Origin of the sequence: Pseudophaeobacter sp. A-200-2, from assembly GCF_041008815.1 — a bacterium.
GTDB lineage: Bacteria > Pseudomonadota > Alphaproteobacteria > Rhodobacterales > Rhodobacteraceae > Phycobacter > Phycobacter gallaeciensis_A.
In genome coordinates this window covers 393,007-449,195 of record NZ_JAXGFU010000002.1, presented here as the reverse complement: position 1 = coordinate 449,195, position 56,189 = coordinate 393,007, and the positions used below count along the sequence as shown (strand labels likewise).

Below are 56,189 nucleotides of genomic sequence, written 5' to 3'. Positions count from 1 at the left end.
GCCGTCTCTCAAGGGAAGAAACACGGGCTGAACCGATCCAAGCTGACCTATTGTGAACTGGGCTGCGGTCAGGGGGTTTCGGCAAATCTGCTGGCAGCGGCCAACCCGCATATCGAATTCCACGCGATGGATTTCAACCCGGCTCATATGGTTGGCGCCCGGGCACTGGCCGAAGAAGCAAAGCTGGACAACATGCATTTCCACGAACAGTCGTTCGAATACTTCGCCAATGCGCCGGGCCTGCCCGAAACCTTTGACGTGATCGCGCTGCACGGGGTCTATAGCTGGGTCTCCAAAGAAAACCAGCAGCATATCCTCGACTTCCTATCGAAGCGGCTGAAATCCGGCGGCATGGTCTACATCAGCTACAACACGCAACCCGGTTGGGCGGCGGCCGTGCCCCTGCGCCGCATCCTGGTGGACCGCACGGCGCAAGGCAATGGTCCCCTAGCCGAGCGGATCAGCGATGCGATCCAGCACCTGGAACAACTGGATCAGGCCGGAGCGGGGTATATTTCCTCGAATCCGTCGCTGTCCGCATGGATTGAAAAGATCAAGAACATGTCGCCCAACTATCTTGCGCATGAGTATCTCAACAGGGACTGGACCCCGTTCCATTTCGCCGATGTGGCCAGCGACATGTCCCAGGCCAAACTGTCCTTCATGGCCTCGACCGATCCGATGGATCATCTGGACGAAGTGTCATTTTCCGCCGAGCAGCTGGCCCTTCTGAACGCGGAAACCGATCCGGTGCGCCGTCAGGGCCTGCGGGATCTTTTGCTGAACGAGCAATTCCGCACCGACCTGTTTATCCGGGGGGAACTGCCCCACACGGCACGCGGCGCCATCGGCGCCTGGTTTGAAACCACGCTGGCGCTGTCGCGCCGCTATGGCGGTGGGCGACTGACCTTCAAGGGGCGTCAGGGAGACCTGGCGCTGCAACCAGAGCAATACGCGCCGGTGCTGACGGCGCTGCAGGACGGCCCGCTAACGGTCCGCGATCTGCTGGATCAGGGCGCCTTCGGGCAAAACACATGGGAGGCCATCACCCGTATCCTGACCGTTCTGATCGGCGCAGGCCACATCACCCCCTGCTTGCCGCAGGAGGGTCTGGAAGAACGCGCCGCACATTGCCGCGCCTTCAATATCGCTGTGTGCAAACGCGCTGAAGACAGCGAAACCCTGCGTTTTCTGGCTTCACCCGTGACTGGCGGCGGCATCGAAATGGACAGGTTTGAACAGCTGTTCCTGCTGGCCCGCAGCGAAGGGCTGCAAACACCGAATGAGTGGGCCGAGCTTGCCTGGCAGATCCTCGCGCCGCAGGGCTATCGCCTGCACGCCGATGGTCGCATTCTGGAAACACCTGAGGAAAACCTTGCGGTTCTGCGGGTACGGGCCAACACGTTTGCAGCCCAGCGCCTGCCGCTCTGCGAAAGCCTCGGCCTCACGCTTGAGCCACCAATGCCGAACCCAGAGGCCCAGCCCCAGTCGCAGGCTGTCGCCTGACGGGGCCAACGGCTCCTACATATCCGACCTCCGGTAGCTGCCGGGGGTCGTACCCGTCCAGCGTTTGAAAGCGCGGTGGAAATTCGCGGCAGAGGCAAAGCCCACGTCCTGCGACACCGCCTCGATGCTCTTTGCCCCAAGTGACAGATCGCGGATGGCAATATCGCGCCGCAAACCGTCCTTGATCTCCTGAAACGAAGTGTTTTCGGCATCAAGACGCCGGATCAGCGTGCGGGGCGTCAGGTTCAGCGCACGCGCCGCATCTTCCAGATTGCAACTCAGCCGCTCTGATTGCAGCAGCAGCTCACGCACGCGCAACATCACCGCATGCTCCCGGAAGCTGGTAAAGATCCAGTCCCTCGGCGCCCGGATCAGAAACTCCTGCATCTCGGCCTCGCTGCGCGACACTGGCAGCCGGTCCAGCGTTCCGTCGAAGGTCAGCGAGGAACTCACCTCACCAAACCTGACCGGCGCGGGAAACAGGATCGGGTAATCCTCCGCAAACTCAGGCTTTTGGAAGGCAAAGCTGACCTCCCGCAGCGGCAATTCTCGCCCCGCCACCCATGAGGCAATCCCATGGGCAAGCTTTAGCAATAGCATATGGCCGAACCTGTTCTGGCCGCCATCACCCTGCGGCTCCAGAACAATCTGCAGCCTGTCCTCCCCGGTCTCAAGCCGCACGCGGCAATCATCCAGGACCAGATTCCAGAACGAGCTAAAGCGAAACAAGGCCGCCGAAAGCGACGACGCCCCGAGTACCGAGGTGCAGAGCAGTTTCAGCGCCCCGGACCGGACCGGGCGGCTCCACAACCCCATCATTTCATCGCCGGTTTCACTGGCCACCAACTGGTAAAGCCGCACGATCTGGTCATGGGTGACACGCCCCAACGGCTGCGCCGCATCATCCAATCCGATCTGATCAAGGAATCCTGCAAGCTGGCCCGGCGCGCAATGCACCCGCAAGGTCGACAGCCAATCTTCGAGAAAGGCCCGCGATACCGTCGGCAGGATCAGTGCGCCCTGCGCATGTTCCGGGGGGAGCGGCGACATGGTATTTGTCACTTTTAGCAAGTTTCGCGTCCGCAGAGGATATAGACCACACTCAGACCAATGTCTATCTGGCGGGAATGGCAACCGCTAAAGAAAGGCCGCCCCATGACATTTGATGCCCCGGTCAAAGACATGATTTTCAATATCCAGCATCTTGCGGGATGGTCAGAGGTGACCAGCCTGCCTGCCTATGACGGGCTGGAACTCGAGGATGCGGCGGCTGCCCTCACCGAACTTGCGCGGTTCACGGCCGAAGAGATTGCCCCGCTCAACGCACCCGGCGACCAGTCCGGCGCACGTCTTGAAAATGGCCGGGTGATCCTGCCCGATGGCTTTACCGAGGCCTATGGCAAGTTCGTCGAAATGGGCTGGCAAAGCCTGCCCCACCCGGAGGATTTCGGCGGTCAGGGCCTGCCCCGCGCCGTCGGCGCCGCCGCTACGGAAATGCTGAACGCCGCCAACATGAGCTTTGCCCTTTGCCCCCTGCTGACCGATGGCGCGGTCGAGGCGCTGCTGACAGCCGGGTCAGAGGAAACCAAGGCGATCTATCTTGAAAATCTGGTGTCCGGCAAATGGACCGGCACCATGAACCTGACCGAACCGCAGGCCGGCAGCGATCTGGCCCTGTTGCGCAGCCGCGCCGAACGGCGGGACGACGGCACCTATGCGATCACCGGCACCAAGATCTTCATCACCTATGGTGAGCATGACATGGCCGAAAACACCATTCATCTGGTGCTGGCCCGCACGCCGGATGCCCCCGCAGGCGTCAAAGGCATCAGCCTGTTTCTGGTGCCGAAATATATGGTCAATTCCGACGGCACCCCGGGCACGCGCAACGCCGTGAACTGCGCCAGCATCGAACACAAGCTGGGCATCACGGCCAGCCCGACCGCAGTCCTGAACTTCGAAGGCGCCACCGGCTTTTTGATCGGCGAAGAAAACTCCGGGCTGCGCTACATGTTCGAGATGATGAACTCCGCCCGCTATGCCGTTGGTCTGCAAGGGGTTGCCATTGCCGAACGCGCCTATCAGCAGGCTGTCAGCTTCGCCCGAGAACGCATTCAATCAAGCCCGGTCGATGGCTCCAGCCGCGAGGCGGTGGCAATCATCAACCACCCCGACGTCCGCCGGATGCTGATGCGCATGCGCGCAGTGACCGAAGGCGGCCGAGCGATGGCGGCCTTCACCGCCCGCTGGCAGGATCTGGCGAAACATTCCGCCAGCGGCGAAGAGCGCGCTGCAGCCACCGCAATCTCGGAGTTCCTGACACCGCTGGTCAAAGGTTTCTGCACCGAGATGGGCGTCGAGGTCGCCTCGACCGGGGTGCAGGTGCACGGCGGCATGGGCTTTATCGAGGAAACCGGCGCGGCCCAGCACTACCGCGACGCGCGCATCCTGCCGATCTATGAAGGCACCACCGCGATCCAGGCCAATGATCTGGTGGGCCGCAAGACACTGCGCGATGGCGGCGAAACCGCGCTGCGGCTGGCCGGGATGATTGCGCAGACCGAGACGGATCTGGCGCAAGGCTCTGCCGAGGCGAAATCGGTCGGCGCGCGGCTGTCCGATGCGCGGCAAGCCTTTGAGGCTGTGGTTCACCACATGGCCGCAACCGGCAAGGAAGATCCCAAGGCGGCCTTTGGCGCCGGGGTCCCCTATCTGATGCTGGCGGGCAACCTGGTGGCAGGCTGGCAGCTGGCGCGCTCCCTGATGGCTGCCGAAACCGCATTGCAGGCAGGCGAGGACCCGGCCTTCATGCAGGCCAAGATCGCCACGGCACGCTTTTACGCTGATCACATCCTGAACGATGCCGGGACGCAAGCTGACCGGATCCTCAATGGCTCGGACAGCCTGCTGGCTGCGGTGCTCTGACCTCCCCCAATCCCTGGCAGGTGGCCCTAGGGGCCGCCGCCCTTTTCCCACATTTTCCGAAAGGACATCCCCATGACCGTCGAAATCGACATCTCCCGTTTCACCAACCTGGCCATTAACGCGCAGGAGGATGGCGTCTGGGTGGTGACACTCAACCGGCCGACCAAACGCAACGCGCTGGATATCGACACCATCGAAGAACTGGTTGAGTTCTTCTCACTGGCGCCGCGCGCTGGGGTCAAGGCAGTGGTGCTGGCCGGGGCTGGCGATCACTTCTGCGCGGGTCTCGACCTCATTGAACACCACGACGAAGACCGCAGCCCGGCCGATTTCATGCACGTCTGCCTGCGCTGGCACGAAGCCTTCAACAAGATGGAGTACGGCGGCGTTCCGATCATCGCAGCCCTGCAGGGCGCGGTTGTTGGCGGCGGGCTGGAGCTGGCCAGCTCGGCCCATATCCGGGTGATGGACCAGACCACCTATTTCGCCCTACCCGAAGGTCAGCGCGGCCTGTTCACCGGCGGCGGCGCCACCATCCGAGTCACCGATCTGGTCGGCAAATCCCGCATGATCGACATGATGCTGACCGGCCGGGTCTACAAAGGCCAGGAAGCCAGCGATCTGGGCCTTGCGCAATATATCGTCGAAGGCTCCAGTCTGGACAAGGCGATGGAACTGGCCCGCCGCGCTGCCGAAAACCTGCCCCTGTCGAACTTTGCCATCTGTTCGGCCGTCAGCCACATGCAGAACATGTCGGCGCTGGATGCAGCCTATGCCGAAGCCGTGGTGGCCGGCGTGGTGAACACCCAACCAGACGCGCGCGCGCGTCTGGCGGCCTTTGCCGACAAAAGCGCCGCCCGCGTGCGCCCCGACAGCTGATCTCAGCCGTCCTTTGGAACTATTGGTCCGGGCGGCTCCGCCCGGACCGCATGCCTCCCGGCCGACGCGTGCCGACGAGCGACGAATGCGCGCAGCTCGACAGAGAGCACATCGCAGCAGCTGGTGTCTCACAAGTTGAAATCCCCCCGCTACGACAGACCAACTGTCTGTTCCGACGTTAAAATTCGGTACCACTTGCCCCAATCCGTCCACGGAACCCCCGGTTTCTGTAGGACATCCGGGACTATTTGCTCTAAATTGATCATCATAAATGCCTTGAACTTCACCTCGCCACCGGGTCCAAAGCCGTTGCTCGTTGGGAGAAGACAAGATGACCGCGATCGAAGGGTTTTACAGGGCCGAATTCATGACACCAGAGCACCACGGGTTCGGTGTTCTGGCCATCGCGGGTGGAACCGCCCGCGGGGGCGACTCGATCATGTCCTACGTTGGCAGTTGCGACTGCTCCGGCGGTGATGTGACCCTTGACCTGGAGGTCTGCCGCCATTCGCATCTGGGACAAATGCAGCCGATTTTCAAAACGGACTGCTGCACCCTGTGCATCACGGGCAAGCAGATCGAAGGCGGCCGGATCGCTGGCACCGGACACAGCCCCGAAGCCCCTGACATTCCGTTCAAGCTGATCCTGACCAAGCTGCGCGATTGACAAGGCGACGCAGCGCGCGTTGCGCCAGCGCCGTAATGCAGTGACCCGCGAACGCCGGATCGCAAATAGGTGTCTTGCCTCCCCCGCGACGCGTTGATAGGCAGCGCCACGAAATCCGGTCGCAGCCTACCCGGATACCAAAACAAGGGCCCAACATGAAAACACTTGTCATCTGCTCAGGCGGACTCGATTCCGTGTCGCTTGCGCATATCGTCGCCGCGGAGCGTCAGCTCACCCGGCTTGTTTCCTTTGACTATGGCCAGCGCCACCGCAAGGAACTGGACTTTGCCGCCGCTGCCGCGCAGCGCCTTAATGTCCCCCACCACCTGATCGACATGCGCCCCATCGGCGCCGCGCTGACCGGATCGGCGCTCACCGACGACATCGACGTCCCCGACGGTCATTATGCCGAAGAAACGATGCGCATCACCGTCGTGCCAAACCGCAACGCCATCATGCTCGCCATCGGGTTCGGCGTTGCCGCCGCCAACGGGGATGAGGCCGTCGCCACCGCCGTACATGGCGGCGATCACTTCATCTATCCCGATTGCCGCCCCGGGTTCACCCGCGCGTTCGAAACCATGCAGAAAGCCGCGCTAGACGGCTATGCCGACGTGGATCTCTACACGCCCTTTGTGGAACGCAGCAAAGCCGACATCGTCGCCGATGGCGCCCGCCACGGCACCCCCTTTGCCGAGACCTGGTCCTGTTACAAGGGCGGCGATCTGCACTGCGGGCGCTGCGGCACCTGCGTCGAGCGCCGCGAGGCCTTTCACCTCGCCGGGGTCGCGGATCCGACAGCCTATGCCGACCCGGACTACTGGCTTTCCGCCATTGCCGGAAAGGAGGGGCGCTGATGTTCCGCATCCGCAAGGAGTTTCATTTCTCCGCCTCGCATCAGCTTTCCCATCTGCCGGACGACCACCAATGCGCGCGCCTGCATGGGCACAATTACATCGTTGTGGTGGAACTGGCCGCCGAGGCACTGAACGATGACGGGTTCGTGCGCGATTACCACGACCTGAAACCGCTCAAGACCTACATCGACGAGACCTTCGATCACCGGCACCTGAACGACGTGCTGGATATGCCCTCGACGGCTGAAAACATGGCGCGCCATTTCCATGACTGGTGCGCGGCCCGCTGGCCTGAAACCAGCGCGGTTCTGGTCAGTGAGACGCCAAAAACCTGGGCTGAATACCGGCCATGACCCTGCGTATTGCCGAGATTTTCGGCCCCACGATCCAGGGCGAAGGCGCCCTGATCGGTGAGCCGACCGTATTCGTACGCGCAGGGGGCTGCGACTATCGCTGCAGCTGGTGCGACAGCCTGCACGCGGTGGACAGCGCCTATCGCCACACCTGGACACCGATGAGTGACGCGGAGATCTGGGACGAGGTTCTGCGCCTGTCAGGCGGGCAGGCCCTGACGGTCTCGCTCAGCGGCGGAAACCCCGCGATCCAGGACTTCGCCCCGCTCATCACGCGCGGCCGGGCGGCGGGCTACCGGTTCGCCTGCGAAACGCAAGGATCGGTGTCCCGCCCCTGGTTCGGCGCGCTTGATACGCTGGTGCTCTCCCCGAAACCGCCCTCAAGCGGTGAGAGCGTCGACTGGGCAGCCTTTGCCGCCTGCGTAAAGGCCGGGCAGAGCGCCCGGCAGGTGGTTATGAAGATCGTTATCTTTGACGAGGCTGATTATTCTTGGGCCAAAGAGGCCCATGCGCGCCACCCGGACCTGCCACTTTACCTGCAACCGGGCAATCCCGATGTGGATCCGGACTCCCCTGTGGATCCACAGGATCTTGCAGACCGGTTGGAGTGGCTGACCGAACGCGCCATGACAGATGGCTGGTTCACCCCCCGTATCCTGCCGCAACTGCATGTCCTGATCTGGGGCAACAAGCGCGGCGTCTGACCGATTGGAGTTTTCCATGACAAACGATATCTACAGCAATCTCAAACAGCTGGGCGGCGAAACCCGTATTCCCACCAGCCCCGAAGAGGCGGAACTGGAGCGGGTGCCCAACCCGCAGGCAGATGTGGACTACAACGTGCGTTTCACAGCGCCGGAATTCACTTCGCTCTGCCCGATGACCGGACAGCCGGATTTTGCCCATCTGGTGATCGACTATGTGCCCGGCGACTGGCTAGTGGAATCAAAATCGCTGAAGCTGTTTCTGACCTCCTTCCGCAATCATGGTGCCTTTCACGAGGACTGCACAATCTCCATCGCACGTCGGCTGGTGGATTTTCTTGATCCCAGATGGCTGCGCATCGGCGGCTACTGGTATCCGCGTGGCGGCATTCCGATTGATGTCTTCTGGCAAACCGGCCCACTGCCTGAGAGCGTGTGGATCCCGGACCAAGGCGTGCCGCCCTATCGCGGACGGGGTTGATCGCCTAGCGGCAAACAACACAACAATCCACCTAGGGGGCGTCAGGCCTGACGCCCCAGCCAATCGCGACGATTAGGGAAAAGACATCGCGCAAGGCCGCAATTGCGTCACCGGGTCGCTATGGCCAATGGTTGGCCAGCCGCCGGTGAGAATTCACCCGAACCAGATCTCCCCAGCAGATTTCCGAGATGGCGACGCTATGCGCAGACGCATCGCCATGCGAGAACTGGCCTGAAAACTTTTCTGCCGCGCAGAGATGATTTTGCCATACAAACGAAGGGGGAATGGTGGGTGATGAGAGACTCGAACTCCCGACATCTTCGGTGTAAACGAAGCGCTCTACCAACTGAGCTAATCACCCGATGAAGCGGGATTTAGAGAAATCCCCGTGGCAGCGCAAGAGCTTCCTCGCGTTTTTTGTCACAAAAATTCGCTCAGCGTAAAACCGTTTCACGGCCCTGCTCCAGAACATAGACGCAGCCCTGTCCATTCGACAATTTTGCCTGCTCCGATCTGTCCAATCCGCATATGATTCCGCGCATCACCTGCCCCAGAAGACCATGCGCCACCACGACCGAAGGCGCACTGAGCGTTTGCAGGAAATCCAGTGTCCGCGCGTGGAAGCGCTCGTACCCCTCACCGCCGGGCGCCGCGCAGAACATATCCAGCGGCGTGGTGTTCCGCGCAAAGATATCCGGGTAGTCCTGCTCCAGATCCACCAGCCGGTGGCCCTGAAAATCACCGGCGTGAACTTCGGCCAGACGGGCGTCCGTGGTAAATGCGCGACCTGCCAGAGCGATCTCTGCGGTCTGCTGCGCCCGGCCCAGAGGCGAGACATAGCACGGCGGGTTTTCCGCATGCAGAATCGGCTGCATCAATTCGGCCTGACGCTGCGCATGTTCCAACCCCAGCGGGCTGAGACGGGACTCCAACTGCCCCTGAACGCGGCGCTCGGCGTTCCATTCGGTCTGCCCGTGGCGCAATAGCCAGATTTTGGGATACTTGCTCATGTAATGCTGCCTCATTTTCTTACCGAGCGAGGCGCCCCGGCCTGCCCGCTGTTGGAGGCAAGATGGGGGAATTTCCGGGGTCTGTCCATCCCAACGCGCGCAACAGTCCCCCTGCACGCTACCTAAAGCTGAGCGAGGGCGCCGTCTTCCTTGACCGCCTGCATCGCCACATAGGTCGAAGTCGAGGCCACATGCGGCAGCGAGGAAATCTTCTCTCCCAGCACCGCGCGATAAGCCGACATCGAATGGGTGCGCACCTTCAAAAGGTAGTCGAAATGGGAGGCCATCAAATGCACCTGCTCAATCTCCGGGATCCGCGCTACGGCAGCGTTGAATTTCGCAAGCGCCGCCTCGCGGGTGTCTTCCAGCTTGACCTCGACAAAGGCGACGTGATCAAGCCCCAGTCGGATCGGATCCAGCAAGGCCCGATAACCGGTAATTATGCCTTCGGCCTCCAGCCGTTTCAGCCGGGTCTGGGTTGGCGATTTGGACAGGCCGATGCGGCGGGCCAGATCCGCAACCGAAATCCGGCCATCCTCGCCCAGCACATGCAGAATCGCGCGGTCATACCCATCAAGATCGCTATAGTTCAATTGCCCCTCCTAGAGCGCAAATTTGCGGCAATTGAACTGAGTATCCCCCACAATTAGGCGAATGTCCCGCAATATTTGCTGTATTCTGGGCATCAGACTTTTTGCGGAACATACTGGAGCCTTCTGCATGACACACGCCCCCGCCCCCCAGAGCCCCGACACACAGCAGGATCAACTGCGGTATCGCATTGATGCAGGCACCTACGTCGATCAGGACGCCATGCGCGACCAGCTGGTTGCCACCGCCGCCCTGCCCGCAGCCGAACGTGCGGCGATCTGCGCCAATGCAGCCGCCCTGGTGCGGGATATCCGTGGCCAATCGGCCCCGGGGCTGATGGAGGTGTTCCTGGCGGAGTACGGTCTGTCGACCGATGAAGGGATCGCCCTGATGTGTCTAGCGGAGGCGCTGCTGCGGGTGCCGGATGCCGATACCATCGATGCCCTGATCGAGGACAAGATCGCGCCGTCTGACTGGGGCAAACACCTCGGTCACTCCTCCTCCTCGCTGGTCAATGCCTCGACCTGGGCCCTGATGCTGACCGGCAAGGTTCTGGATGAGGCCAAGCCAAGCCCCGTGCGCGCATTGCGCGGCGCCGTCAAACGTCTGGGTGAGCCGGTGATCCGCACCGCCGTGGGCCGCGCGATGAAGGAAATGGGCCGCCAGTTCGTTCTGGGCGAAAGCATCGAAAGCGCGATGAAGCGCGCCGCTGGAATGGAGGCCAAGGGCTACACCTATTCTTACGACATGCTGGGCGAAGCCGCGCGTACCGAAGCGGACGCCTCCCGCTATCACCTGTCCTATTCCAAGGCGATTTCCGCCATTGCCGTGGCCTGCGGCAGCGATGACATCCGCAAGAACCCCGGCATTTCCGTGAAACTCTCGGCGCTGCACCCGCGTTATGAACTGGCGCAGGAAGCCCGGGTGATGCAGCAACTGGTGCCGCGGCTGAAGGCGCTGGCGCTGCTGGCCAAGGCCGCAGGTATGGGGCTGAACGTCGATGCGGAAGAGGCTGACCGCCTGTCGCTGTCGCTGGAGGTGATCGAAGCGGTGGTGTCGGATCCGGCGCTGGCAGGCTGGGACGGTTTTGGCGTCGTGGTGCAGGCCTATGGGCCGCGCACCGGGCTGGCGATTGATGCGCTTTACCAGATGGCCGAAAAATACGACCGCCGGTTTATGGTGCGGCTGGTCAAAGGCGCCTATTGGGACACCGAGATCAAGCGCGCCCAGGTCGAAGGCATCGACGGCTTCCCGGTCTACACCAACAAATCCCTGACCGATGTGTCCTATATCGCCAATGCCCGCAAACTGCTGGGCATGACGGACCGCATCTATCCGCAATTTGCCACCCACAACGCCCATACGGTCAGCGCCATCCTGCATATGGCCAGCGACAGTAGTGTCTACGAATTCCAGCGCCTGCACGGCATGGGCGAAACCCTGCACCAGATGGTCAAGGAGCAGAACGGCACCAACTGCCGGATCTACGCGCCCGTTGGAGCGCACCGTGATCTGCTGGCCTATCTGGTGCGGCGTCTGCTGGAAAACGGTGCCAACAGCTCTTTTGTGAACCAGATCGTGGATGAGAACGTCCCGCCCGAGGTGGTGGCCGCCGATCCCTTCGATGCGGTTGCCGATGTCAGCCGCAGCATCCCCACTGGCCCCGAGATGTTTGCGCCCGAGCGCAGCAACTCCATGGGGTTTGATCTGGGCCACGCGCCGACGCTGGCTGCCATCGAAGCCGCCCGTGCACCCTGGCGCGACCACCAATGGCAGGCAGGTCCCCTGCTGGCAGGCACAGCCGCACCGGATGCCGCCGAGGATGTGACCAATCCCTCGGATCTGACGCCAGTGGGACAGCTCACCCCATCGAGCGTGGCGGATATCGAAACGGCGCTCGCATCCGCCCGGCCCTGGAACGCCTCTGCTGCGGATCGGGCGGCGACCCTCAACAAGGCTGCAGATCTGTACGAGGCAAACTACGGCGAACTCTTCGCGCTGCTGGCACGGGAGGCGGGTAAATCCATCCCCGATGCCGTGGCCGAACTGCGCGAAGCGGTGGACTTCCTGCGCTACTACGCCGCCCGCATTCCGGATGCTGCGCCAGCCGGGATCTTCACCTGCATTTCGCCCTGGAATTTCCCGCTCGCGATCTTCTCGGGGCAGGTCTCTGCCGCGCTGGCTGCTGGCAACGCCGTTCTGGCCAAACCGGCCGAGCAGACGCCGCTGATCGCTCAACGCGCCGTGCAGCTGCTGCATGAGGCAGGCGTTCCGCGGTCCGCCCTGCAACTGGTGCCCGGTCCCGGCTCGCGCGTTGGTGCGGCCCTAACCTCGGACCCGCGCGTTGGCGGCGTGGCCTTTACCGGCTCAACCGCAACAGCCCTGCGTATCCGCCGCGCCATGGCGGCAAACCTGAAACCCGGCGCGCCGCTGATCGCGGAGACCGGCGGGCTGAACGCGATGATCGTGGATTCCACTGCGCTGCCGGAACAGGCCGTGCAATCGATCCTCGAAAGCGCCTTTCAATCCGCAGGCCAGCGCTGCAGTGCCCTGCGCTGCCTCTATGTGCAGGAAGACATCGCGGATGATTTCCTGAAGATGCTGAAAGGCGCGATGGACACGCTGACCCTTGGCGACCCCTGGCATCTGTCCACCGACAGCGGCCCGGTCATCGACGCAACCGCACGCGCGGGCATTCTGGCCCATATCGACGCCGCGCGCGCCGAAGGCCGGGTGATAAAAGAGATGCAGACACCGCAGGGCGGCACCTTTGTGGCACCGACCCTGATCGAGGTACCCGGCATCGCCGCGCTGGAGCAGGAAATCTTTGGCCCGGTGCTGCATGTGGCGCGTTTCAAATCGCGGGATCTGGACAGGGTGATCGCCGAGATCAACGGCACCGGTTATGGTCTGACCTTTGGCCTGCACACCCGGATCGATGACAGGGTGCAGCACGTTTGCGACCGGATCCACGCGGGCAATATCTACGTCAACCGCAACCAGATCGGCGCCATTGTCGGCAGCCAGCCCTTTGGCGGCGAAGGCCTGTCCGGCACCGGCCCCAAGGCGGGTGGCCCCTTCTACCTGTCGCGCTTCTGCGCGCCGGATCGTCAAAACAGCGCAGAGACCTGGTCAGGCGCTGCAGGCCAGCTGCCCGGCGCAATTGGGACGGCGACGGCGCCCGTCAACACCTCTCTGCCCGGGCCGACCGGCGAATCCAACCGGTTGACCGTCACCGCCCGCCCGCCGCTTGTGTGCATGGGGCCGGGGGCCAAGGCTGCCGCCGCACAGGCCAAGGCGGTCATGCAGCTTGGCGGCACCGCCATTCAGGCGAACGGCATGCTCGACCTGCAGCAGCTTGTGAACCTTCAGGACATCGCGGGTGTTCTGTGGTGGGGCGATGAGGACGCCGGTCGCCAGATCGAAGAGACCCTCGCCAAACGGGACGGCCCCATCGTACCGCTGATCCCCGGACAGCCCGACCGTGCCCGGGTCCTGGCCGAGCGCCACGTCTGCGTCGATACGACGGCCGCCGGCGGCAACGCCGCGCTGCTGGGCGGCAGCGCCTGACGGTCAAGATCCGGCAACAGCTCCGCCCGATAACTGCTTGACGCTGGGCCGAAACCGGCCCAGCGTTCCCGCATGTTTCCGCTGCGTGATCACAATCCATCCGGGCGCACGCCCTATGTCGTCTACCTGCTGATGGCAGTGAATATCGCGGTGTTTCTATATGCCGTGACCACCTACACCAGCCCCCGGCTGATGGCAGGCTTCTACTATACCTACGGCATCGTTCCGGCTGAACTCTCCTACGGTCGCCATCTCAGCAGCTTGTTCACCTCGATGTTCCTGCACGCGGGTTTCATGCATCTGGCCGGGAATATGCTGTTCCTTTGGATTTTCGGCGACAACCTCGAAGACGAGATGGGCCACCTGCCGTTTCTGGGTTTCTACCTATTGGCAGGGCTTGGCGCCGGACTGATCCACGTGATGGCAGGCCCAATGTCCAACGTGCCCACGGTCGGGGCATCCGGTGCGATTGCCGGGGTCATGGGGGGCTACCTTCTGATGTTTCCAAAGGCGCGGGTGGATATCCTTCTGGTGCTCATCATCTATTTCCGGGTCTTTTCGATCCCTGCCTTCATCATGCTGGGGGGCTGGCTGGCGCTGCAATTCATCGGCGGGCTTGGCGCTGATCCCAACACCGGCGGGGTCGCCTATTGGGCGCATACGGGCGGTTTCGTCGTTGGCATGGCGCTCTGCCTGCCCCTGTGGATGAAACGCGGCGGCCCTGTGTTCTGGAACCGTACCCATGGTCGCCCCGATCATCCTGATACCCATTACACCTATAGCCCGAGCCGCATTCCCCGCCTGCCCCGCAAGAGCCGCCATCCGCATTCAAGGCCGGGTCCTTGGGGCAAATAACCAAATCCCGCGCAGGTGGATAAATGAAGAAGCGCGCGCAACCGCTGGGATTGCACGCGCTTCTTCATGTGGAATTCTTGTGGACGTCCTGGGGATAACCCCGGCACCCCTGTCTTGGGATCAGCCCCGGATCACTTTCGCAAAGGCTTCGAACATCGGCTCGTTCGCGCAGACGACTTCGCCGGATTCGAGAATGCTCTCCTCGGGGTCCAGCGCCTCGATCAACCCGCCGGCCTCTTTGACGATGATGATGCCAGCCGCCATGTCCCAGGCGTTCAGGCGACGTTCCCAGAACCCTTCGTAGCGGCCAGCCGCCACATAGGCCATGTCCAGCGCCGCAGCGCCCCAGCGGCGCACACCGGCGCAGGCGGGCATCAGCCGCGCCAGATCCTGCAGGGTCGCAGGCAGATCCGAGCGGCCACCAAACGGCAAACCGGTTGCAAAAATGGATTCGATCATCCGGTGACGGCCCGACACCCGGATGCGGGTGTCGTTCATCCAGGCACCGGCGCCCTTTTCGGCAAAGAACATCTCGTCCTTGGCGGCATCATAGATCACCCCGGCCACGATCTTGCCCTTGTGCTCAAGCGCGATCGAAATGGCCCAATGCGGCAGGCCATGCAGGAAGTTGGTGGTGCCATCCAGCGGATCCACGATCCAGCGGCGGGTGGGATCCTCGCCGGGGGTCTCTCCGCCCTCTTCGGCCAGCCAGCCATAGGTCGGGCGCGCGCCCATCAGTTCATCCTTGAGGATCTTTTCCGCGGCGATATCCGCCCGGGACACAAAGTCACCCGCGCCTTTCATCGAGACCTGAAGGTTCTCAACCTCGCGAAAGTCTTTCACGAGGGAGCGGCCTGCCTTGCGGGCGGCCTTGATCATCACATTAAGGTTCGCGCTGCCAATCATATCTGCAGACTCCTGTGTCGGTCGGGGAGATGCCGGTCAAACCGTGCCTATACGCGCCCTGCCCCTTCTTGCCAAGAGCCAATACCCTGCAATTCCGGGACAGCGCCTTTGCCTTCTTTGCCGTCGGGTTATTTTCGAGGATGGTTGCATTCCGCAAAACTGAACTACACAGTTCAGATAAGCCGCATCGCCCCAGTGAGACACAGGTGAGACGGACAGTGACACAATGGATAGGGAGATCCAAATGACCGAACAGATGCAGCGTATCGTGCTGGCCAGCCGCCCGGACGGCGAGCCCACGGATGACAATTTCCGCCTTGAAACCGTTGACCTGCCGCAGCCCGGCGAGGGCGAAGTGCTTGTTAAATCGCACTATATGTCGCTGGACCCCTATATGCGTGGCCGCATGGACGATGCCAAATCCTATGCCGCGCCGGTGCCTATCGGCGGCACCATGGAGGCCGGCGCCGTGGGTGAGGTCATCGCGTCGAACAGCCCGCACTTCAAACCGGGCGATTTCGCCTTTGGCATGCTAGGTTGGGCCAGCCACGGCTGCCTGCCAGCCAAGGAACTGCGCAAGCTGGATCCGGCGCAGGGTCCGATCACTGCAGCGCTTGGCGTGCTGGGCATGCCCGGTTTTACCGGATGGCATGGCTTGACCGCCTATGGCCGACCTGAAGCGGGCGAAACCCTGGTGGTGGCCGCCGCTACCGGTCCCGTTGGTTCAATGGTCGGACAACTGGCCAAACTGGCAGGCCTGCGCGTTGTCGGCATCGCGGGCGGCGCCGACAAATGCAAACTGGCGACCGAGACCTTCGGCTTTGACGCCTGCCTGGATCACCGTGCCTATGCGGATGCGAAATCCCTGCGCAAGGATCTGGCCGAGGCCTGCCCCAAGGGCATCGACATTTATTTCGAAAACGTCGGCGGCAAGGTGCTGGAGGCGGTGCTGCCGCTGATGAACCCGCATGGACGTATCCCGATCTGCGGCATGATCGCCTGGTACAACGCCGGCGGTCTGGGCGCAGGCGCATCGGATGTGGCGCTGACCGGGCCGAACATCTGGCGCAATATCCTGGTGAAATTCCTGTCGGTGAACGGCTTCATCATCTCGAATCATTTCGACCGCTACCCGGAGTTCCTGAAAGAAGTCGCGCCCAAGGTTGCCTCGGGTGAGATCCGCTTCCTTGAGGACATCGCCACTGGTCTGGAAAACGCCCCCGAGGCGTTCCGGTCGCTGCTAAAGGGCGGCAATACTGGCAAGCAGATCGTCAAACTGATCTGACCGCCTGTTTACGTCCAAGAAACCGCCCCCGCCGAGATCAGCCCGGCGGGGGCACTGCCAAACGCTTTATTGCTGCTGAAGCTTGCGCGCCTCGACCTTGGCCAGGCGGATCAGCTCTTGCATATAGGGCTTTTCGCGGTCCTCGCTGCGCACCGCAGCATAAAGCCTGCGGGTAATCCCCTCTGCGGTCAGCGGCCGGGTCACATAGTCCGAGGAATACTTGACCTCGCGCACCACCCAATCTGGCAGAACAGACACCCCCCGGTTCGACGCCACCAGCAAGAGGATCACGGCAGTCAACTCGACCTGACGGATAGACGCAGGCTCGACCCCCGCCGGTGTCAGGAGCTGGCTGAACACATCCAGACGGGATTTTTCCACCGGATAGGTGATCAGCGTCTGATCCCGGAAATCCTCAGCCTCGATATAGGGTTTTGCCGCCAGCGGGTTCTGCGATGAGGCGACAAAGACCGGTCGGTAATCAAACAACTCGATGAATTCGACGCCCGGCAGCGTATCCGGGTCGGAGGAGACCACCAGATCCACCTCTTCCTTTTGCAGCGCGGGCAGTGCGTCAAAGGCGAGGCCCGGGCGGATATCCACATCCACGTCCGACCAGCTTTTGCGAAAGGCCTCAAGCACGGGGAACAGCCATTCGAAACAGGCATGGCATTCGATGGCGATATGCATCCGCCCGGCGTGACCCTCGCGCAGGTTGGAAAACTCGGCCTGTGCGGCCTCGACCTGCGGCAGCACCTGTTCGGCCAAACGCAATAGCCGCAGCCCGGCAGGCGACAATTTCATCGGCTTGGAGCGGCGCAGGAACAACTCCACCCCCGCTTGTTCCTCCAGCCCCTTGATCTGATGGCTGAGCGCGCTTTGCGTGATGTTCAGCTGCTCGGCCGCGCGGGCCAGACCGCCGGCTTCGTGGATGGCCTTGATCGTGCGCAGATGGCGGAATTCGATGTGCATTCTATCGCGTCGCTCATGTTGTTCTTGAGAATTATGAGTTTGTCTCACAATGCTGCGTGTGCAACAAGAGGTCAAATCAGTCGGAGATCCCCTAATGAAGACCCCTGACATCTCGTTCGAGTTCTTTCCGCCGCAGTCGCTTGAGGCTTCTTTCCGCCTTTGGGACACGGTTCAGGTTCTGGCACCGCTGGACCCGCGTTTTGTATCTGTCACCTATGGCGCCGGTGGCACCACCCGCGATCTGACCCGCGATGCGGTGGCGACGCTGCACAAATCCTCGGGCCTTAATGTGGCCGCGCACCTGACCTGCGTGCAGGCGACCAAGGCCGAAACGATGGAGATCGCGGACCGCTTTGCCGAGGCAGGCGTGTCTGAAATCGTTGCCCTGCGCGGGGACCCTCCCAAGGGCGAAGGCAAGTTCACCCCGCACCCCGACGGGTTCGCCAATTCGGTTGAACTGATCGAGGCCCTGGCGGACACCGGAAAATTCACCGTGCGTGTCGGCGCCTACCCCGACCAGCACCCCGATGCCGCAACCGCCCAGGCCGATGTCGACTGGCTGAAGCGCAAGCTGGACGCAGGCGCGGACGAAGCGTTGACCCAGTTCTTCTTTGAACCCGAAACCTTCTTCCGCTTCCGCGATGCCTGCGAAAAGGCGGGCATTGACGGCTCGAAACTGACGCCGGGCATTCTGCCGATCGAGAACTGGAAAGGCGCCCGCAATTTCGCCCGCCGCTGCGGCACCAAGATCCCCGCCTGGGTCGAGGATGCCTTTGAAAAGGCGCTGCGCGATGACCGCGCTGATCTGCTGGCCACCGCGATGTGCAGCGAGCTCTGCACCGAGTTGCTGGAAGGCGGCGTCGAGAAGCTGCATTTCTACACGCTGAACCGTCCCGAGCTGACCCGCGATGTCTGTTTCGCCCTTGGCATCACGCCCAAGGTCTCGCTCGAGAACGTGGCGTAAGACTTGCTGGCGCCGTAAGCCGCGCCTAGCCTCATTCCAAAATGGAACTCTGATTGCCCGGCCTTGGCGCCGGGCACTTCAATTGGATGGGGCATCTCTTTCATGTTCATTGCAAAATCGCCTGCGGACCTGCTGTCGATGTCGGAAATTACCCAGCTTTCGGGCCTTGAATTCATGCAAGGTATTCTGGATGGCAAACTGCCCGGCCCGCCCATCGGTGCGCAGCTGGGCTATGCTCTGCACGAGGTTGGCGACGGCCGCATTGTCTTCCGTGGCACGCCAGAGTTTTCCATGACCAACCCCATGGGCACCGTTCATGGCGGCTGGTACGGTACGCTCTTGGACAGCGCCATGGCCTGCGCGGTGATGACCCGCGTGCCCAAGGGATCCGCCTATACGACGCTGGAATACAAGATCAACATCCTGCGCTCAATTCCACTGGGCGTCACAGTGGATTGCATCGGCGTCACCGATCATGTCGGCCGCTCCACTGGCGTGGCCCACGGCGAAATCCGTGGCGTCGAAGATGGTAAGCTTTACGCGACAGGTTCAACCACCTGCATCGTGATGAAACTGCCCGATCCGAAAGGCTGATCAACCCGCCGCGCGCCTCAGCGTGCTGCGCGCGAGGGCCAGAACAGGCGCCAGGCCGAGCGCTTTTCCTTGATCACAAAACCCTTAGCACTGCTGTGCAGACGCTCGCTCGGGTCCTTGCCCACCGGACGGCGACTGCGCAGCAAGAAGATCTTACCCCAGCCGCGCCAGGTGCCGACCGATGGCGCGCCGGGATCCACCGGGAACCGCATGCGCCAATCCTGCGGCAACGGCAATCCGCAATCCTCGGCCTTTTCCAGCATCCAGACCAGCGACAGGTTCGCGAGCGGCCGCGCCGCCTCAAAACCGCCAAGCTGCCCGCCCACATCCCCATGGGCGCCGCGGAACCACATCTGCTCCACCCGGCCGTTGAACCCGTCGGGACAGGACCACAGCACCGGAGCAAAGACGTCGCGGGTCTCCTCCAGCGCCAGCGCATGATAGCCATTCTTCACATGCGGGCCCAATTCATCATTGTGAAAGCCATGCGGGTCCTTGGACCAGCGCCACAGCACCGGCAGACGAAAGCCCAGCGCCTTGACCGTGTCCCAGACGCCGATCATTTCGATCTGGGTTTCAGCGTGGCAATAGGCATCGTGAAAGGCGCGCGCGATCTCCGCGTCCTGCCCCTGCTGGTAATGGCGGTAGGCAGTGCGGATATTGCGTTCGGTGGCGTGTTCGGGCCGCAGCAGGCCCACCTCGCCGATCACACCAGCCAATGAGCGTACCGCATAGGCCCCGCGGCTGTATCCGATCAGGAAGATACTGTCGCCAGGTCGGTAGCGCGAGGCGAGATAGCCATAGGCACGACGGATCTGCCGGTTGATCCCAGTGCCCACCATGACATCCCGTGCACTGGACCAGCCAGTCCATTGCACACCGGTTTCGTAGAATACGGAAACTTCCGGGCCGACCTCCTTGCACAGAAGGTAAGTCTGCCCGGCATGGGATTCATGGCCCGGCCGCAGCGAGGTCATGGTCCCGTCCAGAATGATCACATGGGCCTGCGGCCCGCGCAGCGCGGTCTCGGCGGAATGCTCGGACCGCAAAGGCCGTCCGAGCCATCCAAAGACACGTTTACTCAGCTGCGACAGAGACATCCCTTAGCACTTCCCATAGTTTCAACGGCGTGAACGGCATGTCCATCTGGTGCACACCGCGTGCCCAGACCGCATCCTGCACCGCATTGGCGACCGCCGCCATGGCGCCCACGGTTCCGGCCTCGCCGCAGCCCTTCATCCCCATCGGGTTCTGGGTCGAGGGTACGGCCTCGGTCGCAAAGCCGATCATCGGCATATCTGACGCCCGCGGCATGGCATAGTCCATGAACGTTGCCGTGAGCAGCTGCCCCTCTTCGTCATAGACCACATGTTCCAGCATGGCCTGGCCCAGCCCTTGCGCAACACCGCCGTGCACCTGCCCTTCGGCCAGCGCCGGGTTGATCAGGTTACCAAAGTCATCCACCACGGTATAGCGGTCAACCTCGGACGCGCCGGTTTCCGGATCGATCACCACTTCGCAGATATGAGCCCCGTTCGGGAACGAGCGCCCCGGCAGCGTGGCCCGCGCCGAGTGACGCAGCAAGTCGGTCCGGCCCTGCGCGCGGGCCATCTCGGCCGCTTCAAGAACGGTCGGGGTAACGTTAGATCCCGGCGCGCGGAAGGTTTCACCATCAAATTCGAGTGCGTCTTCCTCGACGCCCATTTCATCGGCGAGGAAAGGCGTGAAGGCCGCGACCATCGCATCGACGGTGGCAAGGGTGGCATTGGCCTGCGTGGTGACCGAGCGCGACCCGCCGGTGCCGCCGCCTTTGGCGATCAGGTCACTGTCGCCCTGCACCACGTGGATCTGGTCTGCGGGAATGCCAGTCTGATCGGCAAGGAACTGGGCATAAACGGTTTCATGCCCCTGTCCGTTGCTTTGCGTGCCGACATAGATATTCACCCGGCCGTCCTCCAGAAACTCCACTTCCGCGCCTTCCGAAGGATCACCCAAAATGCTTTCGATATAGTAACACAGGCCGACGCCCCGCAGTTTGCCCGATGCTGCATCTGCAGCCTTGCGGGCCGGATAGCCTGCCATATCAGCCTCTTCCGCGGCGCGGCTCAGCACCCGGTTGAAATCGCCGACATCATAGCTTTCACCAGTTACGGTGGCATAAGGAAAGGCTGCCGGGGCGATGAAATTGCGGCGCCGCAGCTCCCAGGGATCAACGCCAAGTTCACGCGCGGCCCGGTCCATCACCCGCTCCAGCACATAAATCGCCTCGGGGCGGCCGGCGCCGCGATAGGCATCAACCTGGGTGGTGTTGGTATAGATCCCTTCGACACGCAACCAGGCGGTCTGGATGTCATAGACCCCGGCCAGAACGCGGCTGAACAGGGTCGTCTGGATGATCTGACCAAAAGGCGCGTTGTAGGCGCCAAGGTTGCAACGGGTGTTCACCCGATAGGCGGTGATCTTCAGATCCGCATCAAAGGCCAGTTCCGCCAGCGAGGTCAGATCGCGCCCACCATTGTCCGACAGCATCGATTCCGTGCGGTCCCCAACCCAAAGCACCGGTCGCCCCAGAACCTTCGCCGCATGGGCGACAGCATAATATTCCGGATAGGGCTGCGATTTCATGCCAAAGCCACCGCCCACATCCGGGGTCACCACATGTACCTGTTCTTCTTCAAGGCGCAGTTTCTTGGCGAGGTTGGATTTGACGCCCCAGACGCCCTGCCCGCCAAAGGTGAAATGCAGACGGTCGTCCTGCCATTCGGCGAAACAGCCACGCGGCTCCATCGAGTTGACGATGATCCGGTTGTCCTCAACCTGCAGCGCCACGGTATGGGCGGCCTCGGCAAAGGCAGCCTCGGTTGCGGCCTCATCGCCCATGCCCCAGTCAAAGCCGAGGTTGTCCGGCACATCCGGGTGCAGCGGCTCACCGCCCGGCGCGATGTCCATTTTCACCGGCAGGTCGTCGATTTCCAGCTCGATCAATTCTCCGGCATCACGGGCCTGATCCATGGTTTCGGCCACAACAACCGCCACAGGTTCGCCCACATGACGCACGCGATCATGGGCCAGCATCGGCCGATGCGGTGCCGCCGCGCCCGATCCGTCGCGATTCTTGATCAGAATGCCATCGATTCCGGTGTCATAGCCCGCCTCCTGATAGTCGGCGTAAGTCACCACCATCTGTACGCCGTCGGCGGCGCGGGCATCTTCGACGTCCAGACGGGTGATCGTGCCATGCGCCACAGGACTGCGCAGAACCCAGCAGCGCAAGGCGCCCTGGGGCGCAGAATCCTCGATATAGCGGCCGTGTCCCGTCAGGAACCGGACATCCTCGACCCGTTTCACCGGCTGGCTTTTTCCGAACTTTTCCATGCTCATCCCCTTCGCGCGCTCAGTGCTGCTTTGGGGCCGACATTAGCCTCGCGTGCCAGCTTGTCCAGAGAGCTCGATCACGGTGGCCACATCCGAAAGGCCATAGCCATTGAATTGCGTGCTCATGGCGGAAGAATAAGCACCAAGCCCGGGGAACAGCACATAATCGCCTGTCACGCTGTCTTCGGGCAGCGGCAGACCATCCGGCAGACGGTCCAGACTGTCGCAGGTCGGGCCGAACACGATGCGCGGCTTGCGCGGCGCCGACCGGTGCTGCCCCTCGGCGCTGACCACGGTCACGCGCCCGGGCAAACCCATGTCGCGGATGTCGACCAGCCCGCCATAGATCCCATCGTTGAGGTAGACCACGCCGCCGCCCTGGCGGAGGCCTTTGATGCGGGCGGCAAGGGTAAAGGCCTCAGACACCATCGCCCGGCCCGGCTCGCAGATCAGCTCTGGCGCGGCGTCACCAAAGGCATCGCACACAGCAGTCCCAATGGCGGAAAACACCGTCTCAAGATCCGGCGCCACGCCATCGCGGTTGGCGGCAAAGCCACCGCCGACGTTCAGTCGCGCCACCTTTACCCCGGCGGCATCGACGATCCGGCGTGCGGCGTGGATATATTCGACCCAAGCCGAGGCATCCTCGCATTGGGTGCCGGGATGAAAACACAGAGCCGGTGTCCAGCCTTCTGCCGCCACCCTTTGCAGCAGCGCGATCGCCTCTTCCGGGGCGGCACCGAACTTGCTGCCAAAATCATAGGCTGCGCCCTCGACCGGCAAGGCAAAGCGCACCGCGATCTCGCAGGTGCGCGGCACATCGGCCAGCTTGTCCAGCTCGCTTGCCTCATCCACCGACCAGCTGGCCACGCCGTGGGCAATACCTGCGGCGATTTCCACATCCGAGCGCACCGGGTTATTGTAATGCATCACAGCATCCGCACTGGCCGCGCGCACCGCCTCCATTTCCGCTGGCGAGGCCACATCAAAGGCCGACACGCCTGCGGCAACCAAATTGGACAGAACCGCAGGATGGGGGTTCGCCTTGACTGCATAGGTCACCAGCCCCGGAAAGCCGGTCAGGAACCGGTCCGCCACCGCGTGCAGCACCCGCGGCGAGAAATAGAGGATGGGATGATCCGGCTGCCGCCGCGCAAGATGCGTTTCGGGGTCAAGCCAGAGCGGAGGAATATGCTGCATAAGATCAAAGCCTTGTTGGACGGACTGCGTGCCGATTGACGGTTTTCTTACATTTTCGCCCAGTAGCGCGTCGATTTCCCCCGTCACTATTGATATTATGACGGAAATTTCCGTCATTATGGCGCACACAAAATGCAGATAGACGAAACAGACCAGCGACTTCTGGCGCTTTTGCGCGACAATGCCCGCCGCCCGGTGGCCGAACTGGCGCGTCACCTCAATCTTGCGCGCACCACCGTTCAAACCCGGATCGAACGGCTGGAAACGCTGGGCGTTATCGCCGGGTACACGCTGAAAATCTCCCCTGCAGTGCGCCCGCCCTTACAGGCGACAGTGCTGATCTCCATCGAACCCCGCAGCGGCCCCGAGGTTCTGGCCCGTCTGCGCAGCCTTCCGGGGGTCGAAGTGGTGCATACGACCTCGGGCCGGTTCGACCTGTTGGCGCAGGTCGTGGCGCAAACCACGGATGAACTGGATGAAACCATCGACCGCATTGGCGAGGCGCGCGGCGTGCGTTCGTCGGAAAGCCTGATCCACCTGTCGACCAAACTGGACCGCAGCGGCAGCCGGGGCTAGGCGCCGCGCCCATCCTTCAACACCGGTGAAAAAGGAATTTACGGGGTACCAAAAGTAGTGCGCCCGGCCGACTTTGCGGGCATCCGCATCAAAGTCTGGCCGGGCGTCTCGTGAATGGCGGACCGAGGGGAGGACCCGCTGTTCTCTTCATAAACCACCTTAGCGGCTCAGAGTTAAACCACCGTTACCGCCCCGCGCGTTGACGGCGCCAAAACCCGCATTACTCCCCCCGCCTGCCTTATTTTCCTGCCCGCCTTGGCACTTTCCCTTTGCCGCCCCGTTCTATATGGGAGAACGCGACGAAAAATGACACGCACGCAGGACCAAACCGATGGCGATGGAAAAGACATTCAACGCAGCCGAAGCCGAAAGCCGTCTTTACGCGGCCTGGGAAGAGGCGGGCTGTTTCAAGGCAGGCGCAAACGCGAAGCCCGAGGCTTCCACCTATTGCATCATGATCCCGCCCCCCAATGTCACCGGCGTCCTGCACATGGGCCATGCTTTCAACAACACGCTGCAGGACATCCTGATCCGCTGGAAACGCATGCAGGGCTTTGACACCCTGTGGCAGCCTGGACAGGACCACGCCGGCATCGCCACCCAGATGGTTGTGGAACGCGAACTGGCGAAGAACCAGCAGCCCTCCCGCGCCGAACTCGGCCGGGAAAAGTTCCTGGAAAAGGTCTGGGACTGGAAAAGCCAGTCCGGCGGCACCATCGTCAACCAGCTGAAACGCCTCGGCGCCTCCTGTGACTGGTCGCGCAACGCCTTCACCATGTCAGGCGCCCCCGGTGCCCCGGAAGGCGAAGAGGGCAACTTCCACGATGCCGTGATCAAGGTCTTCGTGGAGATGTTCAACAAGGGCCTGATCTACCGCGGCAAGCGGCTGGTGAACTGGGACCCGCATTTTGAGACCGCGATTTCCGACCTTGAGGTGGAGAATATCGAGGTTGCGGGCCACATGTGGCACTTCAAATACCCTCTCGCGGGCGGTGCAACCTATACCTACGTCGAAAAGGACGAGGACGGGAATGTCACGCTTGAGGAAGAGCGCGATTACATCTCCATCGCCACTACCCGCCCTGAAACAATGCTGGGCGATGGCGCCGTGGCCGTGCACCCCGATGACGCGCGCTATGCCCCCATCGTAGGCAAGCTGGTCGAGATCCCAGTGGGCCCCAAGGAACACCGCCGCCTGATCCCGATCATCACCGATGAATACCCCGACCCCGACTTCGGCTCGGGTGCGGTGAAGATCACCGGCGCACATGATTTCAACGACTACCAAGTGGCCAAGCGCGGCGGTATCCCGATGTACCGCCTGATGGACACCAAGGGCGCGATGCGTGCCGATGGTGCGCCTTACGAAGAGGCCGCAACCACGGCCATGGCCGTCGCCAAGGGCGAACAGACCCTTTCGGAGGCCGAAGCCGACGCTATCAACCTAGTGCCTGAGGACCTTCGCGGTCTGGACCGCTTTGAGGCCCGCAAGGCCGTTGTTCAGCAGATCACCGACGAAGGTCTCGCCGTGATGGTGAAAGAGGCCAAGACGGACGACGAGGGCAACCTGGTCGAAACCATGGTGCCGCTGGTCGAGAACAAGCCGATCATGCAGCCCTTTGGCGACCGCTCCAAGGTGGTGATCGAACCGATGCTGACCGACCAGTGGTTCGTGGACGCTGAAAAGGTCGTCGGCCCGGCGCTGGAGGCCGTGAAGGACGGCACCGTCAGGATCCTGCCGGAATCGGGTGAGAAGACCTATTACCACTGGCTGGAAAACATCGAACCCTGGTGCATCTCGCGCCAGCTGTGGTGGGGCCACCAGATCCCGGTCTGGTACGGCTTTGACCTCTCCGGTGAAGGGTTCACCGACGATGAAGGCGATGGCGCGCTTGATCTGGTCGAAAGCCTGCGCCTGATGTGGGAGCAGAAGCTGCTGATCGGCGAAGAGCCGCGTCATTGCGCCGCTGATTTCGACAGCGTCAAACCGCAATTCGACGACATTCTGGTTGGCCTGCCGACGCCGCTGAACCACGCGCAGGTGGTTGAAGTCGAAACCCGCGCCGATGCGGTCAAGGCCTTTGCCGCCGCGCTGGCCGAGTATGAGACCACGCAGGATCCGACCAAACTGGTCTACCCGGTCTGGCGTGACCCCGATGTGCTCGACACCTGGTTCTCTTCCGGTCTGTGGCCAATCGGCACGCTGGGCTGGCCTGAACAGACCGAGGAACTGGGCAAATACTTCCCGACCTCGACGCTGGTCACCGGGCAGGACATCCTGTTCTTCTGGGTTGCCCGCATGATGATGATGCAGCTGGCCGTCGTGGATCAGATCCCGTTCGACACTGTTTACCTCCATGGCCTTGTGCGTGATGCCAAGGGCAAGAAGATGTCGAAATCCACCGGCAACGTCATCGACCCGCTGGATATCATTGACGAATACGGCGCCGATGCGCTGCGTTTCACCAATGCGGCGATGGCGAGCCTCGGCGGGGTGCTGAAGCTCGATATGCAGCGGATCGCCGGCTACCGGAACTTTGGCACCAAGCTGTGGAACGCCATCCGCTTTGCCGAGATGAACGAGGTCTTCGCCGATGCGGTGCCGCAGACCGATGTGGCCGATCTGAAGCCCGCGCAGGCCGTCAACGCCTGGATCATCGGCGAAACCGCCCGCGTGCGTGAGGAAGTGGACGCGGCGCTTGAGGCCTATCGTTTCAACGATGCGGCGCAGGCGCTTTACGCCTTTGTCTGGGGCAAGGTCTGCGACTGGTATGTGGAGCTGTCCAAGCCATTGTTGCAGGGTGAAGACGCCGCAGCCCAGGCCGAGACCCGCGAGACCATGCGCTGGGTCATGGATCAGTGTCTGATCCTTCTGCACCCGATCATGCCCTTCATCACCGAAGAGCTGTGGGGCCAGACCGGAACCCGTGCCAAGATGCTGGTGCATGCTGATTGGCCCGCCTACGCCGCAGCTGACCTGGTCAATACCGAGGCCGACCGGGAGATCAACTGGGTGATCTCGGTCATCGAGAACACCCGCTCTGCCCGCGCCCAGATGCATGTGCCTGCGGGCCTCAAGGTCGCCATGTTGGTGACCGAGATCGACGAGGCCGCCCAGACCGCATGGGACCGCAACGAGGCGCTGATCAAACGCCTTGCGCGGATCGACAGCCTGACCAAGGTCGACAGCCTGCCGAAGGGCTGTGTCTCGATCTCGGCGCCCGGCGCTTCCTTCGGCCTGCCGCTCGCCGATATCATCGACATCGACGAGGAAAAGGCACGCCTTGAGAAAACCCTTGGCAAACTGGCCAAGGAACTTGGCGGCCTGCGCGGCCGGTTGAACAATCCGAAGTTCGTGGCCTCCGCCCCCGATGAGGTGGTGGAAGAAGCGCGCGAGAACCTTGCCGCCCGCGAAGAGGAAGAAACCAAGATCAAAGAGGCGCTTGCCCGCCTTTCTGAACTCGGCTGACATACCCCTTGAAGCCGCCCGCGCAAAACGGGCGGCTTTCACTAGGCGCAACCCCGTTATTTAACGAATTTTTTAGATTTTCCGGAACCGAACGGGGAAATTCAGGCCAAGGCGGCCATTGTTTTTGTGTCGCTTCTGTTTCAGCTTATCAAAAAGACAAAAAGGATTCCGAATGCCAAAGGGATATTGGGTTGCCCATGTCGATGTTGACGATATGGAGCGTTACAAGGACTACGTGGCGGCCAATGCGGCGCCCTTTGCCGAATACGGCGCTAAATTCCTGGTGCGCGGCGGCGCGAAAGAAGTCCGCGAAGGACAAACACGCGCCCGCACCGTCGTGATCGAATTCAAGGATTTCGACACCGCAAAAGCCTGCTACGACTCGGTCGCCTATCAAGACGCCAAGGCGCTGCGCGATCCGGTCTCGACCGGCGACATGGAAATCATCGAAGGCTACGACGGTTAGAAACTGTTGGCCCCACCGGCGTTGCAGGGTATCCTGATCTCATGCTCAAAAAGCTCTTTCAAGCCTTCCGCCCGCCGCAGCCCCCGGCGCTGCCGGATCCCGACGCTGAACTGGCCCTCGGGGCGCTGATGGTGCGCGTGGCACAGTCCGACCGGGAATATCAGCTGGAAGAGATCAGCCTGATCGACCGGATTCTGGCGCGGCTATATCAGCATAACGCCATTGAAGCGGCCAAGGTGCGCGCCAGCTGCGAAAAATTGCACGCCGCAGCGCCCGAGACCGATACATTCGGCCGCCTGATCCGCGAAACCACCGGGCTTGACGAACGGCTCGCCGCGCTGGACGCCCTGTGGGAAGTGGTGCTGGCGGATGGCGACGAACACGAGGGCGAAGTCAAGATCGTGGAAGACGCCCGCAAGGCCATGGGCCTGTCCTATGCCGACAACGAAACCGCGCGGGAGCGGGCGCGCCGCAAACTCGCCAACGCCTCAGAGGAAACTCAGACTTGTTCCAGGACCTCCTGAACCGCCTTCTGTCCCCCGCGAAGGTCACCCTCGCGGATGAGGACGCCAGACTGGCGCTCTGCGCCCTTCTGGTGCGCGTCGCACGATCGGATCACAACTACTCCGAAGAGGAAAAGGACCGGATCGACCGCATCAACCAATCCCGCTACGGGCTGGACATGGGAGGCGCGATCTTGCTGCGCGAAGAGGCAGAGGCGATGGAGGCCGAAGCCCCCGACACCGTCCGTTTCACCCGCGCCATCAAGGATGCCGTACGCTACGAGGACCGCACCGCGGTGATCGAGGCGCTGTGGATGGTTGCCTTGGCTGACGGCCACAGGGATGACAGCGAGGATACGTTGCTCCGGCTCTCCTCCAGCCTGCTTGGGGTGAACGACCGGGACAGCGCCCTGGCCAGACAACGTGCGGAGGCTGCACTGTGATTGCTTTTCTTGGAATGTACGACCGCCCGGAAACCGCCGAGGCCAATGACCGTCTTTGGGCGGCAATACGTGAGGCGCTGGACGGCGAATGGGACGTCCCGGAGGCGCTGGACCGCAAAAGCGATCCCTGGAGCGCCTGGACGGCAAAGAACCTGCTGCTGGCCCAGACCTGCGGCTGCCCGCTGCGCACCCGTCTATACGGCGAGGTACAGCTGATCGGGACCGCCGATTACGGCCACGCAGGCTGCGCGCCGGGGCATTACTACAGCGTCTTTGTTGCCCGCAAGGATGCAGATGTCTCCCGCCTGAGCCAGCTTGATGGCAAGGTCTTTGCCTATAACGACGGCCTGTCGCAATCCGGCTGGGCCGGACCGCTGATCCATATGCAGGATGAAGGCATGCTGCCCGGCGAATTGCTGGAGACTGGTGGCCACCGGGAGTCTGCTCTGGCCGTGGCAGAGGGGCGAGCCGATTTTGCCGCCCTTGATATCCTATCTTGGGAATTGATGCAGCAATACGACGATTTCGCCGCCGACCTTCAGGCCTTTGAGCGCACTGCCGAGACCCCCGGCCTGCCCTTTATCACGGCCATCGGGAACGCACCCGACGTGCTGTTCAAGGCGATTGAAACCGCGATTTCCAACCTCGACGAGGACACGCTGGCGACGCTGCACCTCAAGGGCATCGTACAAATTCCCATGTCCGATTATCTGGCGGTGCCGACACCGCCCGGCCCGGTGCTGACCGGACAAAAGATCCGCGCCCGCGCCAAGGCCTGATGCATTGTCCGTTTTGTCGGCAGGCCTGACCGTTTCGCAGGAAACCACGGATCTTTGTGCGGTTTGAACATTGCAATTCGGCTTTTTTTGGGTCCAATAAGACAAAATTTTATCCAACCGGACGACGCGCACCTTGACCGAAACAACGACCAAAGCAACGCCTGCGAGCAAAACTGCACCCGACGCCACTCCGGTTCTGGAGATGCGCGGTCTGCATAAATCCTATGGCGATCTGGAGGTCATCAAGGGCGTCGACATCACCGCCCCGCGCGGCGCCGTGGTGTCGCTGATCGGCTCATCCGGGTCTGGCAAATCGACGCTGCTGCGCTGCTGCAACCTTCTGGAAGACAGCCAGCAGGGGGAAATCCTGTTCAAGGGCGAGCCGATCAAATGGGTCGGCAGCGGCCTGAGCCGTCGCCCTGCCGACGCAAAACAGGTTCTGCGCATCCGTACCAACCTGTCGATGGTGTTCCAGCAGTTCAACCTGTGGTCCCATATGACCATCCTGCAAAACGTGATGGAGGCGCCGCTAACGGTGCTGAAACGCGACCGCGCCGAGGTTGAAGCTTCTGCGCGCAAATATCTCGACAAGGTCGGCATCGGCGACAAATGCGACGTTTACCCAGCGCAGCTGTCGGGTGGCCAGCAGCAGCGCGCCGCCATCGCCCGCGCTCTGTGCATGGAGCCCGAAGCCCTGCTGTTCGACGAACCCACCTCGGCGCTCGACCCGGAACTGGAGCAGGAAGTCGTCAAGGTGATCAAGGATCTGGCCGCCGAAGGCCGTACCATGATGATCGTGACCCACGACATGAAGATGGCCGAGGACGTCTCTGATCACGTCGTGTTCCTGCATCAGGGATTGATCGAGGAGCAAGGCACCCCGGCCGAGGTCTTTGGCAACACCAAATCCGAACGACTGAAGGCTTTCCTGTCTTCGACCAAACGCTAAAACCAATAAAACGACCAATAACCAACCAAAACGGGAGTATACTCATGAAATCCATTCTTCTCGGCACCGCCGCCCTGGCCCTGACCGCGGGCGTGGCACTGGCAGATACCGTGCGTCTGGGCACCGAGGGCGCCTACCCTCCCTACAACTTCATCAACGACAAGGGTGAAGTGGACGGGTTCGAGCGCGAGCTGGGTGACGAGCTGTGCAAACGCGCCGAGCTGGCCTGCGAATGGGTCACCAACGACTGGGATTCGATCATCCCGAACCTGACCTCGGGCAACTACGACGCGATCATCGCGGGCATGTCGATCACCGAAGAGCGTGAGGAAGTCGTCGACTTCACCCAAGGCTATACCCCGCCGTCGCCCTCGGCCTATGCGGCGATGTCCAGCGATGTGGACCTGACCGGTGGCATCATCGCCGCCCAGACCGCGACCATCCAGGCCAACCACGTGGTCGACACCGGCGCGACCCTGGTGGAATACCCGACCCCGGATGAAACCATCGCAGCCGTGAAATCCGGCGAAGCCGATGCCGTTCTGGCCGACAAGGATTACCTGGAGCCGGAAGTCGAAGCCTCTGACCTGGTCTTCGTCGGTGACGATGTACCGCTGGGCGGTGGCATCGGCATGGCCTTCCGCGAAAGCGATGACGAGCTGCGCGGCAAGTTCGACGCCGCCATCACCTCGATGAAGGAAGACGGCAGCCTGAACGAGCTGATCACCAAATGGGAAGTCGGCGGCACCTGGTAAGCCACGCCTGCCCTTTCCAAGAGACTGGCAAAGGGGGGCACTGCTCCCCTTTGCTGTATTACCCCCGTTGCGCGCATGATCCGGCTCCGTCAGGAGGGATGCGGGTGACATAGACGACGAGGTCAGCCATTTTCTCCTATTGCTCAGACCCGGCCACCCTGGAGGGCCTCCAGTGGCTGTCATGTTACCTGACCACCGGAAAGCACATGGGATTTTATCTCGCTTTCGGGACGGTCCTGCTGCTGCTCGCCATCACTGCGCCGCTGGCGCTCCTGTTCGGCTTTGGTGGCGCTATTGCGGCCCGCTCTCATTTCCCGCCCCTGTCCTGGTTCGGCAAGGGATACATCGCCATCGTGCGCGGTGTGCCCGACATCGCCTTCTTCCTGTTCTTCGTCATCGCGCTGGATCAGGGAATTGAATGGCTGCGCCACAAGGTCAAATGCCCGGACTGGGATCAACCGATCCGCCAGGGCAGCGATTTTCTGGTCTGCGACATAGCCAAGATGCCGCTGGGCACCTCGCCGCAGTGGATCCACGAGGTCTACGGCTTCTCCCTTGCGGTGGTGACCTTCGCCATCGTGTTCGGCGCCTTTGCAGCCAACGTACTCTATGGTGCGATGAACGCGGTGCCGCGACCGCAGATCGAAACCGCCGAGGCCTATGGCATGACACGCAGGCAGGCCTTCTGGCGCATTCAGGTGCCGCAGATGTGGACCTATGCCCTGCCCGGCCTGTCGAACCTCTGGATGGTGCTGATCAAGGCGACGCCGCTGCTGTTCCTTCTGGGCGTCGAGGATATCGTCTACTGGGCGCGTGAACTGGGTGGTTCCAAGACGGCCAAGTTCACCGATTACCCGCACGGCGACTGGCGCATGTGGTATTTCCTGGCGCTGCTGGTCTTCTACCTCGCCTTTACCAAGGTGTCAGAGGTGGTGTTGGCCCGGATCACGACCCGCCTGTCGCATGGGCAAGCCACCCTGGGCGGTGAAGCGCAGAGGAAAGCCAAATGAGCTGTATCGAGACCATTCAGGCCTATGCCTTCCGCTCGCTTGGTTACGGGGAACGCCTGCTGCCGCGCAGTGATTTCACCCTGTGCGAACATTTCACCCTGATCGGATCAGGGATGATCTGGAACATCTATTTCGGCACCCTTGCGGTGATTACCGGCTTCTTCTTTGCCAATCTTCTGGCGGTGGCAAAAAACTCACAGTCCGCGGTCTGGCGCAAACCGGCAGAGTGGTTCATCTTCGTTTTCCGGGGATCGCCACTCTTCATCCAGTTCTTCTTTGCCTATTTCCTGTTCCTGGAAATGAAGGGCTTCTCGCCCATCCTTGATGCCTTCTCCTCGGCCTGGTTGGGGGCGCTGGTGGTGTTGTTCTTCAACACCTCGGCCTATAGCGCCGAGATCTTCTATGGTGCGCTGCGATCGATCCCCAAGGGCGATATCGAGGCGGCGGACGCCTATGGCCTGTCGGGCTGGCACCGGTTCCGGCGCATCATGTGGCCGACGATGATGCGTCTCGCCTGGCCGTCCTACACCAATGAGGCAATCTTCCTGTTCCACGCCACAACGCTGGTCTTCTTCTCCGGCTTCCCAGCCTGGCGGCAAAAGGGCGATGCGCTCTACTACGCGAATTACTTTGCGGACAAGACCTTCAACCCCTTTGTGCCCTATCCGATCCTGGCCTTCTATTTCATCCTGCTGACGCTTTTGATCATAGGTCTGTTTGGCCTTGTGAACAAAAGACTGAACCGGCACGTACCGAAGGAAAGACGGGTCAAAATGCGGTTCAGGCCAAGCCTTATCCGCTGAACGCCGCCACGGAATAGCACTTTGAAAATGGCTCCTTCGGGGGCCATTTTTTGTGCGCAGGCGCGGCTGCGACAATTTTTGATCAAATTTTGATTGCGTCTTTACGCGGCTCGGGTAGAACTATGGGCAGAAACAATGGAGCCCCCCATGGACCTGTCCGGCCTCAGAACCGTCCGCATTGCCGCCTGTGACATGAACGGACAGATGCGCGGCAAGCGCATGCCCGCAAGCGCAGCACATAAGTTGGATGATGGCACCGCGCGCATGCCGGTCTCGGTGCTCAACGTGGATATCTGGGGTCGCGACATCGAAGACAGCCCGCTGGTGTTCGAGACCGGCGATGCCGATGGTATCCTGCTGCCCACGGACCGGGGCGCCGTGCCCATGCCCTGGCTCAGCACGCCGTCCGCCCTGGTTCCGATGACCATGATGCTTGAGGATGGAACGCCGTTCATGGGCGACCCCCGTCAGGTTCTGGCCCACGTTCTGCAGCGCTATGCGGCACGGGGATGGAGTGTGGTTGCCGCCACCGAGATGGAATTCAACCTTGTGGATGATGGCGGCGCCCAACCCGGCCCGCCGATTGATCCGCTAACCGGACGCGAGCTGGACCAGCAATCGGTTCTGTCGGTGGCCGAGCTCGACGCCTTTGACGCCTTCTTTTCCGATGTCTACGAGGGCGCCGAGGCGATGGGCATTCCCGCCAAGGACGCCATCTCCGAGGCCGGCCTCGGCCAGTTCGAGATCAACCTTGACCATCAGGATGCCATGCGCTGCGCCGACGATGCCTGGCTGTTCAAGGCCTTGATCAAAGGTTTGGCACGCAAACACGGGTTTGCGGCGACCTTCATGGCGAAACCCTATGCCGAGGAAGCCGGCAATGGCATGCACGTGCATTTCTCGGTGGTGGACGAAGCCGGAAACAACATTTTCGACAATGGCACCGACGCCGGGTCAGAGCTGCTCCTGAACGCGGTGGCCGGTTGTCTGGCCGCCATGCCCGCCAGCACCCTGATCTTTGCGCCCCACGGCAATTCCTATGACCGGCTGATCCCCGGCGCCCATGCACCAACCAGCGCGGCCTGGGCCTATGAAAACCGTACTGCCGCAATCCGCATTCCCGGCGGCAGCCCCAAGGCGCGCCGGATCGAACACCGCGCCGCAGGCGGGGACATCAACCCCTACCTGATGCTGGCCACTGTACTTGGCGCGGCCCTTGTCGGGATCGAGGACGCAATGCAGCCGCCTGCCCCCTCGAGTGGGAATATCTATGACATCAAGGGCCTGCCGCAGCTTGCCGCGACATGGCAGGAAGCAATCGACCTGTTCGACAGCGATCCCATCATCGCCCGCATCCTGCCAAAAACCGCGATCCGCAATCTGGTGATGACAAAACGGCAGGAACTGGAGGAATTCGCCCGCCGCCCTAAAGAGAGCCACTGGCTGTCCTGGCTCGAAGCGGTATGATCCCTTGCCTGGCCTTTATGGCTCGGCTACAATAAATTTGATCAAATTTGGTGACCCATGAAAATCGGCATTCTGCAAACCGGCCATGCCCCGGACGACCTGATCGACAGCTCAGGTGACTACGACCAGATGTTCTGCGACCTGCTGGCCGGGCACGGTTTTGAATTCCAGACTTGGGCCGTAGTCGATGGGGCGTTCCCGGACGGTCCCGATGCGGCAGACGGCTGGATCATCACCGGATCCAAACACGGCGCCTATGAAGACCACGACTGGATCCCGCCGCTAGAGGAGTTGATCCGCAAGATCGACGCCGCGAAACGCCCCATGGCAGGGATCTGTTTCGGACATCAGATCATCGCACAGGCCCTCGGCGGTAAGGTCGCCAAATTCGATGGCGGCTGGGCGGTGGGTCACGTGACCTATGAACAGGACGGCCAGCCGGTGACCCTGAACGCCTGGCATCAGGATCAGGTTGTGACCCGCCCCAAAAGCGCCCGGGTGCTGGCCGGCAACGATTTCTGCGAAAACGGAATCCTGGCCTACGGTGACCACATCTGGACCGTGCAGCCCCACCCCGAATTCTCCAACAGTTTCGTACAGGGCCTGATCGAGAAACGCGGCCGCGGCGTAGTGCCGGACCCCACTCTGGAGCGCGCAGCCGAAGGCCTCAGCACCCCCGTAGACAACCTTAAGATCGCAACCTTCCTCGCAGAGTTTTTGAAGAAAGAGAGGACCTGATGTCCGCCTGGCTCGATACGCTTCCCGACGCCGCCAAATCCTACCTGGAGGGCCGTCGTCTTGACGAGGTGGAATGCGTTATCTCGGATCTGCCGGGCATCGCCCGCGGCAAGGCTGTCCCGGCCACCAAATTCGCCAAGCAGGAATATTTCCACCTGCCCGACAGCATCTTTTACCAGACCATTACCGGGGACTGGGGTGAGGCCGCCGACGAGGATGGCTTCATCGAAAAGGACATGACGCTTTATCCCGACATGACCACCGCCACGGCGGCGCCGTGGACCGGGGACTGGACGCTTCAGGTCATTCACGATGCCTTTGACCGCGACGGCAACCCAATTGCCTGCTCGCCCCGCAACGTGCTGAAACGCGTTGTGCAACTTTACCACGACAAGGGCTGGGAGCCGGTGGTGGCACCCGAGATGGAGTTCTTCCTGGTTGCCCGCAACGTGGATCCGGCCCATGAGATCAAACCGATGATGGGCCGCTCGGGCCGCCCCGCGGCGGCGCGCCAGGCTTATTCCATGACGGCCGTGGACGAATTCGGCCCGGTGATCGACGATATCTACGATTTCGCCGAGGCACAGGGGTTCGAGATCGACGGCATCACCCAGGAAGGCGGCGCCGGGCAGCTGGAAATCAACCTGCGCCACGGCGATCCGGTGAAACTGGCGGATGAGGTCTTCTACTTCAAACGCCTGATCCGTGAGGCCGCGCTGCGCCACGACTGTTTCGCCACTTTCATGGCCAAACCGATCGAGAATGAGCCCGGATCGGCCATGCATATCCACCATTCGATCATCGACAAGGCCTCCGGAGAGAACATCTTCTCCGGACCCCAGGGCGGTGAAACCGACGCCTTCTATCACTTTATCGCCGGTCTGCAGAACCACCTGCCCGCCGGGATCGCAGTGATGGCACCCTATGTGAATTCATACCGCCGCTACGTGAAGGATCACGCCGCGCCGATCAATCTGGAATGGGGCCGCGACAACCGCACCACCGGCATCCGGGTACCCCTGTCCAGCCCCTCGGCCCGCCGGGTGGAAAACCGCCTCGCTGGCATGGATTGTAATCCGTATCTAGGGATCGCCGTGTCGCTGGCCTGTGGCTATCTTGGACTGATCCAGGAAGAGCGCCCGCGCCGCCAGTTCAAGGGCGATGCCTACGAGGGCGAAGGCGATATTCCGCAGGTTATGGGCCAGGCCCTGGATCTGTTCGATACGGCCACCGAACTGCACGAAATCCTCGGCCCCGAGTTCGCGCGCGTCTATGGCATCGTCAAACGCAGCGAATACGAGGAATTCCTGCAGGTGATCTCCCCCTGGGAGCGTGAACACCTGCTGCTGAACGTCTAGGCAGCAACCGTTCCTGCCCACTTCCCGACCACCGTGCCGCTGCTGCGGCGCGCCCGCCCGCATGAGGTATTCTATGGCTTTGAACCTGCTTTATTCCAACGACCGCAAGGGTCAGTACCCTGCCAGCTGGTACAATGCGACGGCAACAGAGCATAAGCCCTATGACGCCCTGCACGGGGATATACGGGCCGATGTCTGCATCGTCGGCGCGGGCTACACCGGCCTGTCCGCCGCTCTGCATCTGGCGGAGGCAGGCATGGAGGTTGCGCTTCTCGACGCCCACCGCGTCGGCTTTGGCGCCTCCGGGCGCAATGGCGGGCAGCTCGGCAGCGGACAGCGGATGGATCAGGAAGATCTGGAAAGCTTCATGGGCGAAGCCGAGGCCCTGAAGCTCTGGCGGCTGGGGGAAGAGGCCAAGGATCTGGTTAAATCCCTGATCGCCCGGCACGATATCGACTGCCACCTGAAACCCGGCGTAGCCTGGACCGGCTCCTCATGCAGTGAGGTGTCGCATCTGCATGACTATGCGCGCCACCTGCAGGATTGGTACGGCTACGATCAGATCGAAGTTCTTAACGACGACGCATGCCTCAAGCTTTGCCCTTCGCCCGATTACAAGGGAGGCTTTCTGGATCATGGCGCCGGGCATCTGCACCCGCTGAACTATGCGCTTGGCCTCGCCCGTGCAGCCGAGGCCGCAGGCGCCAAGATATACGAGCAGAGTGAGGCGCTGGAGATCACCGAAGGCGCCGAGGTCACTGTGCGCACCGCCGAAGGCACGGTCACGGCAGACCACCTGATCCTGGCCTGCAACGGCTATCTTGGCGGACTCAACCGCCAGGTCGCGGCCAAGGTCATGCCGATCAATAATTTCATCGTCGCAACCGAGCCTTTGGGGGATCGCGCCAATCAGGTGTTGACCCGCGACGTGGCGGTGGCGGACAGCAAATTCGTGGTCAACTATTTCCGCCTCAGCCATGACAAGCGGCTACTGTTCGGCGGCGGCGAAAGCTATGGCTATCGCTTCCCCGCCGATATCGAAGCCGTAGTACGCAAGCCGATGCATCAGATCTTTCCGCATCTGAGCGAAGTGCGCGTCGATTACGCCTGGGGCGGCACGCTGGGCATCACCATGAAACGGATGCCCTATCTGGCACGGCTGGCGCCAAATGTCCTGTCGGCCTCCGGCTATTCTGGCCATGGGGTCGGCACCGCCACCCACGCCGGGCAATTGATGGCGCTGGCCATTCAGGGTGAGGCCGAGGGTTTTGACACCATGGCGCGGGTTCCCGCCCCGGCCTTCCCAGGCGGACCGCGCATGCGCTCACCGCTGCTGGCGCTCGCCATGACCTGGTACGCGCTGCGCGACCGGCTTGGTATCTGATCCGGCTCTGCTCCCCTCCCCTTTTACCATCCCCTGCCGGGACCGACGGCCAGAACGCACCCCGTGCCTTCTGGCCGTTGTCGCTCTACGCGCCTTCGCAACAGTTCTGTGAAATTTTCACCCCTGCGCCGGGAAATGCACCGTCGGCCTTGGCTTTGCGCGCCCATTGTTTTAGATTTATGAAATGATCCATTTGGGAAATTGAAATATGACGCAGCCACCGAATGTTCACGACGCCGAACCGATCCCCGCAGCAGCCCGCGAAGCCATTGATGCGCTGATGCAATCCGGCGATCTGTTTCGCTATACCGCGCCCCAGGATGCCCCTGTTGCCCTGCTGGAACAGGAATTCGCGGAACTCATTGGCTGCAAATATGCCCTCGCCGTCTCTTCCTGCTCGGCTGCGCTGTTCCTGTCGCTGAAGGCGCTGGACCTGCCGCGCGATGCCCGCGTCCTGATCCCCGGCTTCACCTTCGCCGCGGTGCCCTCTTCGGTGGTACATGCCGACTGCGTTCCCGTGCTCTGCGAAGTTGGCGAGAACTACCGCATCGACATGGCCGATTTTGAGGCCCGTCTGGATCAGGATATCGCGGCCGTCATCATCAGCCACATGCGCGGTCACACCTCGGATATGGACGCGATCATGGCGCTTTGCGATGCGCGCGGCATTCCGGTGATCGAAGATGCGGCGCATTCGCTTGGCACCACCTGGAACGGTCAGAACATCGGCACCATCGGCCGGGTCGGCTGCTTCTCCTTCCAGTCCTACAAGATGCTCAACGCAGGCGAAGGCGGCATCTTGATCACCGATGACGCCGAACTGGTTGCCCGCGCGGTCATTATGTCCGGCGCTTATGAGCACAACTGGCAAAAGCACAAAGGCCCCCGCGGCGAAAACACCCCGGATCTGGCGCAAGCCTTTGCCAAGTGGCAGAACCAGCTGCCGCTTTATAACCTTCGGATGAGCAACCTGTCCGCTGCCGTCATCCGCCCGCAGATCCCGGAACTGGCCCGCCGAGTCCGCGACGGTCTGAAGAATCACGATTACGTCGCCGGACGGCTGAACGCCGCGCCCTATTTCGATGTGCCCGCGCCGCTGGCGCCCGAGCGGCGCGCCCCGGATTCGATCCAGTTCAATCTGGTTGGCATGACCGAGGACGACATCAGGGCCTTCTCCAAATCCGCCGCGGAAAAAGGCGTCAAGGTGCAGGTCTTCGGCCTCTCCGAGGACAACGCCCGCGCCTTCTGGAACTGGCAGTTCCTCAAGGACCTGCCCGAGCTGCCGCAGACCCGCGCCATGCTGATGAAAGCCTGCGACGTGCGCCTTCCGGTCCGCCTCACCAAGGATGAGCTGGACGTGATCGTCGACATCCTGCTCACTGCCGCCAGCGAAACCATGGAACGGGTCGCCGCCTGAACCGGCCTTGCGGTCTGCTCCGCCGGGCGACCGCCCGGCGCCGGGCCCAACGGATCCGGATCCCCCCAATGGGGTGTCCGGGATCGGGCGGGAGCCTGCCGCCCCTTGCCGACTTATCGCGCAGTAAAGCCTGACCCAAGATACGAAAAAACCCGGGCTTGCCCCGGGTTTTTCTCTTTCATCCGATCAGACGCTTTTTCGTGCGTCCGTCACTTTATCTTCGACAGCTTGTCCTGCAATTCGCTCAGCTGGCGCTTGATCGATTCCAGATCTTCTTCGCCATCAGCATCCGATTTCGCGCCTTCCGGTTCCGGGCCGCTGCCGCCGCTCCAGCCGCCGGACAGGCCACCGGTCATTGCCTTGAGGAAAGCTTCCTGCTGAACCTTCATCGCTTCGAACCCCGGCATGGTGGCCATCGGGTTCATCGCCGACATGTTTTCCATCATCTTTGACTGGCTGTCGCGCAGCATGTCGAATGAGGTCTGCAGGAACTGCGGCATTACCCCGCCGCCTGGCACCATATAGCTGCGGACCAGATCATTCAGCACATTCACCGGCAGCACGTTTTCGCCGCGGCTTTCGTGTTCTGCAATGATCTGCAGCAGATACTGGCGTGTCAGGTCGTCCCCCGTTTTCAGGTCGACAATCTGGACCTCGCGTCCATCCCGGATAAACCCAGCAATATCCTCCAGCGTGACGTAGTCGCTGGTCTCCGTGTTATACAGCCGACGGCTGGCGTAGCGTTTGATAAGCAGGGGTTTTTCCTGTTCCGCCATGGTCATACCTCCCCAGACATGATGCATTGCAGAAATCCTATGCGAGCGCAGAACAAAAGAAAAGCCTCGCGCCGCTTTGGAAAACAATTGTTCTCACTGTCCCTCTGATCCGCCTTTGTGAACCATCGGTCAAAACTGTCTTCACATCAAGAAAACCACCTTGACCTAAAGTATACTTGAGATTTTACCCCAGACCTCACAATCAGTTTCAGACCGAAGGACGAAACATGCGGGTATTGCTGCTTGGCGCGACAGGATCAATCGGAACCGCCATCACGCGTGAACTGGTCGGCCGGGACCATCAGGTAATCGGTCTGGCCAGATCAGAGGCCAGCGCGCAGAAGATCGCCGCCCTTGGCGGTAGCCCCCTGCCCGGTGACCTGCGGCAGCCTGAGGCATGGGCGCCCGTGGTGAAAGAGGTCGATGCCGTTGTGCAGGCCGCCGCGACCTTTGATCAGGACATGGGAGAGACCGACGAGCGCGCCATAGAGGCGATCCTTGATCATGCCGCGGATCGGGGCACCTCGCTGAGATTGATCTATACGGGCGGTTGCTGGCTCTATGGCGCAACCGGCAACCGTATTGCCGATGAAGCTTCGCCCAAACGGCCGATTGCCAGTTTCGCCTGGATGACAGAACAAAGCCGGACAGTACTGCAGGCGAAGGGGGTTTCAGGCGCCGTAATCCACCCTGGGATGGTCTATCATGAAGACGGCGGCGGCGTCTTCGAACGCTACCTGACCGCAGCCCGCAGCGACCAGCCGATCGAAATCTGGGGCAGTTTAAATACTCGCTGGCCGCTGGTGCATCGTTACGATCTGGCGGTGGCCTATCGCATCCTGTTGGAGCGTCCCGATCTGACGGGGGAATTCAACGCCTGCGCCCAAAGCGGCGTCGCGGCATCGGACATCGTCGCCCATATCGCGCAGCAGACGGATCATGCGGGCGGGTATATGGTGCGCACGCTCAAACACGTTCTGTGTAAATACGGGGCCTGGGCCGAGGGGCCGACGCTGGACCAGCAGATGTGCGCAGAAAAGCTGCGGCGCCTGTGTGGCTGGGCACCGCGATACCGTTGTTACTCGATGGCCACCTTCTGACAGCCTGCACCGGGCGGCAACAAAAGCAACAGTCCGTAAAGACCGTTCCACAATATAAAAAGGGCAGGCCCGCGTGGCCTGCCCTTTCATCACAATCCGGCACTGATTGGGAGGAGAGCTGGTGCCGTCTTGTGGACTTTCTTATTTGGTTGCAGCTTTCTTGGCTGCGGTGGTCACCTCTTCGGTGGCCTTTTTCACGGCGGCAGTCGCCTCTTCGCTCATATCCTTGCCTGCTGCCATCAGCAGCTCGACGGTGTCGGTCTGTGCTTTCTTGGCGACTTCGGCAAAGGCAGCCATGTTTTCGGCAGCCACTTCAGCAGAGGCGCTGGCGAAATCGGTTGCGGCTTTGGCATAGTCGGCAGGCTCGGCCTGGACTTTGGACATCGCGCCCATCTTGGACAGGGTGTCTTTGGTCCATTTGGTCGAAATCTCGGCGGACTGCTCGGCAGCACCGATCGCAACGGCGGCCAGCTTTTCATTCAGAGCAGCAGAGCTCTTGAACGCGTCTTCCATGGCCTTGGTGTCCATGGGGAATGCGCCCATCATGTCTTTCATCATCGCGGTAAAATCTTGGGTCTTAGCCATCGTACTAGTTCCTCTCGTTGCCGTGGCAGGGAGATGCCCGCCCGCTGTGTCTGACAACAATATGCTTTCTGCATCGCAGCATTTCAAGAATTTTTTGCTGCAATGCAGAAAAATTATGGGAACCGCAGCAATATCAGGACTTTACCATCTTGCGCACATAGTCGCCGGGGGCCTGCACCAGTGGCGGATGGGTCGAATCACCCGGTTCGCGGGCTGGAACCTGCTTGCCGGAACGCTTTTTCAGCCAGGCTTCCCAGCGCGGCCACCAGGACCCTTCATGGAAGGTTGCGCCTTCCATCCAGGCAGCGGCATCCAGTTTCAGATCGTCATTGGTATAGTGACCATACTTGTTGCGGGTGGGCGGGTTCACGATGCCCGCGATATGGCCGGATTGCGATACGATGAAATTCTTGCTGCGCGATCCCATCTGCTGAACGCCTCGGTAGCAGTCCTTCCAGCGGGCGATGTGATCCGTTTCGCACGTGACGGCCATCAGCGGAATGTCGACATCCTTGAGCTGCAGCTTGTGCCCCAGCAACTCGAAACCGTCTTTGGCAAACTGGTTTCCCTGACATAGCCCACGCAGATATTGGATCGCCATCTTGCCCGGCAGGTTGGCGCCATCGCCGTTCCAGTAGAGCAGATCAAAGGCAGGAGGCGTCTCTCCCATCATATAACTGCGGATCGCCGGCCCGTAGACCAGGTCATTGGCGCGCAGGAAAGAGAAGGTCCGCGCCATGATATAGGAGGGCAGCATGCCATCGTCGCCGATCTGCTCCTCGATGGCATCCACGAAATCGTTTTGCAGGAAGGGCGTGAATTCCCCCTGATCGTCAAAATCGGTCAACGCGGTAAAGAAGGTCGCCGATTTCACCGATTTGTCGCCGCGCTGTTTCAGCAGAGACAGGGTCAGACCCAGCGTTGTGCCAGCGATGCAATATCCGACGGCGTTGATCTGTTTGACCTTGCAGATCTCCTTCACCTGCTCGATCGCGGTCAGGAAACCGTCCTGCACATAATCCTCAAGCCCCACATCCGAATAAGAGGCATCCGGATTGACCCAAGAGACCACGAACAAGGTATAGCCCTGATCGGTGACCCATTTGATCAGGCTGTTCTGCGCCTTGAGGTCGAGAATGTAGAACTTGTTGATCCAGGGCGGGAACAGCAGGATCGGCGTTTCATGCACCGTATCCGTGGTCGGGCGGTACTGGATCAGCTCCATCATGCGGTTGCGATAGACGACTTCACCCGGGGTGGTGGCCAGATTGCGGCCAATTTCAAAGGCGGTATCATCCGCCAGCCGGACCACTAGCTCGCCATCATTGGCTTCGAGATCTGCGACCAGATTTTCCAACCCCTTGATCAGCGACTGGCCCTCGGTCTCCAAAGCCCGCTCCAGCGCATCCGGATTGGTGGGCAGGAAATTGGTCGGCGCCATCATGTGAATGATCTGGTCCGCGAAATAGGACAGCCGCTGCCGGTCAACCCGGTCCAGATCGCCCGCCTCGTCAACAGCCTCGCGGATAGCGGCGGCATTGGTCATGTACTGCTGTTTGATAAAGCGGAAATAGGGGTTCTTGTCCCACATCGGGTTGGTGAAGCGGCGGTCCGAGGGTGCATCGTCGCCTTCCCCGTCCTGTTGCCCGGCCAGCGCCTGCTGGGCCTCGGCGAAATTCAGCACCGATTTGCCCCAGTATTCGATCTGATGTTCCAGCAGCTTTGCCGGGTTTTGCAGCATAGAAGCCCAGTAAGACGTTGCTGCACGTGCGAACAATTCCTGATTCGGACCGTCCAGTCCGGGATGATGCGGCTTCTTACTTGCCATCACCTCGACCAGCCGTTTCGACAGATGTTCTACCTTTTCTAAATTTTCCTTAAGTCGATCAATGTGTTCTGGAGAAGTTCCGGCACCCTGCACGTCACTTGTTGTCATCTTAAGGAATCCCCCCTAATCTTTCTGCTATGCAGAATACTTGCTCAGGTAGTCTACGAGAAAGTGACAGCAAGTTCTAATCTCTGCACTTAATCCGCCCATGATTTATGATAATGGGTTGCAGGGCGGACACCTAAAGGAGACACCCATGCGCTACATGATGTCCTACGACCTGATGGAAACGACCCGGAACATGAACCAGTGGCTGGGGGCGACCGCATTGTCGATGGCATCCTATCCGGCGTTTTCCGCGATCCCCAATCCGGCGCTCAACTGGCTGGCCGCATGGGGTGAGGTCACGGAGCGCACCTTTCAGCGCATGGTTGCCCGGCCCGACTGGGGCATCGGCACCTTCACCTGTGAAGACGGCAAGGACCATACCGTCGAAATCGACACGGTTCTGGAACGCCCCTTTGGCGATCTGATCCATTTCCGTGTCGTCGGCCGCGAAGTGCAGCCGCGCAAGGTGCTGCTGGTGGCGCCGATGTCCGGACACTACGCAACCCTGCTGCGCTCGACCGTCAAAAGCCTGGTGGAGAACTGCGAGGTCTATGTCACCGACTGGCACAACGCCCGGGACATCCCGGTCTCCGCTGGCAAGTTCGACATCGAGGATTACACCCTTTATCTGGTGGATTTCATGCGCGAGATGGGTCCTGAAACCCATGTCATCGCCGTTTGCCAGCCCGCCCCGCTGACCCTCGCCGCCACCGCCTATCTGGCCGAGCAGGACCCCGAAGCGCAGCCCTCCTCCCTGACCCTGATCGGTGGCCCGGTGGATCCGGATGCAACGCCGACCGAAGTCACCGATTTCGGCCGCCGCGTCACCATGGGCCAGCTTGAGGAGACCATGATCCAGCGGGTCGGTTTCAAATACGCAGGCGTCGGCCGCAAGGTCTATCCGGGCCTGTTGCAACTCTCGTCCTTCATGTCGATGAACATGGACCGCCATTCCAAGGCCTTCATGGATCAGATCCAGCGGGTCAGCAGTGGCGAAGCCTCTGATCACGACGCCCATAACCGGTTCTATGACGAATATCTGGCGGTGATGGACATGACTGCGGAATTCTACCTGTCGACCGTGGACCGCGTGTTCAAGAAAGGCGAGATCGCCAAGAACGAATTCGTCGTCGATGGTCACAAGGTCGATATCGGCAAGATCACCGATGTGGCGGTCAAGACCGTCGAAGGTGCCAATGATGATATCTCCGCCCCCGGGCAATGTATCGCGGCGCTGGACCTTTGCACCGGCCTGCCGGATTCGAAAAAGGCCAGTCATGTGGAACCGGGCGCCGGTCACTACGGGATCTTTGCGGGCCGCAGCTGGCGCAACAACATCCGGCCCTTGGTGATTGAATTCATGAATGCCAACAGCCGTCCAAAGGGTAAGGCAAAGCGGAGCAAACCCAAGATCGCAGCGGTCTGATCCGATGGCGCCGGAGCAGGACCATTCAGGCCGCGCCTTCTCCTGCTCTTGCGGGACAATGCAGGGATACATCACGCCAGAGGCGCTGAAATCCGGCACTCATATCGCCTGCTTCTGCGCCGATTGCCGCGCCAACGAGCTCTATCATCACAGACCGGATCCTGCCCCGGGTCCGGTGGCGCTGTTCCAGATGTCGCCGGATGGCATCCACATCACCCAAGGCGCGGAGGAGCTGCGCCTGATGCGGCTCAGCCCCAAGGGGTTGTTTCGCTGGTACGCAGGCTGCTGCGGCATGCCCTTCGCCAACACGCTTGCGAAACCCGGCCTGCCCTTCGCCGGGATGCGTACCAATCTGTTCGACCAACCCGAGATATTCGGCAAGATCCGCACCCGCGCCTTTGAACCCCAGCCGGGCAGACCGCCCCGCACCAAGGGCGCCGGGACTATGGTCTATGCCCTGTTCCGCCGCATGATCACCGCGCGCCTGTCCGGCAAGTGGAAAGAGACTCCTTTCTTTGACATCGAAACAGGCCGCCCAGTGAGCGAGCCAATCGTGCTGAGCAAGGCAGACCGAGACGCCCTGACACAGAGCTGAAGCCCCTCGCCACACATCGATACTCTGCCAGAAACGCCGGATCAGGCCTGATGGGCCGCCTCCGGCGCGCGCAACAACCATTGCAGCAACGCCCGATTCACCGCCTCGGGCTGCTCCAACACCGGCAGATGCCCTGCACCAGAGATCACCTCCAGCTCTGCATGCGGGATCAGGTCGGCCAGAAATTCATGCCGTTTGACGGGCGTCAGGCGATCATATTCGCCGCACAGGATCAGCGTCGGGACATGACAGCGCCGGGCCACGCCCTGCTGATCCATGCGGCGCTGCAAAGCCCGGCTTTGCGCGACGAACAGATCGCTGCCCAGATGCATCCCCATCTGCCGCACCGTGTTCAGAACTTCCAGCCGCCCCGGTCCGGGCGCTAGGCAATCCGCAGGCAGGGCCTTGGCAAGCATCTCTTCCAGCCGTCCGGTGCGGGCCGCCACGATCATCGGCTCCCGTTCGGCGGCCTGCGCCGGAGTTTCCGCCAGAGGCGTCGTGTCCATCAGGCACAGGCGGCTGACCCGATCCGGCGCACGGCGCAGGATCTCAAGCGCGATAATCCCGCCCATGGACAGCCCGGCCAAGGCAAACCGTTCGGGCAGCATGTTCAGGATGTGCGCGGCAATCGCCTCAATCCGGTCACCGCCCAGCAGCGGCGCCACCGTGACCGGCAGATAGGCCGAAAGCGCCACGATCTGCGGTGCAAAGACGCGCGCATCGCACATCATCCCGGGCAGCAGCACCAGAGGTTCTAATCCAAGCTGGGCCGAAGGATCCGGGGAGGTGGTGTATTGCATCTGCGGTGCCTCGCTGTTCTGCGCCCTGCAGTCTGCCGCAAGGTCACACAGGTCTCATACTGCAACTTTGTAGAGAGTTTTATGAAATTGCAAGAAGTTAGAGGTCAATTTGAGATCAATCTGCCTCGGGAAATCCATTCCAGCGAAAGGCGCCATCTTCAGACAGGGGCGAAAACGGATTATGGGCGATTTCCCAGATATGGCCATCCGGCGCGCGGAAGTACCCGATGTATCCGCCCCAGAACACCTCGCCTGCGGGGCGTAGCACCTCTGCCCCCGCAGCTCTGGCGGCCTCCGTCAGCACGTCCACCTCTTCGGCGCTGCGGGTGTTGTGGCTGAGCGTCATCGCCCCAGTGCCCAGCGCCTCAACCGGCAGACCGATATCCTCGGCCAGTTTTTCAATCGGATAAAGGCCCAGCGTCTGCGAAATCAGATCGAAGGCAACAACCCCATCCGGGCTTTGCGCCCTTTGCCAGCCCAGCGCCTCGTAAAAGGACGTCGCCACCTCCATATCCGGCACCCCCAGGGTGATCAGGCTAATCCTCTGTTCCATCACTTCACCTCCAGATCGGCCAGCCAGGACAGGATATCCTCTACGGCGGCCTCGGTTTGGCCCGGCGACATGATATCCCCGGCCATGACATGCGCATAGGGATCATCACCAGGACCGGGCGTGTGGTTCTTCACCTCGACCGGCCCGCCCCAGCGCGCCGCCACTCCAGTGGTCAAATCCGGGCGGACCACGCGGTCCCGCAGGGAATACCAGAACAGCGCCGGAATCTGCGCCTTCTCCACGGGCAACGCCATCACCGCGCGCACCAGCGCCGCCATCGGCATCGCCGCCACGGATGGGTAAGAGGTGGTCCAGAACCGACCATGTTCCGGGCTGCGCGCCGGAAAATTGCGTTCTTTCCCTACCAGTAGCGGCAGCCAATAGCGCGCAGCGGGCCAGGTTAGTAGCGGCGCTGCCGGATGATTGACGCCGTAGTTCGGGGAAATCATTGCGAGCCCCACCAGATCCTGCGAGAGCGCCGGATCAAGCGCCGCGGCGGTCATCAACGTCGCCCCTGTTGAGGTGGCGATCACCACCACCCGATCGCCGACCGCGCGCGCCGCCGCCAGGGCCTCGGCCACATCCTGCATCCAATCGTTGACCGTTGGTTCGGCCATCGCCGCGCCGGGGCGCCCGTGGCCCGCCAGCCGGGTATAGACAAGGTTCGCACCCAGCGCCGCCGCAACCCGATCCGGCACCGGGCGGATTTCCTCGGAGGTGGCAGAGAAGCCGTGGATATAGACCACCGACAGCGGCGTTCGCACTTCGGGCTGTCCGGCCCAGATCACCCGTTTTTCGGCGCCGGGCGTGATATCGGAATAGGTGCTCTCGACGGTTTCGAAATAGACACCGACCCCTTCGCCAAAACGGCGCGGCTCGAAAGAGGCTGAAAGGTCCACCGGTTCATAAGGCCCAAAGGCCCAGAGCGCCGCCCCGGCGGCCGTCAGGGCCAACCCGGCGCGGACCAGCCATTTTGCCGCCCGCCGTATCATGAAACGCCAAGCACCTCTTCCAGCGCCGCCTCGATCAGCTTCAGGCAGGCCTCATCGGAAAACCGGTGGTCTGCATCCTTGACCAATGTCAGCCGCATATCGGTGCATTCCGCATGATCGAGCAGCCGCAGCGCGGTCTCGGTGGAGACAGCCGTATCGGCCGTGCCTTGCAGGCAGCGCACCGGAAAAGGCAACGCCAGCGGGCTGCGCAAGACCAGACGGGTGCGGCCATCCTCGATCATCCGTTTGGAAATGCGGTAAGGCTCCATGTAATCGCTGGGCAGCTCCACATAACCCTGCGCATCCAGCTCAGCCTTCTGCGCATCGGTGAAACTCGCCCAGTATCCATCCTCGGTGAAATCCGGCGCGGCAGCGATGGTGACCATCCCGGCGATGCGTTCGGGTACGGCGCGCGCCAGAAGCAGCGCCTGCCAGCCGCCCATGGAAGAGCCGACCGGCACTATGGGCCCTTCGGTCAGTGCCGCAACAGCCGCCAGCGTGTCTTCGTGCCAATCGCCAATACAACCATCCTCAAACGTTTCCGAGCTTTCCCCGTGGCCGGAATAGTCAAACCGCAAAAAGGCGCGCCCCTGCGCCTGCGCCCAGGCCTCCAGATGGATGGCCTTGGTGCCCTCCATGTCGGACTTTAGCCCGCCAAGGAATACGATCACCGGCCCCACGCCATCAGTCTTGTGATAGGCGATGCGCCGCCCTTGGGGCGTTTCCAGATAGTTGGCCGTCATCTCGCGTGTCCTTCTGTCATGTCTTTCACCAATCCTCTGCCATGTCGTGGTGCCATATGCAAAACCAGCAACCCGCCGACGGGCGAGCTTATATGCTGAGCGCGAGGATGCGGGAAATCTCTGCCAGAGGCCGCCCCGACTGCGCCTGCCATGTATTGAATGCCTCTTGCGCCGCCAGCATGGCCTTTCTTGATCCCGGCGGGCCCGATATCACCCCCTCGGCAACAAGCCGGGCGACCACGTCTTTGGTAAAGACATAGCCATCGCGCCCCATCTGCCGCAGGACATAGCCGCCGGTGGTGCCGCCCAACCGGGACCCTTCGGATTTGAGCCACAATAGCAGTTCCCCAAACCGGTCATCCGGCCAATCGGCGATCTTGCGGCCAAAACCACCCGCCTCTGCCGAGACCTCTTGAATGAAAACCGCGTTTTCCTGAATGGCGCGCAGTTTCGGGGCGTTGCGGATGATCCGCTTGTCCTGCAACAGCGCATCAAACCATTCATCGGACATCAGCGCCACGCGCCCCACCTCGAACCCCTCGAAGGCGGCAACGATATCGTCCTCTTTGGCCTCGATCATCTTTGTGTTCATGCCGGTCGAAAAGATCCGCATCGCCATGGCCTGCAGCCAGATTGCATCCGGGATCTCTGCCACCTCCGCCTTGGGGCGGATCGTCGGCAGCTTGGCCGCAATTGCCTCGGGGCCGCCATGGCGATCCGCCGCCAAGTCCAATATCTCTTCAAAACTATGCATGGTGCTCTTTCTAATCGGGCAATCGGACAAAACACCCGGGGATCGTGACCCCGCACCCATCAAAAGGCAAGAATGGAAAGAAAACCAATATGCTGTGGCTTCTTCGTCTTTACTCAAGGTGAGGCCAAGACAGACTGCAGTGGTTGACAGCGCCAGCGCCTCGGTCAAAAAGGGGCACACACACCATAACCCGCAACCGGGCGTTCAGTGGGCGCCAAACCGACGAGGAGCAGCCGATATGGCCCAGATCTCTCTCACCCTTCCCGATGGCAATTCACGATCCTATGACGCAGGCGTAACCCCTGCCGAAGTGGCTGCCGATATTTCGACCTCGCTGGCCAAGAAAGCAATTTCGGCCACTGTCGATGGCAAGCATTGGGATCTGCAATGGCCGATCAATGCCGACGCCTCCATCGCCCTGCACACCATGAAGGACGAAGAGCAGGCGAATGAGCTGATCCGTCACGATCTGGCGCATATCATGGCCCGCGCGGTGCAGGAAATCTGGCCCGAGACCAAGGTCACCATCGGCCCGGTGATCGAAAACGGCTGGTATTACGATTTCGACCGCGCCGAACCCTTCACCCCCGAAGACCTTGGCGCCATCGAAAAGAAGATGAAGGAAATCATCAACAAGCGCGAACCCGTGACCACCGAGGTCTGGGACCGCGAACGTGCGGTGAAATTCTATGAAGCCAACAACGAGCCTTACAAGGTCGAGCTGATCGACGCCATTCCCGGCGACGAGCCGCTGCGCATGTACTGGCACGGCCACTGGCAGGATCTGTGTCGGGGTCCGCACCTGCAGCACACCGGACAGGTGCCGGGCGATGCCTTCAAGCTGATGTCCATCGCGGGCGCCTATTGGCGCGGCGACAGCGACCGCGCCATGCTGCAGCGGATCTATGGCGTCGCCTTCACCGGCAAGGAAAAGCTGAAAGCCTACCTCACCATGCTTGAGGAAGCTGCCAAGCGCGACCACCGCAAACTGGGCCGTGAAATGGACCTGTTCCACATGCAGGAAGAGGCCCCCGGTCAGGTGTTCTGGCACCCCAATGGCTGGAAGGTTTACACCACCCTGCAGGACTATATGCGCCGTCAGCAGGAACGCGGCGGCTATGTCGAGGTTAACACGCCGCAGGTCGTTGACCGCAAACTGTGGGAAGCCTCGGGCCACTGGGACAAGTACCAGGAAAACATGTTCATTGTCGAAGTGGACGAAGACCATGCCCGGGAAAAGGCGGTAAACGCGCTGAAGCCGATGAACTGCCCCTGCCACGTGCAGGTATTCAATCAGGGTCTGAAATCCTATCGCGATCTGCCGCTGCGCATGGCCGAGTTCGGCTCCTGTGCGCGCTATGAACCCTCGGGGGCGCTGCACGGCATCATGCGGGTGCGCGGCTTTACACAGGACGATGGCCACATCTTCTGCACCGAGGATCAGATCGAAAGCGAAACTGCGCGTTTCATCGACTTCCTGTCGAAGATCTACGCCGACCTTGGCTTCCACGACTGGACCATCAAACTGTCGACCCGCCCCGAGAAACGCATCGGCAGCGACGAAAGCTGGGACTTCGTGGAAAAAGCGCTTGGCGATGCCTGCAAGGCGGCCGGCTATGATTTCGAGATCCTCGAAGGCGAAGGCGCCTTTTATGGTCCCAAGTTGGAATTCACCCTGACCGATGCCATCGGCCGAAACTGGCAGTGCGGTACGCTTCAGGTGGACCCCAACCTGCCCGAACGCCTCGAAGCGACCTATGTGGGTCAGGACGGCGCCAAGCATCGTCCCTTCATGCTGCACCGCGCAACGCTCGGCTCCTTCGAACGTTTCATCGGCATCCTGATCGAGGAACACGCGGGCAAGCTGCCGTTCTGGCTGGCACCCCGTCAGGTGGTTGTCGCTTCCATCACCTCGGAAGCAGATGATTACGTTGCAGAAGTCGTGGAAACGCTGAAGGCCGCAGGCGTGCGCGCCGAGGCGGACATCCGCAACGAGAAGATCAACTACAAGGTCCGCGAACACTCGCTGGGCAAGGTGCCGGTGATTCTGGCGGTCGGCCACCGCGAGGTGGAAGAGCGCACCGTTTCCGTGCGGCGCCTCGGTGAAAAACAGACCAAGGTCGAAACCCTCGCCGATGTAACAAAATCCTTGGGCCTTGAGGCCACGCCGCCGGATCTGCTGTAACAATTGCAGCTACCGCTATCAAAAACCGGCTCCCAATCGGGGGCCGGTTTTCATTTTATAGTTGATTAACGTTCACAATCAGATGGTTAAGCTCCACTAGACTGTCACACTTCCTGACGCCCGCGTGACACACAGCCTCGTGAATTTAAAGACCTCCGGACCTGGGTTAGGGTTTTCACGTACCCCAAGGGTATACTCGATATACCGCAAAACCCGTTGAGGAGGACTTCATATGTCGAACCACGCAAAATCCCTCGCCGTCGCCAGCGCGGTTGCCGCTGCCCTGACCGCTGCAACCACCATGCCTGCCGCTGCGCAGAGCAAGGAAAAGTGCTACGGCATCTCCCTGGCCGGCCAGAACGATTGCGCCGCCGGCCCCGGCACCACCTGCGCGGGCAGCTCGGTCGTTGACTATCAGGGCAACGCCTGGACCCTGGTCGACGCAGGCACCTGCGCCGAAATCGAACTGCCGGAAATGGCAGACGGCACCGCGCGCAAAGGCTCGCTTGAGCCGCTGGAACGCGACCTGCCCGCATAATAATTGATTTCGTGAAGGGCGCGCGCCTGCCCGCCCTTCACATCTTCACCCCGCCCCAAGCCACGACCAGACGAGCAGGACACGCCATGCTGGACGCCGTACTTCCCAACCAACTGCCGACTACCCCCGGCGTGGGGTACAAGCCGCAGCATTTTGACGCCCTGATCCGGTCTGTGACGGATGAACACGGCCCCGGACCAGTGCGCTGGCTGGAAATCCATGCCGAGAATTACATGGGCGACGGCGGCCGCCCCATCGCGCAGCTGCGTCATCTGGCCGAGCGGTTTGCAATCTCCGTGCACGGCGTGGGCCTGTCGATTGGTGGTGAAGCGCCGCTGGACCGTGACCACCTTGCGCGGTTGAAAAAGCTGGTGAACTGGCTGAACCCGGCGAGCTTCTCTGAGCATCTGGCGTGGTCCACCCATGACAGCCATTTCCTGAACGATCTGCTACCCCTGCCCTATACCACAGAGACGCTAGAGCGGATCTGCGATCACATCGACCAACTGCAGACCACCATCGGCCGCAGCATGCTGCTGGAAAATCCCTCCAGCTATCTCGCCTTTGACGAAAGCGACTGGTCCGAGCCGGAATTTCTGGCCGAAATCAGCCGCCGTACTGGCTGCGGTCTGCTGCTGGACGTCAACAACGTCTTTGTCTCGGCGACCAATCTCGGGTTCTCGCCCACCGGATATATCGACGCCTTCGCGTTCGATAAGGTCGGCGAAATCCATCTGGGCGGGCACGACGAAGATGAAGACGATCACGGCGCGCCACTGCTGATCGACAGCCACGGGCGCGAGGTTGTGGACCCTGTCTGGTCTCTGCTCGACTACACCTTGGCCAAATCCGGTCCCAAACCTGTTCTGATCGAATGGGACACAGATGTGCCGGACTGGCCCATTCTGCGGAACGAGGCAATGCGCGCGGATCAGGCCCTGTCGAAAGTTGCCCCGGCACAGGTAGCGAGATGAAACTGTCGCAAACAGGTTTTGTCAGCGCCTTGCTGGCGCCGGATGCCCCGATTCCGGATGGGCTGTCGGATGGTGTTGGCCGTCCGGCTGGTCGCCGGTTTTCGGTCTACCGCAACAATGTGGCGGCCTCTCTGACAGAAGCCCTGCACGAAGGGTTCCCGGCGATCGCGGGCCTTTTGGGCAAGGAGAACATGGACGGGCTGGCCGGGCTTTACTTTCGCAAGCACCCGCCCGCCTCGCCCCTGATGATGCATTTCGGCGGCGATTTCCCTGATTTTCTGGCCGGGATGCAGCAGCTGAACCATCTGGGCTACTTGCCCGATGTGGCCCGTCTCGAACTTGCGCTGCGCCGCTCCTACCACGCAGCCGACGCAACGCCCGCAGCACGGGATGCGCTGGCCGGGATGTCCCCTGATGTGCTGATGTCACTGAAGGTGGGAATTGCCCCGGCGGTAGAACTGCTGCGCTCCGACTGGCCGCTGCATGACATCTGGCGTTTCGCCACGCAGCCCGGCGCCCCCAAACCCCGGGCCGAGGCGCAGGACGTGCTGATTACCCGGCCCGAATTCGATCCCATCGCCCAGCCGCTGCACCCCGGCGGCGCTGATTGGATCGACGCCCTGATCCAGGGTCAAAGCATCGGGGCAGCCTATGAGGCGGCCCTGCAAGCGAGCCCTGATTTCGACCTCTCCCAACCGCTGACCCTGCTCTTAGAGGGCGGCGGGCTGACCGATCTTATGATCTCATGACATAAAGGAAAACCAATGCGTTCTGTTGTTTCGCTCCACAACGCGGTCTTCGGCCTCATCGAAACCGCGGGAAGCTGGCTGTTGCCTGCCCTCACCCGTTTCGTCTTTGCTGCAACCCTGCTGATGTATTTCTGGGTCTCCGGCGTCACCAAGCTGGGTGATGGCATTTTGGGCCTGTTCAGCCCCTCTATGGGCGCCTATGCGCAGATCTTCCCGAAGCAATTCGAAGCCGTCGGCTATGACGTGTCGCAGCTCGGCGCATTCCACTGGCTGGTCGTCATGGCAGGCACCTGGGCCGAATTCATCCTGCCGCTGCTGCTGATCATCGGCCTGTTCACCCGTCTTGCCGCGCTTGGCATGATTGGCTTTGTCGTGGTGCAGTCCCTGACCGATATCTACGGTCACAACGGCACCGATCCGAAGACACTTGGCGCCTGGTTCGACCGCTTCCCGGACGGCATCATCCTGGATCAACGTCTGCTGTGGGTCTTCCTGCTCAGCGTACTGGTGATCAAAGGTGCCGGCGCCCTGTCGCTTGATGCAGTGCTGCGCCGCAAGTTCGCTGCGACCGATCCGGCCTGATCTCAACCGAAATCGTCACGCGTCATTCCCGCCATCCCCGCCAAAAACGGGGATGGCGTTTTTCGTTACCTTATTCGGGCAGAAGGGCCTGCTGAACGCTCTTGTCCCAGCCAAGGTACAGCTTGCCGTCATCTTCGATCAGGGGCCGTTTCATCAGCGCCGGATGTGCGCGCAGCAGATCAAGCGCCGGGGTTTCCCGTTCAGCGTCGCTGAGCTCCCGCCATGTGGTTGAGCGCGTATTGACCAGTTTGCCTTCAAATTCAGCATAGGCGCGCTCCAGAACATCATCCGGCACGCCATCGGCCCTGACATCCACCAGTGTAGCCTCTGGCAAGAGTTTCAGTGCCTTACGGCAAGTATCACAGTTCTTCAGTCCAAAAAGCTGCATCGTATCATTCTCTTTCGCTTTGGATCGTTTCCCGTAATTTACGGAAGATTTTGAGGTCTGGTCTTGATTTTTTGTTCACGCATGTAACAGTCGGACTTGCCTAGACATTTTTCGGATGCCGTATAGCTCCTCACGCAGCATTGTCCGGCGCCGAAGAAAGGCAATTGTGAACGCCTTGGCAATATCCGGGGCGCGTATAAGGTAGAAGGAGACACGGAACATGCCAAGTGGCACCGTGAAATGGTTCAATAACACAAAGGGTTACGGATTTATCGAACCCGACACAGGCGGCAAGGATGTCTTTGTTCACATCTCTCAGGTCGAACGTTCCGGATTAAAGGGACTCTCTGACAATATGAAAGTCGGTTACGAGTTGACTGAAGGTCGCGATGGCCGACAGATGGCCGGTGAAATCACCGAACTCTGACGGGGGTGAGGCGGCGCGCACAGGCACGCCGATCCACGCGACACCTCACCAGGCCATCTTATCGTCTGAGGTACTCCACCAAAGCGCAGGCCGGATCTGCCGCCCGTAAGGCGGTGGTTCCGATGAGGTTCCAATCCGCCTCGCTGAAATTGGGGAAGAACGTATCAGCGCCTTCGACGGCAACATCGACTTCGGTGATCAGCAGGCGATCAGCCAGCCCCATCATCGCAGCATAGATCCCGGCGCCGCCGATGCCATAGACGCGCCGGTATCCC

General features: G+C 61.4%; 55 protein-coding genes and 1 tRNA gene (2 of these 56 only partly in view). 37 read left to right on the top strand and 19 right to left on the bottom strand.

The genetic code is table 11. From position 1 onward, the window contains the following. A protein-coding gene (locus tag SM766_RS04770) for a methyltransferase regulatory domain-containing protein (protein WP_368947090.1) crosses the window boundary here: on the top strand, positions 1 to 1,506 show its 3' portion. Its footprint begins 90 nt before the window's first position; only the last 1,506 of its 1,596 coding nucleotides appear in the window; its start codon lies beyond the left edge, outside the window; it ends in the stop codon at positions 1,504 to 1,506. A gap of 15 nt (positions 1,507 to 1,521) precedes the next feature. Here the strand turns inward: SM766_RS04770 and SM766_RS04765 are convergent, their stop codons facing one another. Beyond that, positions 1,522 to 2,556, bottom strand: coding sequence for an AraC family transcriptional regulator (locus SM766_RS04765; RefSeq protein ID WP_368947089.1), 1,035 nt, complete (start codon positions 2,554 to 2,556; stop codon positions 1,522 to 1,524). Between the two features lie 105 nt (positions 2,557 to 2,661). Between SM766_RS04765 and SM766_RS04760 the strand changes: the two genes are divergently transcribed. From SM766_RS04760 to queF, 7 genes are all read left to right on the top strand, one after another. Next, entirely contained in the window at positions 2,662 to 4,431 is a 1,770-nt protein-coding gene (locus SM766_RS04760) for an acyl-CoA dehydrogenase family protein (RefSeq protein ID WP_368947088.1), read from the top strand. A 72-nt stretch (positions 4,432 to 4,503) separates the two neighbouring features. After that, positions 4,504 to 5,310: a crotonase/enoyl-CoA hydratase family protein gene (locus tag SM766_RS04755; protein ID WP_368947087.1), complete on the top strand. Its 807-nt coding sequence runs from the start codon at positions 4,504 to 4,506 to the stop codon at positions 5,308 to 5,310. A gap of 331 nt (positions 5,311 to 5,641) precedes the next feature. Next, positions 5,642 to 5,977: a hypothetical protein gene (locus tag SM766_RS04750; RefSeq protein ID WP_274867163.1), complete on the top strand. Its 336-nt coding sequence runs from the start codon at positions 5,642 to 5,644 to the stop codon at positions 5,975 to 5,977. A 155-nt stretch (positions 5,978 to 6,132) separates the two neighbouring features. After that, positions 6,133 to 6,834 carry a 7-cyano-7-deazaguanine synthase QueC gene (gene queC, locus SM766_RS04745; protein ID WP_368947086.1) on the top strand — a complete coding sequence of 234 codons (702 nt, stop codon included), beginning with the start codon at positions 6,133 to 6,135 and terminating at the stop codon, positions 6,832 to 6,834. Then, on the top strand, positions 6,834 to 7,187 hold the full coding sequence (queD, locus tag SM766_RS04740) for a 6-carboxytetrahydropterin synthase QueD (RefSeq protein WP_368947085.1): 354 nt from the start codon (positions 6,834 to 6,836) through the stop codon (positions 7,185 to 7,187). The genes queC and queD overlap by 1 nt, the downstream gene beginning before the upstream one ends. Next, a complete protein-coding gene (gene queE, locus SM766_RS04735; RefSeq protein ID WP_368947084.1) occupies positions 7,184 to 7,891 on the top strand; it encodes a 7-carboxy-7-deazaguanine synthase QueE in 708 nt (235 codons plus the stop codon). Before queD ends, queE begins: the two co-directional genes overlap by 4 nt. A gap of 16 nt (positions 7,892 to 7,907) precedes the next feature. Next, the gene (gene queF, locus SM766_RS04730) at positions 7,908 to 8,372 is read left to right on the top strand and encodes a preQ(1) synthase (RefSeq protein WP_065270662.1); all 465 of its coding nucleotides are present in this window, start codon (positions 7,908 to 7,910) and stop codon (positions 8,370 to 8,372) included. A 285-nt stretch (positions 8,373 to 8,657) separates the two neighbouring features. Here queF and SM766_RS04725 read toward each other — a convergent pair. The 3 genes from SM766_RS04725 to SM766_RS04715 all read right to left on the bottom strand — a co-directional run bounded on the left by SM766_RS04725 (position 8,658) and on the right by SM766_RS04715 (position 9,975). Continuing rightward, positions 8,658 to 8,733, bottom strand: a tRNA-Val gene (locus SM766_RS04725). Positions 8,734 to 8,806: 73 nt separating this feature from the next. Next, positions 8,807 to 9,382 carry a histidine phosphatase family protein gene (locus SM766_RS04720; protein WP_368947083.1) on the bottom strand — a complete coding sequence of 192 codons (576 nt, stop codon included), beginning with the start codon at positions 9,380 to 9,382 and terminating at the stop codon, positions 8,807 to 8,809. Between the two features lie 122 nt (positions 9,383 to 9,504). Beyond that, a complete protein-coding gene (locus tag SM766_RS04715) occupies positions 9,505 to 9,975 on the bottom strand; it encodes an Lrp/AsnC family transcriptional regulator (RefSeq protein ID WP_274828426.1) in 471 nt (156 codons plus the stop codon). Positions 9,976 to 10,102: 127 nt separating this feature from the next. Between SM766_RS04715 and putA the strand changes: the two genes are divergently transcribed. Next, positions 10,103 to 13,543, top strand: coding sequence for a bifunctional proline dehydrogenase/L-glutamate gamma-semialdehyde dehydrogenase PutA (gene putA, locus SM766_RS04710; protein ID WP_368947082.1), 3,441 nt, complete (start codon positions 10,103 to 10,105; stop codon positions 13,541 to 13,543). A 72-nt stretch (positions 13,544 to 13,615) separates the two neighbouring features. Then, on the top strand, positions 13,616 to 14,398 hold the full coding sequence (locus tag SM766_RS04705) for a rhomboid family intramembrane serine protease (protein WP_368947081.1): 783 nt from the start codon (positions 13,616 to 13,618) through the stop codon (positions 14,396 to 14,398). A gap of 120 nt (positions 14,399 to 14,518) precedes the next feature. Here SM766_RS04705 and SM766_RS04700 read toward each other — a convergent pair whose 3' ends face one another. Beyond that, positions 14,519 to 15,304, bottom strand: a complete 786-nt coding sequence (locus SM766_RS04700; protein WP_065270677.1) for an inositol monophosphatase family protein — start codon at positions 15,302 to 15,304, stop codon at positions 14,519 to 14,521. A 244-nt stretch (positions 15,305 to 15,548) separates the two neighbouring features. Between SM766_RS04700 and SM766_RS04695 the strand changes: the two genes are divergently transcribed. Then, a complete protein-coding gene (locus tag SM766_RS04695; RefSeq protein ID WP_065270678.1) occupies positions 15,549 to 16,589 on the top strand; it encodes an NADPH-dependent curcumin/dihydrocurcumin reductase in 1,041 nt (346 codons plus the stop codon). Positions 16,590 to 16,655: 66 nt separating this feature from the next. Here SM766_RS04695 and SM766_RS04690 read toward each other — a convergent pair whose 3' ends face one another. Then, complete coding sequence (locus tag SM766_RS04690; RefSeq protein WP_274828422.1) at positions 16,656 to 17,561, bottom strand: LysR family transcriptional regulator; 906 nt, start codon at positions 17,559 to 17,561, stop codon at positions 16,656 to 16,658. A 94-nt stretch (positions 17,562 to 17,655) separates the two neighbouring features. Between SM766_RS04690 and metF the strand changes: the two genes are divergently transcribed. Together metF and SM766_RS04680 are read left to right on the top strand one after the other, a co-directional pair. Beyond that, positions 17,656 to 18,525 (top strand): methylenetetrahydrofolate reductase [NAD(P)H], encoded by an 870-nt coding sequence (metF, locus tag SM766_RS04685; protein ID WP_065270680.1) that lies wholly within the window; start codon positions 17,656 to 17,658, stop codon positions 18,523 to 18,525. A 102-nt stretch (positions 18,526 to 18,627) separates the two neighbouring features. Beyond that, entirely contained in the window at positions 18,628 to 19,119 is a 492-nt protein-coding gene (locus SM766_RS04680) for a PaaI family thioesterase (protein WP_368947080.1), read from the top strand. Between the two features lie 17 nt (positions 19,120 to 19,136). Here SM766_RS04680 and SM766_RS04675 read toward each other — a convergent pair whose 3' ends face one another. From SM766_RS04675 to SM766_RS04665, 3 genes are read right to left on the bottom strand one after another with little or no spacing between them, the layout of a single operon-like run. Then, on the bottom strand, positions 19,137 to 20,219 hold the full coding sequence (locus SM766_RS04675; RefSeq protein ID WP_065270682.1) for a T6SS phospholipase effector Tle1-like catalytic domain-containing protein: 1,083 nt from the start codon (positions 20,217 to 20,219) through the stop codon (positions 19,137 to 19,139). Then, positions 20,197 to 22,494 (bottom strand): xanthine dehydrogenase family protein molybdopterin-binding subunit, encoded by a 2,298-nt coding sequence (locus SM766_RS04670; RefSeq protein ID WP_368947079.1) that lies wholly within the window; start codon positions 22,492 to 22,494, stop codon positions 20,197 to 20,199. Before SM766_RS04670 ends, SM766_RS04675 begins: the two co-directional genes overlap by 23 nt. A gap of 42 nt (positions 22,495 to 22,536) precedes the next feature. After that, positions 22,537 to 23,694 (bottom strand): type III PLP-dependent enzyme, encoded by a 1,158-nt coding sequence (locus tag SM766_RS04665; RefSeq protein WP_368947078.1) that lies wholly within the window; start codon positions 23,692 to 23,694, stop codon positions 22,537 to 22,539. 132 nt (positions 23,695 to 23,826) lie between these two features. Between SM766_RS04665 and SM766_RS04660 the strand changes: the two genes are divergently transcribed. The 15 genes from SM766_RS04660 (at position 23,827) to SM766_RS04590 (ending at position 39,811) form a co-directional block, all read left to right on the top strand. Further along, on the top strand, positions 23,827 to 24,270 hold the full coding sequence (locus SM766_RS04660) for an Lrp/AsnC family transcriptional regulator (RefSeq protein ID WP_065270684.1): 444 nt from the start codon (positions 23,827 to 23,829) through the stop codon (positions 24,268 to 24,270). A gap of 331 nt (positions 24,271 to 24,601) precedes the next feature. Beyond that, complete coding sequence (locus SM766_RS04655; RefSeq protein ID WP_368947077.1) at positions 24,602 to 27,739, top strand: valine--tRNA ligase; 3,138 nt, start codon at positions 24,602 to 24,604, stop codon at positions 27,737 to 27,739. Positions 27,740 to 27,911: 172 nt separating this feature from the next. Next, complete coding sequence (locus SM766_RS04650; RefSeq protein WP_065270686.1) at positions 27,912 to 28,205, top strand: DUF1330 domain-containing protein; 294 nt, start codon at positions 27,912 to 27,914, stop codon at positions 28,203 to 28,205. A gap of 41 nt (positions 28,206 to 28,246) precedes the next feature. Then, the gene (locus SM766_RS04645; RefSeq protein ID WP_065270687.1) at positions 28,247 to 28,729 is read left to right on the top strand and encodes a tellurite resistance TerB family protein; all 483 of its coding nucleotides are present in this window, start codon (positions 28,247 to 28,249) and stop codon (positions 28,727 to 28,729) included. Beyond that, on the top strand, positions 28,711 to 29,151 hold the full coding sequence (locus SM766_RS04640; RefSeq protein ID WP_065270688.1) for a tellurite resistance TerB family protein: 441 nt from the start codon (positions 28,711 to 28,713) through the stop codon (positions 29,149 to 29,151). Before SM766_RS04645 ends, SM766_RS04640 begins: the two co-directional genes overlap by 19 nt. Continuing rightward, a complete protein-coding gene (locus SM766_RS04635; protein ID WP_368947076.1) occupies positions 29,148 to 29,930 on the top strand; it encodes a phosphate/phosphite/phosphonate ABC transporter substrate-binding protein in 783 nt (260 codons plus the stop codon). The genes SM766_RS04640 and SM766_RS04635 overlap by 4 nt, the downstream gene beginning before the upstream one ends. A gap of 202 nt (positions 29,931 to 30,132) precedes the next feature. Next, on the top strand, positions 30,133 to 30,879 hold the full coding sequence (locus tag SM766_RS04630) for an ABC transporter ATP-binding protein (RefSeq protein WP_065273507.1): 747 nt from the start codon (positions 30,133 to 30,135) through the stop codon (positions 30,877 to 30,879). 44 nt (positions 30,880 to 30,923) lie between these two features. Beyond that, positions 30,924 to 31,634 (top strand): transporter substrate-binding domain-containing protein, encoded by a 711-nt coding sequence (locus SM766_RS04625; RefSeq protein WP_368947075.1) that lies wholly within the window; start codon positions 30,924 to 30,926, stop codon positions 31,632 to 31,634. A 128-nt stretch (positions 31,635 to 31,762) separates the two neighbouring features. Continuing rightward, complete coding sequence (locus tag SM766_RS04620; protein WP_368947116.1) at positions 31,763 to 32,644, top strand: ABC transporter permease; 882 nt, start codon at positions 31,763 to 31,765, stop codon at positions 32,642 to 32,644. Further along, complete coding sequence (locus SM766_RS04615) at positions 32,641 to 33,447, top strand: ABC transporter permease (protein WP_274838510.1); 807 nt, start codon at positions 32,641 to 32,643, stop codon at positions 33,445 to 33,447. The genes SM766_RS04620 and SM766_RS04615 overlap by 4 nt, the downstream gene beginning before the upstream one ends. A gap of 147 nt (positions 33,448 to 33,594) precedes the next feature. Next, positions 33,595 to 34,914 (top strand): glutamine synthetase family protein, encoded by a 1,320-nt coding sequence (locus SM766_RS04610; RefSeq protein WP_368947074.1) that lies wholly within the window; start codon positions 33,595 to 33,597, stop codon positions 34,912 to 34,914. Positions 34,915 to 34,971: 57 nt separating this feature from the next. Beyond that, positions 34,972 to 35,652, top strand: a complete 681-nt coding sequence (locus tag SM766_RS04605) for a type 1 glutamine amidotransferase (protein WP_368947073.1) — start codon at positions 34,972 to 34,974, stop codon at positions 35,650 to 35,652. Then, a complete protein-coding gene (locus SM766_RS04600) occupies positions 35,652 to 37,010 on the top strand; it encodes a glutamine synthetase family protein (protein WP_368947072.1) in 1,359 nt (452 codons plus the stop codon). Before SM766_RS04605 ends, SM766_RS04600 begins: the two co-directional genes overlap by 1 nt. Positions 37,011 to 37,083: 73 nt before the next feature. Beyond that, positions 37,084 to 38,394: an NAD(P)/FAD-dependent oxidoreductase gene (locus SM766_RS04595; RefSeq protein WP_368947071.1), complete on the top strand. Its 1,311-nt coding sequence runs from the start codon at positions 37,084 to 37,086 to the stop codon at positions 38,392 to 38,394. Between the two features lie 208 nt (positions 38,395 to 38,602). After that, on the top strand, positions 38,603 to 39,811 hold the full coding sequence (locus tag SM766_RS04590) for a DegT/DnrJ/EryC1/StrS family aminotransferase (protein ID WP_368947070.1): 1,209 nt from the start codon (positions 38,603 to 38,605) through the stop codon (positions 39,809 to 39,811). Positions 39,812 to 40,020: 209 nt separating this feature from the next. Here SM766_RS04590 and phaR read toward each other — a convergent pair whose 3' ends face one another. Beyond that, positions 40,021 to 40,587 carry a polyhydroxyalkanoate synthesis repressor PhaR gene (phaR, locus tag SM766_RS04585; RefSeq protein WP_065273509.1) on the bottom strand — a complete coding sequence of 189 codons (567 nt, stop codon included), beginning with the start codon at positions 40,585 to 40,587 and terminating at the stop codon, positions 40,021 to 40,023. A 227-nt stretch (positions 40,588 to 40,814) separates the two neighbouring features. On the opposite strand from phaR, the gene SM766_RS04580 reads away from it, so the two are divergent. Continuing rightward, entirely contained in the window at positions 40,815 to 41,687 is an 873-nt protein-coding gene (locus tag SM766_RS04580; RefSeq protein ID WP_368947069.1) for an NAD-dependent epimerase/dehydratase family protein, read from the top strand. A 141-nt stretch (positions 41,688 to 41,828) separates the two neighbouring features. On the opposite strand, the gene SM766_RS04575 is transcribed toward SM766_RS04580, so the two are convergent. Next, entirely contained in the window at positions 41,829 to 42,272 is a 444-nt protein-coding gene (locus SM766_RS04575) for a phasin, PhaP (RefSeq protein WP_065270698.1), read from the bottom strand. A 133-nt stretch (positions 42,273 to 42,405) separates the two neighbouring features. Next, positions 42,406 to 44,208 (bottom strand): PHA/PHB synthase family protein, encoded by a 1,803-nt coding sequence (locus tag SM766_RS04570; protein WP_065270699.1) that lies wholly within the window; start codon positions 44,206 to 44,208, stop codon positions 42,406 to 42,408. Between the two features lie 148 nt (positions 44,209 to 44,356). On the opposite strand from SM766_RS04570, the gene phaZ reads away from it, so the two are divergent. Together phaZ and SM766_RS04560 are read left to right on the top strand one after the other, a co-directional pair. After that, positions 44,357 to 45,634: a polyhydroxyalkanoate depolymerase gene (phaZ, locus tag SM766_RS04565; protein ID WP_065270700.1), complete on the top strand. Its 1,278-nt coding sequence runs from the start codon at positions 44,357 to 44,359 to the stop codon at positions 45,632 to 45,634. 4 nt (positions 45,635 to 45,638) lie between these two features. After that, a complete protein-coding gene (locus SM766_RS04560) occupies positions 45,639 to 46,229 on the top strand; it encodes a DUF6151 family protein (protein ID WP_368947068.1) in 591 nt (196 codons plus the stop codon). A 41-nt stretch (positions 46,230 to 46,270) separates the two neighbouring features. Here the strand turns inward: SM766_RS04560 and SM766_RS04555 are convergent, their stop codons facing one another. From SM766_RS04555 to SM766_RS04535, 5 genes are all read right to left on the bottom strand, one after another. Beyond that, complete coding sequence (locus tag SM766_RS04555) at positions 46,271 to 47,029, bottom strand: alpha/beta fold hydrolase (protein ID WP_368947067.1); 759 nt, start codon at positions 47,027 to 47,029, stop codon at positions 46,271 to 46,273. Between the two features lie 115 nt (positions 47,030 to 47,144). Continuing rightward, positions 47,145 to 47,582, bottom strand: a complete 438-nt coding sequence (locus tag SM766_RS04550) for a VOC family protein (RefSeq protein WP_368947066.1) — start codon at positions 47,580 to 47,582, stop codon at positions 47,145 to 47,147. Next, the gene (locus tag SM766_RS04545) at positions 47,582 to 48,574 is read right to left on the bottom strand and encodes an alpha/beta hydrolase (RefSeq protein WP_368947065.1); all 993 of its coding nucleotides are present in this window, start codon (positions 48,572 to 48,574) and stop codon (positions 47,582 to 47,584) included. The genes SM766_RS04550 and SM766_RS04545 overlap by 1 nt, the downstream gene beginning before the upstream one ends. Continuing rightward, positions 48,571 to 49,317, bottom strand: a complete 747-nt coding sequence (locus SM766_RS04540) for an alpha/beta fold hydrolase (protein WP_368947064.1) — start codon at positions 49,315 to 49,317, stop codon at positions 48,571 to 48,573. The genes SM766_RS04545 and SM766_RS04540 overlap by 4 nt, the downstream gene beginning before the upstream one ends. Before the next feature lie 88 nt (positions 49,318 to 49,405). Further along, entirely contained in the window at positions 49,406 to 50,071 is a 666-nt protein-coding gene (locus tag SM766_RS04535; RefSeq protein ID WP_368947063.1) for a DNA-3-methyladenine glycosylase I, read from the bottom strand. Between the two features lie 238 nt (positions 50,072 to 50,309). Here SM766_RS04535 and thrS point away from each other — a divergent pair, with 238 nt between their 5' ends. The 5 genes from thrS to SM766_RS04510 all read left to right on the top strand — a co-directional run bounded on the left by thrS (position 50,310) and on the right by SM766_RS04510 (position 55,099). Next, the gene (gene thrS, locus SM766_RS04530) at positions 50,310 to 52,256 is read left to right on the top strand and encodes a threonine--tRNA ligase (protein ID WP_274839522.1); all 1,947 of its coding nucleotides are present in this window, start codon (positions 50,310 to 50,312) and stop codon (positions 52,254 to 52,256) included. Between the two features lie 232 nt (positions 52,257 to 52,488). Then, a complete protein-coding gene (locus SM766_RS04525) occupies positions 52,489 to 52,794 on the top strand; it encodes a BufA1 family periplasmic bufferin-type metallophore (protein WP_065270710.1) in 306 nt (101 codons plus the stop codon). 86 nt (positions 52,795 to 52,880) lie between these two features. Next, positions 52,881 to 53,768, top strand: a complete 888-nt coding sequence (gene bufB / locus SM766_RS04520) for an MNIO family bufferin maturase (protein WP_368947062.1) — start codon at positions 52,881 to 52,883, stop codon at positions 53,766 to 53,768. Further along, positions 53,765 to 54,517, top strand: a complete 753-nt coding sequence (locus SM766_RS04515) for an HvfC/BufC family peptide modification chaperone (protein WP_368947061.1) — start codon at positions 53,765 to 53,767, stop codon at positions 54,515 to 54,517. The genes bufB and SM766_RS04515 overlap by 4 nt, the downstream gene beginning before the upstream one ends. A 15-nt stretch (positions 54,518 to 54,532) precedes the next feature. Beyond that, the gene (locus tag SM766_RS04510; RefSeq protein ID WP_274828400.1) at positions 54,533 to 55,099 is read left to right on the top strand and encodes a DoxX family membrane protein; all 567 of its coding nucleotides are present in this window, start codon (positions 54,533 to 54,535) and stop codon (positions 55,097 to 55,099) included. A 70-nt stretch (positions 55,100 to 55,169) separates the two neighbouring features. Here SM766_RS04510 and SM766_RS04505 read toward each other — a convergent pair whose 3' ends face one another. Further along, positions 55,170 to 55,487, bottom strand: a complete 318-nt coding sequence (locus tag SM766_RS04505) for an arsenate reductase family protein (RefSeq protein WP_368947060.1) — start codon at positions 55,485 to 55,487, stop codon at positions 55,170 to 55,172. 220 nt (positions 55,488 to 55,707) lie between these two features. On the opposite strand from SM766_RS04505, the gene SM766_RS04500 reads away from it, so the two are divergent. Further along, complete coding sequence (locus tag SM766_RS04500; protein ID WP_065270715.1) at positions 55,708 to 55,914, top strand: cold-shock protein; 207 nt, start codon at positions 55,708 to 55,710, stop codon at positions 55,912 to 55,914. Between the two features lie 58 nt (positions 55,915 to 55,972). On the opposite strand, the gene SM766_RS04495 is transcribed toward SM766_RS04500, so the two are convergent. Beyond that, positions 55,973 to 56,189: the 3' end of a dihydrofolate reductase gene (locus SM766_RS04495; RefSeq protein ID WP_368947059.1), read on the bottom strand. 260 nt of this gene lie beyond the right edge of the window; 217 of the gene's 477 nt are visible here — the last part of the coding sequence; the start codon falls outside the window, past its right edge; the stop codon is at positions 55,973 to 55,975.

What these genes read in the sequence shown, in the direction of transcription:
- SM766_RS04765 (WP_368947089.1), bottom strand. Translation starts at nt 2,556, where the DNA reads ATGTCGCCGCTCCCCCCGGAACATGCGCAGGGCGCACTGATCCTGCCG.
- SM766_RS04760 (WP_368947088.1), top strand. Translation starts at nt 2,662, where the DNA reads ATGACATTTGATGCCCCGGTCAAAGACATGATTTTCAATATCCAGCAT.
- SM766_RS04755 (WP_368947087.1), top strand. Translation starts at nt 4,504, where the DNA reads ATGACCGTCGAAATCGACATCTCCCGTTTCACCAACCTGGCCATTAAC.
- SM766_RS04750 (WP_274867163.1), top strand. Translation starts at nt 5,642, where the DNA reads ATGACCGCGATCGAAGGGTTTTACAGGGCCGAATTCATGACACCAGAG.
- queC (WP_368947086.1), top strand. Translation starts at nt 6,133, where the DNA reads ATGAAAACACTTGTCATCTGCTCAGGCGGACTCGATTCCGTGTCGCTT.
- queD (WP_368947085.1), top strand. Translation starts at nt 6,834, where the DNA reads ATGTTCCGCATCCGCAAGGAGTTTCATTTCTCCGCCTCGCATCAGCTT.
- queE (WP_368947084.1), top strand. Translation starts at nt 7,184, where the DNA reads ATGACCCTGCGTATTGCCGAGATTTTCGGCCCCACGATCCAGGGCGAA.
- queF (WP_065270662.1), top strand. Translation starts at nt 7,908, where the DNA reads ATGACAAACGATATCTACAGCAATCTCAAACAGCTGGGCGGCGAAACC.
- SM766_RS04720 (WP_368947083.1), bottom strand. Translation starts at nt 9,382, where the DNA reads ATGAGCAAGTATCCCAAAATCTGGCTATTGCGCCACGGGCAGACCGAA.
- putA (WP_368947082.1), top strand. Translation starts at nt 10,103, where the DNA reads ATGACACACGCCCCCGCCCCCCAGAGCCCCGACACACAGCAGGATCAA.
- SM766_RS04705 (WP_368947081.1), top strand. Translation starts at nt 13,616, where the DNA reads ATGTTTCCGCTGCGTGATCACAATCCATCCGGGCGCACGCCCTATGTC.
- SM766_RS04700 (WP_065270677.1), bottom strand. Translation starts at nt 15,304, where the DNA reads ATGATTGGCAGCGCGAACCTTAATGTGATGATCAAGGCCGCCCGCAAG.
- SM766_RS04695 (WP_065270678.1), top strand. Translation starts at nt 15,549, where the DNA reads ATGACCGAACAGATGCAGCGTATCGTGCTGGCCAGCCGCCCGGACGGC.
- SM766_RS04690 (WP_274828422.1), bottom strand. Translation starts at nt 17,561, where the DNA reads ATGCACATCGAATTCCGCCATCTGCGCACGATCAAGGCCATCCACGAA.
- metF (WP_065270680.1), top strand. Translation starts at nt 17,656, where the DNA reads ATGAAGACCCCTGACATCTCGTTCGAGTTCTTTCCGCCGCAGTCGCTT.
- SM766_RS04680 (WP_368947080.1), top strand. Translation starts at nt 18,628, where the DNA reads ATGTTCATTGCAAAATCGCCTGCGGACCTGCTGTCGATGTCGGAAATT.
- SM766_RS04675 (WP_065270682.1), bottom strand. Translation starts at nt 20,219, where the DNA reads ATGTCTCTGTCGCAGCTGAGTAAACGTGTCTTTGGATGGCTCGGACGG.
- SM766_RS04670 (WP_368947079.1), bottom strand. Translation starts at nt 22,494, where the DNA reads ATGGAAAAGTTCGGAAAAAGCCAGCCGGTGAAACGGGTCGAGGATGTC.
- SM766_RS04665 (WP_368947078.1), bottom strand. Translation starts at nt 23,694, where the DNA reads ATGCAGCATATTCCTCCGCTCTGGCTTGACCCCGAAACGCATCTTGCG.
- SM766_RS04660 (WP_065270684.1), top strand. Translation starts at nt 23,827, where the DNA reads ATGCAGATAGACGAAACAGACCAGCGACTTCTGGCGCTTTTGCGCGAC.
- SM766_RS04655 (WP_368947077.1), top strand. Translation starts at nt 24,602, where the DNA reads ATGGCGATGGAAAAGACATTCAACGCAGCCGAAGCCGAAAGCCGTCTT.
- SM766_RS04650 (WP_065270686.1), top strand. Translation starts at nt 27,912, where the DNA reads ATGCCAAAGGGATATTGGGTTGCCCATGTCGATGTTGACGATATGGAG.
- SM766_RS04645 (WP_065270687.1), top strand. Translation starts at nt 28,247, where the DNA reads ATGCTCAAAAAGCTCTTTCAAGCCTTCCGCCCGCCGCAGCCCCCGGCG.
- SM766_RS04630 (WP_065273507.1), top strand. Translation starts at nt 30,133, where the DNA reads ATGCGCGGTCTGCATAAATCCTATGGCGATCTGGAGGTCATCAAGGGC.
- SM766_RS04625 (WP_368947075.1), top strand. Translation starts at nt 30,924, where the DNA reads ATGAAATCCATTCTTCTCGGCACCGCCGCCCTGGCCCTGACCGCGGGC.
- SM766_RS04615 (WP_274838510.1), top strand. Translation starts at nt 32,641, where the DNA reads ATGAGCTGTATCGAGACCATTCAGGCCTATGCCTTCCGCTCGCTTGGT.
- SM766_RS04610 (WP_368947074.1), top strand. Translation starts at nt 33,595, where the DNA reads ATGGACCTGTCCGGCCTCAGAACCGTCCGCATTGCCGCCTGTGACATG.
- SM766_RS04605 (WP_368947073.1), top strand. Translation starts at nt 34,972, where the DNA reads ATGAAAATCGGCATTCTGCAAACCGGCCATGCCCCGGACGACCTGATC.
- SM766_RS04600 (WP_368947072.1), top strand. Translation starts at nt 35,652, where the DNA reads ATGTCCGCCTGGCTCGATACGCTTCCCGACGCCGCCAAATCCTACCTG.
- SM766_RS04595 (WP_368947071.1), top strand. Translation starts at nt 37,084, where the DNA reads ATGGCTTTGAACCTGCTTTATTCCAACGACCGCAAGGGTCAGTACCCT.
- SM766_RS04590 (WP_368947070.1), top strand. Translation starts at nt 38,603, where the DNA reads ATGACGCAGCCACCGAATGTTCACGACGCCGAACCGATCCCCGCAGCA.
- phaR (WP_065273509.1), bottom strand. Translation starts at nt 40,587, where the DNA reads ATGGCGGAACAGGAAAAACCCCTGCTTATCAAACGCTACGCCAGCCGT.
- SM766_RS04580 (WP_368947069.1), top strand. Translation starts at nt 40,815, where the DNA reads ATGCGGGTATTGCTGCTTGGCGCGACAGGATCAATCGGAACCGCCATC.
- SM766_RS04575 (WP_065270698.1), bottom strand. Translation starts at nt 42,272, where the DNA reads ATGGCTAAGACCCAAGATTTTACCGCGATGATGAAAGACATGATGGGC.
- SM766_RS04570 (WP_065270699.1), bottom strand. Translation starts at nt 44,208, where the DNA reads ATGACAACAAGTGACGTGCAGGGTGCCGGAACTTCTCCAGAACACATT.
- phaZ (WP_065270700.1), top strand. Translation starts at nt 44,357, where the DNA reads ATGCGCTACATGATGTCCTACGACCTGATGGAAACGACCCGGAACATG.
- SM766_RS04560 (WP_368947068.1), top strand. Translation starts at nt 45,639, where the DNA reads ATGGCGCCGGAGCAGGACCATTCAGGCCGCGCCTTCTCCTGCTCTTGC.
- SM766_RS04555 (WP_368947067.1), bottom strand. Translation starts at nt 47,029, where the DNA reads ATGCAATACACCACCTCCCCGGATCCTTCGGCCCAGCTTGGATTAGAA.
- SM766_RS04550 (WP_368947066.1), bottom strand. Translation starts at nt 47,582, where the DNA reads ATGGAACAGAGGATTAGCCTGATCACCCTGGGGGTGCCGGATATGGAG.
- SM766_RS04545 (WP_368947065.1), bottom strand. Translation starts at nt 48,574, where the DNA reads ATGATACGGCGGGCGGCAAAATGGCTGGTCCGCGCCGGGTTGGCCCTG.
- SM766_RS04540 (WP_368947064.1), bottom strand. Translation starts at nt 49,317, where the DNA reads ATGACGGCCAACTATCTGGAAACGCCCCAAGGGCGGCGCATCGCCTAT.
- SM766_RS04535 (WP_368947063.1), bottom strand. Translation starts at nt 50,071, where the DNA reads ATGCATAGTTTTGAAGAGATATTGGACTTGGCGGCGGATCGCCATGGC.
- thrS (WP_274839522.1), top strand. Translation starts at nt 50,310, where the DNA reads ATGGCCCAGATCTCTCTCACCCTTCCCGATGGCAATTCACGATCCTAT.
- SM766_RS04525 (WP_065270710.1), top strand. Translation starts at nt 52,489, where the DNA reads ATGTCGAACCACGCAAAATCCCTCGCCGTCGCCAGCGCGGTTGCCGCT.
- bufB (WP_368947062.1), top strand. Translation starts at nt 52,881, where the DNA reads ATGCTGGACGCCGTACTTCCCAACCAACTGCCGACTACCCCCGGCGTG.
- SM766_RS04515 (WP_368947061.1), top strand. Translation starts at nt 53,765, where the DNA reads ATGAAACTGTCGCAAACAGGTTTTGTCAGCGCCTTGCTGGCGCCGGAT.
- SM766_RS04510 (WP_274828400.1), top strand. Translation starts at nt 54,533, where the DNA reads ATGCGTTCTGTTGTTTCGCTCCACAACGCGGTCTTCGGCCTCATCGAA.
- SM766_RS04505 (WP_368947060.1), bottom strand. Translation starts at nt 55,487, where the DNA reads ATGCAGCTTTTTGGACTGAAGAACTGTGATACTTGCCGTAAGGCACTG.
- SM766_RS04500 (WP_065270715.1), top strand. Translation starts at nt 55,708, where the DNA reads ATGCCAAGTGGCACCGTGAAATGGTTCAATAACACAAAGGGTTACGGA.